The following is a 40,480-nucleotide window of genomic DNA, read 5'->3' on the forward strand; positions in this document are numbered from 1 at the left end:
GGGCAGACGGTCGTCATCGCCAACCGCCCCGGCGCCGGCGGCACGCTGGGCCCCGCCTCCATGGCGCACACGGCGGCGCCGGACGGCTATACGGCTTCGGTCGTGGTGGGCACTCTGTTCCGCTATCCGTTCCTGCAACAGGTCAATTACGATCCGCTCCAGGATTTCACCTATATCGCCTGCATGACGGCCTATTCCTACGGCATCGTAGTGCGCCAGGACGCGCCCTGGAAAACCCTGGACGAGTTGATCGCCCATGCGCGCGCCCACCCCGAAAAAATCAGCTATGGCGGCACGGGCGCGGGCGGCTCGGGGCGCATCGCCATCGAGCGCCTGTCCCGGCTGACGAACACGAAGTTCAACTTCATTCCCTATAAGGGCGCCGCGGAGGAAACCACCGCGCTGCTGGGCGGCCACATCCAGATGGTTTCGGACGCCGGCTGGGGGCCGATGATCGACACCGGCAAGGCTCGCCTTCTCGCCGTGATGGGCGAAGCCCGCGCCAAGCGCGTTCCCGACGTGCCCACGCTGGTCGAGCTGGGCTACCCCATCATTGCGTCCAATCCGGTCGGCATCGCCGGCCCCAAGGGCATGGATCCGAATGTGGTGAGCGTGCTGCAAAAAGCGTTTCACCGCGCCGCCCGCGACCCGGACTACAACCGCGCGCTGGAAAATGCCGACCAGCCGCACATGTTGATGGACAGCACGGCCTACACCGAATACGCGATCAAGCAGGTTGCGGAGGAAAAGAGATTCGTGGCCGAGCTGGGCCTGAAGATGCAATAGCGCCGTTCAGGCGGTAGCGCGCGACAACATGCTGTCGCGCAACCGCAGCACCGATGCGCACGAGGTATCCCGGTGCGTCACCAGCGACAGGGACAGCGCGCCGTGCGAATCGGCGTCGGCCAGCGGCACGAAAGCCACGTGGGGCGTGGAGTAGGCCCGCGTCACGCCGGGGACCAGCGCCAGTCCCATGCCGCTGGCCACCAGGCTGACCAGGGTCTGCACCTGGATCGCCTCCTGGCTGATGCGCGGGGAAAAGCCCGCCTTGCGGCATAGCGCCTGCGCCACGCCGTGCAGGCCCGGCACCTTGAGGGGCGAATACAGCACGAAGTTCTCGGCGCGCGCCCGCTCCAGGCGCACCGGCCCGCCCGAGGCCAGCGGGTGTCCCGCCGGCACCGCCAGGATCAGGTCGTCGCGCTCCACCACCCAGGAATCCAGCGCCGCGTCTTCGGCCAGCGGCCCGCGCACGAGCCCCGCGTCGATGTCGTTGGCGCGCAGCATGGCCACCAGGCCGACCGTGCTGTCCTCGCGCAAGTCCAGCTGCACGTCCGGATACTCGGCGCGGAACGCCGGCAGACAGCGCGGCAGCAGCATATAGGTGGCCGACCCGACGAATCCCAACCGCAGCTGGCCCCATTCGCCCAGCGCCACGCGGCGGGCGGCCTGACGCGCCTGTTCCGAATGAAACAGCGCGCGGCGGGCGTCGGCCATCAACGCCTGCCCGGCGGGCGTAGGCGTCACCCCCTTGGCGCCGCGCACCAGCAGCGGCACCCCCACCGCATGTTCCAGCTTCTGGATCGACACCGATAGCGCCGGCTGCGCAATATGCAGCAGGTCGGCGGCGCGCCGGTAGCTGCCCTGTTCCGCGATGGTCACGAACTGCCGAAGCTGCCGCAAATCGATAGCCATAATGAATTCCATATCGCCCAATACCTAAGCCATATTAGACGTGTATGTGCAGGGCCGATAGCATTTCCGCCATGACTCCTTCTTCCCATTCCCGAGCCGGCGCGCTGGGCGGCGTGCGCATCCTGGACCTGACCTCCGTGGTGTTCGGCCCCTACGCGTCGCAGATACTGGCCGACTACGGCGCCGACGTCATCAAGATCGAAGCGCCGTCGGGCGACTCCACGCGACGCACCGGCCCGTCGCAGGAGCCGGGGCTGGCCGCCATCTTCCTGGGCCTGAACCGCAACAAGCGCAGCATCGTGCTCGACCTGAAGCAAGCCTCAGCGCGGGAGGCGTTGTTGACGATGGTGGACCAGGCCGACGTCCTGATGCACAGCATGCGGCCCGCCAAGATGGCCGCGCTCGGGCTGGACCCGGACACCTTGTGCGCGCGCAACCACCGCCTGGTGTATGCCGGCCTGTATGGGTTCGGCGCGGGCGGCGCCTACGACGGCCGGCCTGCGTATGACGACATCATCCAGGGGCTGTCGGGCTTCGCCGATCTGGTCGACCGCCAGACCGGCGAGCCGCGCTACCTGCCCACGGTGGCGGCCGACAAGACCTGCGGCCTGGTCGCCGCGCACGCCATCCTGGCGGCGCTGTTCCAGCGCGAGCGCACCGGCGCCGGGCAGCAGTTGGAGGTACCCATGTTCGAAAGCATGGCCTCCTATGCGCTGGTCGAGCATTATTACGGCCGGCACCTGTCCGACGAACCCGGCCAGGCCGGCTATCCGCGCGTCCTCACGGCGTGGCGCAAGCCTTGCCGGACGGCCGATGGCCATGTCTGCCTGATGCCCTACACCGACGCCCATTGGCGCGACTTCTTCATCGCGGCGGATCGGCGCGACCTGGCGGAAGACGCGCGCTTCGCCGACATTTCCGCGCGCACGCGGCACATCGAAACCCTGTACGAACTGCAGGCCGGCATCGTCGCGCGACACGACACCGCCTACTGGCTGGCCCTGTGCGAACGGCTGGAGATTCCGGCCGCGCCCGTCAACCGGCTCCAGGACCTCGAAACGGATCCGCACCTGCGGAGCGTCGACTTCTTCGTAGCGCTGGAGAGCGCGTCGGGCAGCCGTTACCGCTTTCCCCGCAATCCTGTGCGCCTGCAGCATTCCCACGTGCCGGCCACGATGCCGCCGCGCCTGGGCGAACACACGCGCGACGTGCTGCGCGAAGCGGGCCTGGACGAGGCCCATATCTCCGCGCTTCTGGAAGCGGGCGCCGCCCGCGACGCGCTTTCCCCTCCCATCGACCCACACAAGGATCCGGCATGACCGCAGACCGCAACGCCACCGCCATCGCACAACTCGGCCAGGGCTATTACTGGCAGGACCTGGCCGTGGGCCAGCGTTTCCACACGTTCCGCCGCACGATCACCGAGACCGACATCGTGAACTTCATCAGCGTCACGGGCATGCTGGAGACGATCTTCATCGACGCCACCTACGCGCACGGCGCCATCCAGGGCCGCCCCGCCCCCGGCGCGCTGACCTATGGCCTGATCGAGGGCCTGATCATGCAGGGCATGGTGCAGGGCACCGGTCTGGCGCTGCTGGAAGTCCACAAGAAAATGCTCGCGCCCGTGGTCGCGGGCGACACCATCTGGGCGGAGATCGAAGTCACCGGCGTGCGCCCCACATCGCAGCACAACCGGGCGGTGGTCACGTCCGCCATCGAAGTCCGGAACCAGCACGGCAAGCCGGTCATGGCCTATACGGCCACGCGCATGCTGGCAGGCAGGCCCGAGGCCTGATCGAGCGGCAAAGCGCCCCGCCCAGAGGGTGCTGCCGCCAGGACGCGCTCGCGTCATCCAAAAACACAAGGAGACAAACCATGAAGAAAGTATTGGTAGCCGGCAGCCTGGCCATCCTGGCGTTGGGAGGCGCGGTCAGCGCCCAGGCCGCCTGGCCCGAACGCCCGGTGACAATGGTGGTGCCATTCCCGCCGGGCGGCCCGACCGACCTGGTCGCGCGGGTTCTGGCCAAGCAGCTCACCGACCAGCTGGGCCAGACCGTCGTGGTGGAAAACAAGGGCGGCGCCAACGGCAACATCGGCATGCAGTATGCGGCAGCCGCCAAGCCGGACGGCTATACCGTGCTGTACAACACGTCGTCGATCGCTTTGAGCCCGAATCTCTACCGGTCGCTGGCGTTCGATCCCGTCAAGGACTTCGCGCCCGTCTCGTCCACGGCCGTCATTCCGCTGGTGCTGCTGGTGCATCCGTCGGTGCCGGCGAAGGACACCCAGGCGTTCGTGCAATACGCGCGCCAGAATCCGGGCAAGCTGTCGTATGGTTCGGCGGGCGCCGGCAACGTGACCCACCTGGGCGCCCTGCTATTGCTGCGCTCGCTGCAGATCGATGCGGTGCATGTGCCATACCGCGGCAGCGCCCCCGCCATGACGGACCTGGTCGGCGGGCAGGTCCAGCTGATGACCAATACGCTGAACGATTCGCTCGGGTTCATCCGGGAAGGCAAGCTGCGCGCGCTGGCGGTGACCAGCGGCGCGCGCAGCGATCAATTGCCCGACGTGCCGACCGTGGCGGAGGCGGCGGTGCCCGGATTCGAGATGGGTGCCTGGCAAGGCGTCGTGGTGCCGGCCGGCACGCCGGGGCCGGTCATCGACAAACTGAACGCCGAAATCCGCCGCGCGCTGCAATCGCCCGAAATGCAGAAGCAGCTCAAGGCGCAGGGCGCGCAGGCGCTGGGCTCCACGCCGCAGGAATACGCGGCCTACATCAAAAGCGAGATCTCGCGCTGGGGCGAAGTGGTGAAGGCCGCCAACGTGAAGCTGGACTGATCCCGTGCTCCCCGCGAGACAGCAAGCACGCAAAGCGTGCGCGGCCCGACTGGGCTAGGTCGCCGTCCTTCGCAAGAACAGCCGCCCCGCCGCCGGGCCGCCCCAAGGCGGGGCAGCCCCCTCGGGGGGCAGCAAGCACGCGCAGCGTGCGCGGCGTGGGGGCCCCTTCAACGGCCGGCGGCCTTGGCGCTGATGCCGTTGGCCACGCCCATGTCGGTCTTGGGCACGTCGCGGATCAGCACGCGCACGTCTTCGCCCGAGATATCGATGCTGGCGCAGACGGCCTGGTTCAGCGCGGCGATCAGGGCCGCCTTCTTGGCTTCGTCGCGGCCTTCGATCAGCGCCACGTCGACGCGCGCCATGCGCTTGCCGATTTCGCCGGCCACGATCACGTTCTCCGCGGGGACTTCCTGCAGCACGATGCGCACGCTGGGCAGCGGCGCGGCGATGCTCTCGACGACGGCGCTGGACGCCGCCTTCAGCAGCGCGGTTTTCTGGTCGGCCGAGTGGCCTTGCATGATCTGGACGTTCAAAATGGGCATGACGGCTTCCAAGGTTCCGAATAAGGACGAACCGGCCGTGGCGGCCGGTCGACCATCATATCCGGACTTTGCCCATGCACAGGCACAGTCCGGATACGGGTCTTCCCTGTCAAGCCGCCTTGTCGTGGTGCTCCAGTTCCGGCTCGGATTCCTGCGCGGCAGGCGTCTCGTCCACCGGCGCCGGCGTGTCGGCCAGGGCCGGCGTGACCAGCTCCACGACCTTCTTGCGCGACAGCATGCCGATGAACTCGTCGTCTTCGCCGGTCACGGCCACGGGCTGGTCGCTGTGGACCAGTTGGGCCAGCACTTCGCCCAGGCCCGCCGTGGCCGGCACGGAGGCCAGGTCCTCGACGTAGCGGGAAACGTCCCGCACGCCATCCGCGATGGCCTGCTCGGCCGCCTTGGCGGTCAGCACGCCGGCCAGGCGCTTGCCGTCCAGCACCGGCGCGTACTCGTAGTCCAGCGCGCGCATGCGGTCCATGGCGTGCGCGGGACGCGAGCGCATGGTCAGCGTCAGGCGCGCCGGGTTCACGGCATGCGTGGCGTTGAGCACCTTGGTGCGGTTCACGTCCTGCAGGAACGACTGCACGTAATCGTTGGCCGGGTTGAGCAGGATGTCTTCCGGCGTGCCTTCCTGCACCAGCTCGCCGTCCTTCAGGATCGCGATGCGGTTGCCCAGGCGCAGCGCCTCGTCCAGATCGTGCGTGATGAACACGATGGTCTTGTTCAGCTTGGCCTGCAACTGCAGCAGCTGGTCCTGCATTTCGCGGCGGATCAGCGGATCCAGCGCCGAGAACGCTTCGTCCATCAGCAGGATTTCGGCATCCGTGGCCAGCGCCCGGGCCAGGCCCACGCGCTGCTGCATGCCGCCGGACAGCTGGTGCGGATACTGGTTCTCGAAACCCGACAGGCCCACCTGCTCCAGCCAGTCGCGGGCGCGCTTCTCGCGTTCGGCCCGGCCCACGCCCTGCACGGTCAGGCCGTAGGCGGCGTTGTCCAGCACGGTGCGGTGCGGAAACAGGCCGAAGCGCTGGAACACCATGCTCATCTTCTTCTGGCGGAAGATTTCCAGGTCGCGCTTGTTCAGGCTGACCACGTCCACGCCGTCGACCAGGATGTGGCCGGCGCTGGGTTCGATCAGGCGGTTGAAGTGGCGGATCAGCGTGGACTTGCCGGAACCCGACAGGCCCATGATGACGTAGATGCTGCCCTCTTCGATGGACAGGCTGATATCGCGCAGGCCCAGCGTGTGGCCGCTTTCGGCCAGCAGCTGTTCCTTGCTCATGCCGCCCTGGGCGGCTTCCAGCCACTTCTTCGGATGCGGGCCGAAAATCTTGTAGATGTTCTTGACTTCGATCTTGCTCATCGCTGGCCTCCCATGCGCATGCGCTGTCCATACGATTGCGTGATCCGGTCGAACAGCACGGCCAGCACCACGATACCCAGCCCGGCCAACAAGCCGCGGCCCACTTCCAGGCGGTTGATCCCGAGCAGCACTTCATAGCCCAGGCCGCGCGCGCCGATCATCGATGCGATCACCACCATCGACAGCGCCATCATCGTGGTCTGGTTGATGCCGGCCATGATGTTGGGCAGCGCCAGCGGCAGTTGCACGCCGAAGAGCTGCTGCCGCGGATTGGCGCCGAAGGCGCGCGAGGCTTCCAGCACTTCGCGGTCGACCAGGCGGATGCCCAGGTCGGTCAGGCGGATCAGCGGCGGCACGGCATAGATGACCGTGGCGATGATCGCGGGGATCTTGCCCAGGCCGAACAACATGACGACCGGAATCAGGTACACGAAGCTGGGCATGGTCTGCATCACGTCCAGCACCGGCAGCATGCCGGAGCGCAGCCAGTTGATCCGCGCCATCAGCACGCCCAGCGGAATGCCGATCAGCACGGACAGGCCCGCGGCCATGATCATCAGCGCCAGGGTCTGCATGCCGGCGTCCCAGAGGCCCAGCACGCCGATCACGCACAGCAGCGCGCCCATCGCCAGGCTCAGGCCGATGCGGCGGCTCACGCCCCAGGCGATCGCGATGGTGACCGCGACCACCGCCCACCAGGGCGAGCTGCGCAGCAGCTGTTCCAGCCACACCAGCGCGTGCAGGACGGGCTGGGACAGCGTCTCCAGCGTATCCGCGTAGTTGGTGACCAAATGATCGACGAAACCGTCGATCGCCCCCCGGACCTGCCGGGCGGGAATAATTTCAGGAAACATTCGTTCTACTCCATTCTGACGCGCTCACCGCCCGGCGAGATAGCCAGGGGGCTTCCAGGGCGGAAGCGGCCCGCCAAGCCGGCGAAGCAGGCGCGCACCGGACCGGGCGGCGATGCGCCCGGCCGGCGGCCATCCCGGCAAAGCAGCCCGGCCCGAGGGTGGGCCGGCACGCGCCGCGAGGGCGCGCAGCCAGGTGCACGGCAGGTTACAGCGCGCTTTGGACGCGCCCGGCGACGTCGGCGGGGACCCACTTGGTCCAGACGTCGGGCTTGTTCTTCAGGAACCACTTGGCCACCGCGGCGGACTCGTCGCCGGTTTCTTCCATGTGGGCCAGGGTTTCGTTGATCACCGGCAGCGGCACCGACACCTTGGACAGGAATTCGGTGAGCTTGGGGGCCTCCTGCGAGAACTTGGTGTTCACGGCGGTGAAGACAGGGTTTTCGGGATAGGCGCTGGGCTCGGGGTTGGCGCACTTGGGCGCCGTCAGGCACTTGTGCTTTTCCGCGTCATAGGGCGGCATGTCCAGCTTGACCAGGTCCATCGAACCGACCAGCGGCGTGGGTGACCAGTAGTAGAAAACGACGTTCTGCTTGCGCTTGTAGGCCGACATCAGCGCGGCCTTCTGCGCGGCGCCGGTGCCGGGCGAATACAGCGTGTAGGAGTCGTCCAGCTTCAAGGCGTGGAAGAGGTTGTTGCTGGTCACTTCGCAGCCCCAACCCGCCGGGCAACCGTAGAAGCGGCCCTTGCCGGGCTCTTCCGGATCCTTGAACTGATCCTTGAACTTCGGCAGGTCGGCCGCGGACTTCAGCTCGGGCAGGCGCTCGGCGGTATAGCGCGGGATGTACCAGCCCTCGGCGCCCATGTAGAGGTCGCCGATGCGCTTGACCTTGCCGGTCTTCTCGGCGCGGTCCCAGGGATCGGCCACGCTGTTCAGCCAGATCTCGGTGTTGATGTCCAGGTCGCCGCGCTCAAGCGCGGCCAGGGCGGGCAGGGTTTCGGTAGGCAGGGTTTCGGTCTTGCAACCGTAGCCCTTTTCCATGATGAAACGTTCGACGTCGACGAGGACCAGGTTGGATTCCCAGTTCATGGCGCCGAAGTTGACTGGACGCTTGAGCTCGCATTGGGCGGCGTCGGCGGCCTGGGCCGAACCGGCAAATGCAAAGAACACGGCCGCGGCGGCCAGGGTCTTGACGGGGGTGAAACGCATTGGCTTTTGCCTCCATAGGTTCAGGGACACGCGCCGGGCCTGGCCCGGTGGATGCCATGGAGCTAAGGGGGTTGTGCGGAAGACGGGCAGAACCGCCAATACAAACCGACACTAGCAACAAGACCGTCCGCGAGGATGCGGGGTCTTGCAAGACAGGAGTTTCAAAAACGCGGTTTTTGAAAACCCACAGAAAGTGAACAAACTGAACGAAGAAGCCAGCATCTTAAACGAAATTGGCGCCCAACCCAACCCCAACCCCGAACAAAACAGATACATTTCGGCGTAAAACCGTCCGGGATAACCCCGATCGACCACGGGTAAATCGCCGTTTTCCCCTAAGGAAATTCAGGTCGAAAATATAGTTACGTTCAGTTAATAATATATTCGTATTAATACATTCTGACGGTTTCAAAACACCCCGAAATAGCGCTTTTTCCCGTTTTCCGGGCCCTCAAGGGGATCTGCGCGCCCCTATTCCAGCCCCTCTCCCGACCGCCTCTTGCACGGCCGCTTTGACGGCCTCCTTGCACAGCCCTCGCGCAGGCCCTCAGCGGCCCTCATACATATAGTCCCGCCGCCACGGATAGGCGAGATCCGCCGGCTCGTCGAGTTCGTCGGGCCGTCCGGTGGCCGGCGGCTGGGCCAGTATCTGGTGCAGCGCGATCCAGCCGTGCTCGAACGCCATGGCGCATCCGGCCAGATAGAGGCGGTACGCCCGCAGCGAGCGCTCCCCCTGTTCGCCGCCGAGGATCCGCGCCGCCTCGGGCAGCCGCGCCTCCAGGGCGTCGCTCCAGGCCCACAGGGTGCGCGCGTAGTGCGGCCGCAGGTTCTCCACGTCCACCTCTTCCAGCCCGCCGTTGGTCATGGCCTCCATGACGACGCTGATATGGGTCAGCTCGCCGCCGGGAAAGATGTACTTTTCGATGAACTCGCCCATGCCGTTGCCGAGCTCGGCGTTGTACACGCCGGCCGCGGTGATGCCGTGGTTCATGATCAGGCCGCCCGGCTTGAGCAGGCGGCGGAGCTTGGCGAAATACCCCTCCAATTGCGCCCGGCCCACGTGCTCGAACATGCCGACCGAGGCGATCTTGTCGTAAGGAAGGGATCCGTCGAGCTTCCGGTAGTCCAGCAGTTCCATGCGGACGCGTCCCGCCAGGCCCTTTTCCTCGATCAGGCGGCCGACGTGCGCGTGCTGGTTGCGCGACAGCGTGATGCCGGTGGCATCCACGCCGTAGTTTTCGGCGGCCCAGAGCAGCAGGCCGCCCCACCCCGCGCCCACGTCCAGGAAGCGCTCGCCTTCGTGCAGGCGCAGCTTGCGGCAGATGTGGTCCAGCTTGGCCTCCTGGGCCTGGGCCAGCGTCATGTCGGGCCGGCGGTAGTAGGCGCAGGAATAGACCCGGCGCGGGTCGAGCCAGAGCGCGTAGAAGTCGTCGGACAGGTCGTAATGGAATTCGATCTGCTTCGCGTCGCGCTCCACCGAGTGCCGCCAGACCGATATGACCTTGCGCACCAGTTCCGTCAGCCAGCCGCCCCGGGCCGCGTCCACCGGCGACCCCGGCATGAGCGACGCGGCGGCCGCCATGACGTCGCGCATATTGCCTTCGATATCGATGCGGCCTTCCACGTAATCCTGGCCCAGGATGCCGACGGCGCCTTCGGCCAGGTGCGCCAGCGCGGCCTTGTCGCGGGCCACGAAACGGACGCGGGGCTCCGGCGGCCCGAGCACGGTGCCATCGGGCAGCACCAACTGGACGGCCACAGGCAAGGCCTGCAACTTGCGTTCCACCACGGCTAGCAAAGGATTCACGGCTACTCCCCTGGATGCGTACGGACGCCACCGACTTTATCGGAAAATGGCTGAAACTTGCATGTAAGGTTGTGCGTGATACAGTCGCTGACTTGGCCCAAAACATGCAACAAACCGCATCGGGCCCTGTCCTGCGCTCCAACGCGATCCACATGCCCCCATCATCTTCCTTCCGCAGCGGTCTGCCCGGCTGGCTAATCCTCATGGGCGCGCTGACGGCCATCGGCCCGTTCGCCATCGACATGTACCTGCCCGCGTTCCCCACGATCGCGGCGAACCTGGGCGTGCCCCGCGGCGACGTCGAACGCACCCTGGCGGCCTACCTGATCGGGCTGGCGCTGGCGCAGGTGTTCTACGGCCCGATGGCCGACCGTTACGGCCGCAAGCCGCCGCTGCTGGTCGGCCTGGCGCTGTTCATGGTGGCGTCGCTGGGCTGCGCCCTGTCCGGATCGGTGGAGGCCCTGACCGGCTGGCGCGTCGTGCAGGCCATGGGCGGCGCCGCCGGCATCGTGATTCCGCGCGCGGTCATCCGCGACCACTACGAAACCCACGAAGCCGCCCGCGCCCTGTCGCTGCTGATGCTCATCATGGGCCTGGCCCCGATCCTCGCCCCGCTGATCGGCGCGCAGTTGCTGGCCATCACCAGTTGGCGCAGCCTGTTCTGGGTCATGCTGGCGGGCGGCGCGATGCTGATGGCGGCCGTGCTGAAGATCATGAAGGAGTCGCTGGCGCCCGATCGCGTGGTGCCGCTGCGCTGGGACACCATTCTGCGGAACTACCGCGGCCTCTTCGCGCACCGCGGCTTCATGGCGCACAGCCTGGCCGGCGGTTTCGGCCAGGCCGGCATGTTCGCCTACATCATCGGCTCGCCGCGCGTCTTCATCGAACTCTATGGCGTGCCGCCCCAGTACTACGGCCTGCTGTTCGGCACCAACGCCCTGTCGCTCATCGTCTGCTCGCAGATCAGCGCCCGCCTCTTGCGCACCTATACGCCGCGGCAGCTGCAGCGCCGCGCGCTGACCTCGCTGGCGTGCGCCAGCCTGGCCGCGGTGGCGTTGACGCTGGGCGGCTGGATGACGCTGCCGCTGCTGATGCTGTGCCTGATCGCCTACATGGGCAGCCAGGGCTTCGTGAACCCCAATTCCGCGGCGCTGGCGCTGGCCGAACAGGGCAAGCGGCTGGGCGCGGCATCGGCACTATTGGGGACGCTTCAATTGTCCTGCGGCGCGCTCGCCGGCTTCGCGGTCAGCGCCTGGCAGACGGACAGCGCCCTGCCCCTGACCACCACGTTGGCGGTCTGCGCCTGCCTGTCCTGGTTTTCGGGCCGCGTGGCGCAGTCGCACGTCCGCTAGCCTGCCTGCTTGATTTATTTACGTTTTTCGTATTAGAATCTACGTCTTCACATGAAGTTTCCCGTGCGGGACTACTATGCTTTGTAGTTCAGCACTCTGACCCCAACTGCGTAGTCCAGACTAACGTCTGGAGATTTCCCTGGATCAGCGGTTTCAATCCACGATCCCAGGAATTTTCGCGGGTGGCAGGCAGCGGGTATAAGCACAGGGCGAGCCGGCCAAGCTGGCGCGCCTCATCCACTAAGACTGGGTGGCCGGCAAAGCAGCACAGCGACGAGCTCGCAGTGTTCACAGCCCGGCGGCTGAAACCCCGTCTACCCCCCAAGCGATGCGCGCAAGAACGACACGAAGAGGTGCATCCATGGCACGCGTATGCCAAGTGACCGGCAAAGGCCCGATGGTGGGCAACAATGTTTCGCACGCGAACAACAAGACCAAGCGTCGCTTCCTGCCCAACCTGCAATCGCGCCGGTTCTGGGTTGAAAGCGAAAACCGCTGGGTCCGCCTGCGTGTTTCGGCCAAGGCCATCCGCACGATCGACAAGAACGGCATCGACGCCGTCCTGGCCGACCTGCGTGCCCGCGGCGAAATCGCCTAATCGGCCATCCCGCCAATCTACATACTAGGAGCACGACATGGCCAAAGGTATCCGCGAAAAGATCAAGCTCGAGTCGACCGCCGGCACGGGTCATTTCTACACGACCACCAAGAACAAGCGCAACATGCCCGAGAAGATGCTGATCAAGAAGTTTGATCCCGTCGCTCGCAAGCACGTCGACTACAAGGAAACCAAGCTGAAGTAATTCAGCCGGTTTCCCTGGAAGCGCGAAAAAGCCCTGCATTGCAGGGCTTTTTCATTTCCGAAAGCGGGCATTTCCCGCCTTGTCGGCCCGGCGTTATTGCCGCACGGCGAAAACACATGCTTCAATTGGGCCGCCGCCCCTCGCCCCGAGGGGCCCGATTCCTTTCGACGCGATACCTGCCATGCTCCGTCCCTGCCTCACTCTGCTGCGCCGCGCGCTGGCGCCGGCACTCCTGGCCCTGGCGCTGACGCCGTCCGCCCACGCCAAAGACAAGGAGCCGCCGATCCGCATCGGCGAGATCAACAGCTACAAGGCCATCCCCGCCTTCCTCGGCCCCTACAAGAAGGGCTGGCAACTGGCGCTGGAGCAGGTCAACGCCGAAGGCGGCGTGCTCGGCAGGAAGCTGGAAGTCATTTCGCGCGACGACAACGGCAACCCGGGCGATTCGGTGCGCGCCGCGCAGGAATTGCTGGCCCGCGAAAAGGTCGAGCTGCTGTTCGGCGGTTTTCTGTCCAATACCGGCCTGGCGCTGACGGATTTCGCCAAGCAGCAGCAGGTGTTCTTCCTGGCGGCCGAGCCGCTCACGGACAAGATCACCTGGCAGGACGGCAACCGCTATACGTACCGGCTGCGTCCCTCCACCTGGATGCACGTGGCGGCCCTGGCCCCCAAGGCCCTGACCCTGCGCAAGAAGCGCTGGGCCATCGTCTACCCCAACTATGAGTACGGGCAGTCGGCCGTGGCCACGTTCAAGGCCATGATGACGGCCTTCCAGTCCGACGTGGAGTTCGTGGCCGAGCAGGCCGTGCCGCTGGGCAAGGTGGACGCCGGCGCAGTCGTGCAGGCGCTGGCCGACGCCAAGCCCGACGCAATCTTCAACGTGCTGTTCGCGGCCGACCTGACCCGCTTCGTGCGCGAGGGCAACACGCGCGGCCTGTTCGAGAACCGCGCGGTGGTCTCGGTGCTCTCGGGCGAGCCGGAATACCTGGAGCCCCTGGGCGCCGACACGCCCACCGGCTGGATCGTCACCGGCTATCCCTGGTATGCGATCGACACCCCGGCCAACACGGCCTTCGTCGAAGCCTACCGGAAGCGCTACAACGAAACCCCGAAGGTGGGTTCGGTCGTCGGCTACGCCTCGCTCATGTCCATCGCCGAAGGCCTGAAGGCGGCCGGCGCGGTGGATACCGAAAAGCTCGTCGATGCGTTCGCCGGCCTGAAGGTGGAAACGCCCTACGGCCAGATCCAGTACCGCAAGATCGACCACCAATCGACCATGGGCGTCTACGTGGGCGTGACCGCCATCGAAGACGGCAAGGGCATCATGAAGGACTTCGTCTACCTCGACGGCGCGCGCCTGCAGCCGCCCGACGAACAGGTCCGCAAGATGCGTCCGGCGCACTGATGAGCGCTTCCGGACTGCTGCTGCAGCTGCTCAACGGCCTGGCCGACGCCAGCGCGCTGTTCCTGGTGGCGGCCGGCCTGTCGCTGATCTTCGGCGTGACCCGCGTGGTGAACTTCGCGCACGGGTCGTTCTACATGCTGGGCATCTACCTCGCCTGGACCTTCACCGGCTATTTCGGCGACGGCGCGGGCTATTGGGCGGGCCTGCTGCTGGCCGCGCTGGCCACCGGCGTCATCGGCGCCGCCGCCGAGTGGCTGGTGCTCAAGCGCCTCTACCAGGCGCCCGAACTCTTCCAGCTGTTGGCCACGTTTGCGCTGGTGCTCATCATCGGCGACGCCGCGCTGGCGATCTGGGGCCCTGAAGACCTGTTCGCGGCCCGCGCTCCGGGCCTGTCCGGCGCCGTCGAGATCCTGGGCCGCCGCTACCCCGAATACGACCTGCTGCTGATCGCCGCCGGCCCGGTCGTGCTGGGCCTGCTGTGGCTGCTGCTGATGCGCACCCGCTGGGGCCGGCTGCTGCGCGCGGCCGCGGAAAACCGCAGGATGCTGGCCGCGCTGGGCGTCAACCAGGCCTGGCTGTTCACCTCCGCCTTCACGCTGGGCGCCTTCCTGGCCGGCCTGGGCGGCGCGCTGGCCGCGCCGCGCGTGCCCGCCACGCTCGGGCTGGACCTGGAGATCATCGCCAGCGCCTTCGTGGTCGTCGTGGTGGGCGGCCTGGGCTCCATTCCTGGCGCCTTCCTGGCCGCCCTGCTCATCTGCTCGGCCAAGGCCCTGTTCGTGTTCCTAGGCCAGGTGCAGGTCGGCCCGTGGATCTTCAACTTGTCCAAACTCACCCTGCTGGCGGAGTTCGCCGTCATGGCCGTGGTGCTGGTCGTGCGGCCCTGGGGCCTGCTGGGCAAACCGCCCGCGCCCGTCGCGCCCACCGCCCCGGCCGAGCGCCCCATCGCCCCCGCGGGCCGCCGGCTGCGGCAAGCCTACGGCCTGCTGCTGGCCCTGCTGGCCCTCGCCCCGATCGCGGCGATCCAATGGCCCTACCTGGGCATCCTGCTAACGGAAATCCTCATCGCCGCGCTGTTCGCCGCCAGCCTGCACTTCCTGACCGGGCTGGCGGGCATGACCTCGTTCGGACACGCGGCCTGGTTCGGCCTGGGCGCCTACGGCGCGGCGCTGCTGTTGAAACTGGCGTCCGTGCCCATGGAAGCGGCCCTGCTGCTCGGCCCCTTCGCCGCCGCATTCGGCGCCCTGCTGTTCGGCTGGTTCTGCGTGCGCCTGTCGGGCGTGTACCTGGCGATGCTCACCCTGGCCGTCGCGCAGATCCTGTGGGCGCTTGTCTACCAATGGGACGACGTGACGGGCGGCAGCAACGGGCTGATCGGCCTGTGGCCCTCGGCCTGGCTGACGCGGGGCCCCTGGTTCTATTACGTGACGCTGGCGCTTTGCGCCGCGGGAATCTGGTGGCTGCGCCGGCTGGCGTTTTCGCCGCTGGGCTACGCGCTGCGCGGCGTGCGCGATTCGTCGCTGCGCGCCGAAGCGCTGGGGATGGACACCCGGCGCGTGCAGTGGGCGGGCTTCGTGGCGGCATCGTTCGCCGCGGGCCTGGCGGGCTCGCTCTACGCATTTTCCAAGGGCAGCATCGCGCCCGACGTGCTGGCCGTGAGCCGCTCGGTGGATGGCCTCGTCATGGTCCTGTTGGGCGGCCTGCAGACGCTGGCCGGCCCGCTCGTGGGCGCGGCGTCCTATACCTGGCTGCAAGACGCCGCCGCGCGCAGCACCGAATATTGGCACGCCGTGCTGGGCCTGGCCATCCTGGCCCTGGTCATGCTCTTTCCCGAAGGCTTGGCCGGCGCCGCGGCGCGGCTGGCCGGGAGGCGCGCATGAGCCAGCCAAGCCGCTCCAAAGGCGAATACCGACACGCGGAGCACGAAGGGGGGCCGGTGACCGCCGCCCCTTTGCTCCAGGTCCGCGAACTGCGGAAATCGTTCGGCGGCATCGACGCGCTGGCCGGCGTGTCGTTCACGCTGGATGCCGGCCAGATGCTGGCGCTGATCGGCCCCAACGGCGCCGGCAAGTCCACCTGCTTCAACGTGCTGGGCGGCCAGTTGCGCCCCGATTCCGGTTCGGTGCTGATGGATGGCCGCGAACTGGTGGGCCTGTCCGCCAGCAAGATCTGCCGGCTGGGCGTGGGCCGCAGTTTCCAGACCGCCGCGACCTTCCGCTCCATGACGGTGCGCGAGAACGTGCAGACGGCGCTGCTGTCGCGCGACCGCCTGCTCTTCAATCCCTGGCGCCGGGCGGGCCGGCACGCCGTCGGCGAAGCCATGAACCTGCTTTCCGAGGTGCAGATGGCGGATAAGGCCGACGAGCATTGCGGCACGCTGGCCTACGGCGACGTCAAGCGGGTCGAGCTGGCGATGGCGCTCGCGCACCAGCCGCGCCTGCTGCTGATGGACGAACCTACCGCCGGAATGGCCACCAATGAGCGCCACGCGCTGATGCGACTGACGCGGCAACTGGCCGACACGCAGCGGATGGCCGTGCTGTTCACGGAACACAGCCTGGACGTGGTGTTCAAGCATGCCGACCGCATCGCCGTGCTGGTGCGCGGCGGCCTGCTGGCCGAAGGCGAGCCCGCGGCGATCGCGGCCGACGCCCGGGTCAAGGCGGCCTATCTCGGCACGGACGCGCCGGCCCCCTGACGCAGGGCCAGGAGCCAGAGACCCAGCGGCGAGGCCGCGGGGTTTCGTAACCACGGAGCTACGAGGCGGCCAGGCCACGAGGCCTCGGGGAGGCAAAGCCGCGGAGCCGCCTCAGGCCTGCTTCGAGCCGTCCGCCTGGCACTCCCAGAAGATCCTGGCCTGACAGCCCGCGCAGATGTCGCGGTCCAATCCGGCGTAGATGGTGCGCAGCGCGGTGGCCTTGTCGGGAAACACGTGATCCTCGCCCAGGCGTTCCAGGAAGCCCGTGCGCCGCCACATGACCAGCACCTCCGGACGCGGCCGGTGGAAGTACAGGTCGCCGCCCATCGCCCTTCTCGCGGCCAGCTCGTCCTCCCAGACCTGGGCGCCGGCCAGGTCGATGAAGTTCATGCTCTTGGCCATCACCAGCAGGTGGCGCGGCGCGGCGGCTCCGGCCCGCAGTTCGTGCAGGCGCTGCGCCACGTGGGCGGCGGCGCCGAAATACACCGAGCCCTCCATGCGCAGCAGCTTGAGCTGCGGGCATTCCGGCAAGGCATCCTGCTGATGCTCCAGCACCACGAACCGTCGGTCCGGGCCGCGCGAATCGAATCCGATGCTGCGCATCGCGGGGCGCGACGTGCGGTGCAAATAAACGGTCAGCGACAGCAAGGTGCCCAGCAGGATCGCCACCTCCATGCGGATGGTGACGGTGGCGGCCAGGGTCGCCCCGGCGATGATGCATTCGCTGGGCTGGGTCCGGAGCAGATGGCGCCAGCGCGGGATATCCAGCAAGGTCCAGGCGACCAGCAACAGCAGGCCCGAGATGGCGGCATGCGGAATCATGGCCAGCAGCGGCGCCGACAGGGCCACCAGCGCCATCAGCAGCAAGGCCGAGAACACGGATGCCATGGGGGTCTTGGCGCCCGCCTCGTAGTTGGGGATAGACCGGTTCAGCGATCCGCAGGACAGATAGCAGGAAAAGAACCCGCCCACGATATTGGACAGGCCCTGCCCCATGAACTCGCGGTTCGCGTCGATGCGCTGGCCCGAACGCGTGGCCACGGCCTTGGCGATGGAAATCGATTGCGCCAGGGCCACGATGGTGAGCGCGAAGGCCAGGCTCAGCAGATCGGGCAGAACGCGCCAGTCCACGCTGGGGATGTGGAACGGCGGCCAGGGCTGGGCGATGGAACCCAGCACCGATACCGGCTCGCCGTCGGCCAGCGCATTGAACGCGGCCGCCACCACCACGCCCGCGGCCAGTCCGGCCAGCATGTACGGCTTGCGCTTGTCCAGCCGGCGCACCAGCATGGCCACCACCAGGGTCGACAGCGTCACGAGCACGGCGCCCCCTTGCGCCTGCCCGATGTTCGCGCCCAGGCTTGCCAGCAAGGCGCCCGCGCCGTGCGCGTCCGGCGCCGGCAAGCCCAGGGCGTCCTTCAGCGCGTGCACGGCGATGAGCAACGCCGCGCCGCTGGTGAAGCCGAACAGGGCCGACGGTGAAATGAAATGGGCCAGCGACCCCAGCCTGAGGGCGCCCACCAGCCACTGCATCAGCCCGACCAGCACGGTCACGGCCAGCGCCAGCTGGATATACCCCTGGCTGCCGGCGACGGCCAGGGGCGTCAGCACCGCATAGAGCGCGAGGGAATTGGCATTGGTAGGGCCGGACATGACGTGCCGGCTGGAGCCGAACAGCGCGGCGACGATACAGGGAACGATCGCGGAATACAGGCCGTATTCGGGCGGCAGGCCCGCCAGCAGCGCGAAGGCCACGCCCTGCGGCAGCACCAGCAGCGCGCCCAGCAGCCCCGCCGTCGCATCCGCGCGCAAGGTCCGCGCGCTGACTTCGTCCACCCACGAGCCGAACAACCGGCGCGCAATATTCATCCCCCCCTGCATCATCCCTTCCCGTCCCCAGGCGCCTGCTCTTGAATCGACCCCGTCTCCGGCCGGCGCGGCGCGGAACAGGTCGTCTAGCGTAATCTCTCGCTCCGGCGCGCGCAACGCGCGCCTGCTACTTCAGGTAGCGGCGCTCCAGCTCGCGCATGGCCGTATCGCCTTGCAGGGCAATGATGTCCTTGACCGGGGGCAGGACGGCGTCGACCTCGTGGATGCCGCCGTCGCGCCGGATGCGGGCGAAGACGTCGCGCATCGCGCCCACGGCGGCGCGGATGGCATGGTTGCCGTAGATCACCAGCCCGACCTTGCCCAGCGCCTGGATATCGGACTCGCGCAGCTGCGGATAGGCCGTGGGCACCAGCACCAGCGGCACCCGCCCCCGCCACGCGGCCACGAAGGACAGGATCTCGCCGGGCTCGCGCTGCTTGGAATGGATCAGGATCGCGTCGGCGCCCGCGGCCTCGTAGGCCGACGCGCGGGCCAGCGCCTCGCGCTCGCCCGCCCCCGCGATCAAGGCTTCGGTCCGGGCGATCACGCAGAAGTCCGCGTCGCGGCGCGCCGCGCAGGCGGCCTCGACCTTGCCCTGGAACTCCTCGATCCGCACCAGTTCCTGCCGGCCGGCGGCGCGCAGGCTGGTGTCCTTGGGGAAGGTCTTGTCCTCCATCACCACCGCCGAACAGCCGGCAGCCTCGTATTGCGGCACCATATAGGACACGTTGATCGCGTTGCCGAAGCCGGTGTCGATATCGGCGATGAGCGGCACGTCCACCGCCGCCGCGATCGCCCGCATCATGTCCAGGTGCTGCGACGGGGAAAGAATGTTGGCGTCGGGCACCGCGTGGCTGGCCGAGAGCTCGAAGCCGCTGCCCCATATCGCGTCGAATCCGGCCTCGGCCGCCAGTTTCGCGGACAAGGGGTTGTGCGCCGACATGGCGTGCGTCAGGACGGGATCCTGCAGTTTCTGGCGAAAACGGGCGTTGCGGTTCATGGCGGGCAGGCTTGCGTAACCCGGCGCGGCGCGCGCCGGCTACGCGCATCGTAGCGCCATTCCGGCCGGCGCCGCGAGTTCAGCCGGCCTCGCCCCCGCGCCGCGACTTCATGGCCTGGCCGATCGCGGCCAGCGCATCGTCCGGTATCAGACGCGCCGCCATGGGCAGCAACTCATCCTCTTCGCGCCGGATGTGCGCGGCATAGGCGTCGGTGAAGTCCCGGATCTCCTGGACTGGCAGATCGGCGGGCCGTCCCTGGGATATCTCGGACAAGGCCTGGCGCAGCGGCTCCCAGCGCCGGGCCAGTTGCCGGTGCTCGGCGACCAGCCCGTCGACGAGAGCGTGCAGGCAGACCGCGTCGGATCCCGCCATCGAGTCGATCAGGGCGGGAAACAGGTCCTCTTCCTCGTCTTCGTGATGGTGCGCGGCCGCGGTATCGAAATAGCGCAGGACGCTGGCCGCGGCCGTCTGGGCCGCGGCGTCGCTGCCGTGCGCGGGCAGGTGCGCGGCCAGCCGGCCGAGCGTGGCGCATTGGCGCGCGATGCGCCCATGACAGGCCGACAGCAGGGCCAGCGGATCATCCGCTCCCGGCGCCGGGGCCGGACCTCCAGGAAAACTCACCGCCATCGCACACCTCCGTTATCCCGCCTGGCCGCGCCACCACAGGCGGATCGAATCCCACGCGCGCCCCGCGAAGCCGGCCTCGGCCACGGGTTCCAGCGCCACCACGGGGAACTGCATGGCCGGCTTGCCGTCCACCAGCACGCGCACCGCGCCGACCGTGGCCTGCGCCGCGATGGGCGCCACCAGCGGATCCTGCGGCGTCCAGACCCGTTCGACCTTGGCGCCGGCGGGCACCGTCACGTATGCGTCGCGCGCGAATCCGGCCTTGAGGCTGTCGCTTTCGCCCTTCCAGACTTCCGGCGTCGCAACCGCCTCGCCACGCGCGTAGAGCTTGATGGTATTGAACCCCTGAAAGCCCCACTCCAGCAACTCGCGGCTTTCCTGCGTGCGCAGCTTGTCGGACGCGGTGCCCACCACCACCGTGATCAGCCGGCGCTCGTCCGCGCCGTTGGGCCGCTTGGCGCTGGCCACGATGCAGTAGCCGGCCGACTCGGTGTGTCCGGTTTTCAGGCCGTCGACGCTGGGATCCAGCCACAGCAGCCGGTTGCGGTTCGGCTGCGTGATCTTGTTGTAGGTGAACTGCCTGGCGGAGTCGTAGGTCTTGTAGAGCTGGGGATAGTCGCGGATGAAGCGCGTGGCCAGGACGGACAGGTCGCTCGCGGTGGAATAGGTGTTGGGGTCCGGCAGCCCGTGCGGGCTGGCGAAGCGCGTGCCATGCAGGCCCATCGCCGCGGCGGTGTCGTTCATCCGCGCCACGAAGGCTTCCACGCTGCCCGACACGGCCTCGGCCAGGGCGATGGCCGCGTCATTGCCCGATTGGATCATCAGGCCGCGCAGGAGGTCGTCCACCGACACCTTGGAGCCGGGCTCAAGGAACATCTTCGAGCTGCCCGCCGGCACTTTCCAGGCGCGGGTCGACACGGTGACCAGCTGGGAGGCCGTCAATTCCTTCTTGTTCAGGGCCTCGAACACGACGTAGGCGGTCATGATCTTGGTCAGGGACGCGGGCTCGATCCGCGCCGTCGCCGCGTGCGAGGCGATGACCTGCCCGCTGGTTTCGTCCAACAGGAGCCAGGCCTTCGCCGTCAGCGCCGGCGCCGGCACGGGCTGCGCCACGGCGCCCGACACGCACGCGGCCGCGACGATCAGGCTCGCCGCCAACTTCTTCATCAACATATCGCTGCTTCACTTCCATGCTTGGTTTTTCTTGCGCGGGGCCGGCGAGAAATGCCTGCGGGCAGGCATCCGGCCGCCCCGCGACGCCCGCAATTGGAACATGCGCGGCGCGCTTGGTTCACTGGCCGCGGCGCATGAAAGAAAGCGCGATGAATGTCACGACATCTTGCAGGAACCCTTGTAGAAAGCACTTTCTGCGTCGAAAACAACAAACAGCGGCTGAAAACCCGCTGGAAAGCCGCAATTCCCGCCACTCTTCCGCTATCATCGGGCGCGTAGCGTCAATTGCCGATAATCGGCGCGCGCTGCTCCATGTCCTCAACATACGGATTTTGACCATGGCCACGAAAGCAAAAGCTCCTGCCAAGAAAGTCACCAAGCCCGCCGCCAAGGCGCCCGCGAAGAAGGCAACTGCAGCCAAGACGGCTGTGAAGCCCGCTGTGAAGCCCGCCGCCAAGAAGGTCGTTGCCGCCAAGAAGGTCGCTGCTGCCCCCAAGGCCATCAAGGCTGCTCTGAACAAGACCCAGCTCATCGCCTACATCGTTGAGCAATCCGGCGTCGAAGCCAAGTCCGTCAAGGCCGTCCTGGCCAGCCTGGAAACCTCGGTGCTGGGCTCCGTGGACAAGAAGGGCGCCGGCGAATTCACGCTGCCGGGCCTGTTCAAGGTCGCCGTGCAGAAGGTTCCCGCCAAGGCCAAGCGCTTCGGCAAGGATCCGTTCACGGGCGAAGAGCGCTGGTTCCCCGCCAAGCCGGCTTCGGTCAAGGTGAAGGTTCGCCCGCTCAAGAAGCTGAAGGACGCCGCGCAGTAATTCCGCGCGAGTATCCGGTCAAGCCGGAAGGGCCCGCCTCGCAAGAGGCGGGCCCTTCTTTTTTCCGCCCGCGTTGCGTCTTCCGGCAGGTCGCTGTTAGAATTTATCTTCATATAAAGATACTTTACCTGGAAATAAATAAATAGCAGCCATGAATGACCTCGTCGACCAGGTGATCTCGCAATGGGCCAAGGAATGTCCCGGCCAGGACTTCTCGCCCATGGCCGTGGTCACCCGCGTGTTCCGCCTGAACGCCCTGGCCACGCGCAACGTAAACCGCAATTTCCGCCGCCATACCCTGCACCAGGGCGAATTCGACGTGCTGGCCACGCTGTACCGCAGCGGCGCGCCCTATGCCCTGAATCCGCAGAAGCTGGTCGCGGCCCTGCTCCTCACGTCCGGCGCGATGACCAACCGGCTGGACCGCCTGGAACAGGCGGGCCTGCTCGCGCGCAGCCCGAACCCCGAAGACCGGCGGGGCGTCATCGTGTCGCTCACCCCCGAGGGCCTGCGCCTCATCAAGGCGGTGCTGAAGGACTATATGAAGGACATGAACGAATTGCTGGAGCCGCTATCGGCCGGCGAACGCAAGCAGTTGGCCGGCCTCCTGAAGAAGATGCTGATCCGGCTGGACCAGGAAACCCCAGGCGGCATCGACGCCTGACGCCGCCGCGGAATCTTCCCCCGCCCCCCGCTTTCCCCGCTCCGGACCCATGAATACCGCTACCCGCTCTCCCCAGGCGCCGCCCCTGACCGCGCCGATCATCCTGCTGATGTCCGTCGCCACCGGCCTGGCGGTCGCCAGCAACTATTATGCGCAGCCATTGCTGCACACCATTGGCGAGCAATTCGCGCTGTCCACCGCCGCGGCGGGCAGCATCGTCACGACCGCGCAGCTGAGCTATGCGGTGGGGCTGATGCTGCTCGTGCCGCTGGGCGACATGTTCGAACGCCGCAGCCTGATCGTGCTGATGAGCCTGCTGTCCTCCGGCAGCCTGCTCATTTCCGCCTTCGCCCCCAATATCGCCGTGCTGATCGTGGGCACGGCCCTGACGGGCATGCTGTCGGTCGTGGCGCAGATCCTGGTGCCCTTCGCCGCCACGCTGGCCGCCCCCCACGAGCGGGGCAAGGCCGTGGGCACGGTCATGAGCGGGCTGCTGCTGGGCATCCTGCTGGCCCGCACCATCGCGGGCGTGCTGGCCGACGTGGGCAGCTGGCGCACGGTGTACTGGGTGGCGGCCATCCTGATGCTGGCCATGTCCGCCGCCCTGTGGCGCCTGCTGCCCCGCTACCAGAGCCCGGCGGGGCTGAGCTACCCCCGTCTGCTGGCCTCCATCCTGAAGATGTTCGTCGAGGAACCGCTGTTTCGCGCTCGCTCGCTCCTGGGCGGGCTGCTGTTCGCCGCCTTCAGCATGCTGTGGACGCCCCTCACCTTCCTGCTGGCCAGCCCGCCCTATCAGTACAGCAACACGACGATCGGCCTGTTCGGGCTGGCGGGCGCCGCCGGCGCCTATGCCGCCAATCGATTCGGCCGCCTGGCCGACCGCGGCCTGGGCAACCTGGCCACCCGGGTCGGGCTGCTCCTGCTGCTGGGTTCGTGGGGACTGATGGCGTTCGGCCAGGCGTCCGTGATTGCCCTGCTAGTGGGCATCCTGGTGCAGGACCTGGCGATCCAGGGGGTGCATGTCACCAATAGCAGCGCCCTCTACCGGATGCGCCCCGAGGCGCGCAGCCGGCTGACGGCGGGCTACATGACCAGCTACTTCATCGGCGGCGCATCCGGTTCGCTGGTATCGTCCTGGCTGTACGCCCATTTTGGCTGGCCCGGCGTGGTCACGGCGGGCGCCGTCCTCGGGGGAATAACGCTGCTTTACGGCACCTTGTCGCCAAGCGCGCGCATCCCTGAAACGGCCCCGCCCCCAGCACGCGTCTAGCACCTCCTATAATCAGGGGTTTTGACCGCCCCCGCGTCCGGCCGCCTCCGCGCCCGCGCGGCCGGGCGGCTCACCCTTTTTTGCCACCGTGCACGAGCCCATGCAGGAACGTTACCTCCCCAATATCGTCGAAGCAGCCGCCCACCAAGACTGGCAGGCCCGCGACGTCTACCTGGTCCACGAACACGCCACGAACGCCGACGGCTCCGAAAAGCCGAAGTTCTACGCCTGCTCGATGCTGCCCTACCCCAGCGGCAAGCTGCACATGGGCCACGTGCGCAACTACACCATCAACGACATGATGGCGCGCCAGCTGCGCATGCGCGGCTACAACGTCCTGATGCCCATGGGCTGGGACGCCTTCGGCATGCCGGCGGAGAACGCCGCCATCAAGTCCAAGGTGCCGCCCGCGAAGTGGACCTACGACAACATCGCCTACATGAAGAAGCAGATGAAGGCGATGGGCCTGGCGATCGACTGGTCGCGCGAGATGTGCGCCTGCGATCCCGAGTACTACAAGTGGAACCAGTGGCTGTTCCTCAAGATGCTGGAAAAGGGCGTGGCCTACCGCAAGACCCAGGTCGTCAACTGGGATCCGGTCGACCAGACCGTGCTGGCCAACGAACAAGTCATCGACGGCCGCGGCTGGCGTTCGGGCGCTTTGGTTGAAAAGCGCGAGATCCCCGGCTACTACCTGCGCATCACCGATTACGCCGACGAACTGCTGGGCGCCGTCCAGAACGACCTGCCCGGCTGGCCCGAGCGCGTGCGCCTGATGCAGGAAAACTGGATCGGCAAATCCGAAGGCCTGCGCTTCGCCTTCCCGCACAAGATCGCCGGCCCCGACGGCCAGCTGATCCAGGACGGCAAGCTGTACGTCTTCACGACCCGCGCCGACACCATCATGGGCGTGACCTTCTGCGCCGTGGCGCCGGAGCACCCCCTGGCCACGCAGGCCGCCTTGTCGAATCCGCAACTGGCGACGTTCATCGAGCAGTGCAAGCTGGGCGGCACGACCGAGGCCGAAATGGCCACGCGCGAGAAGGAAGGCATGCCCACCGGCCTGTTCGTGACGCACCCGGTCACGGGCGCCGAGGTCGAGGTCTGGGTCGGCAACTACGTGCTCATGACCTACGGCGACGGCGCCGTCATGGGCGTGCCCGCGCACGACGAACGCGACTTCGCCTTCGCCAAGAAATACGAACTGCCCATCGTCCAGGTCGTGGACGTGGCCGGCAAGGCCTACTCCACCGATGCCTGGCAGGAATGGTACGGCGACAAGCAAGCCGGCCGCACCATCAACTCGGGCAAGTACGACGGCCTCTCGCACAAGGAAGCGGTCGACGCCATCGCGGCCGACCTGGGCGCGCAGGACCTGGGCGAAAAGCAGACCACCTGGCGCCTGCGCGACTGGGGCATTTCGCGCCAGCGCTACTGGGGCACCCCGATCCCCATCATCCACTGCGCCGATTGCGGCCCGGTCCCGGTGCCCGAGAAAGACCTGCCGGTGGTCCTGCCGGACGACCTCATCCCCGACGGCAGCGGCAACCCGCTGGCCAAGAACGAGGCTTTCCTGTCCTGCGCCTGCCCCAAGTGCGGCAAGCCGGCGCGCCGCGAGACGGACACGATGGACACCTTCGTGGATTCGTCCTGGTATTTCATGCGCTATACGTCGCCGGGCAACGACCAGGCCATGGTCGACACGCGCAATGACTACTGGATGCCGATGGACCAGTACATCGGCGGGATCGAGCACGCCGTGCTCCACCTGCTGTATGCCCGCTTCTGGACCAAGGTCATGCGCGACATGGGCCTGCTCAATTTCGACGAGCCCTTCACCAAGCTGCTGTGCCAGGGCATGGTGCTGAACCATATCTATTCGCGCAAGACGCCCCAGGGCGGCATCGAGTACTTCTGGCCCGAGGACGTCGAAAACGTCTACGACGCCCGCGGAGCGATCGTCGGCGCGAAGCTGAAATCCGACGGCTCCGAGATCCATTACGGCGGCGTGGGCACGATGTCCAAGTCGAAGAACAACGGTGTCGATCCGCAGTCGCTGATCGACACCCTGGGCGCCGACACGGCCCGCCTGTTCGTCATGTTCGCCAGCCCGCCGGAACAGACCCTGGAGTGGTCCGATTCGGGCGTCGACGGCTCCCACCGCTTCCTGCGCCGCCTGTGGTCGATCAGCCACGCCAAGCGCGAAGCCGTGGCCCGCGGCCTGTCCCATGGCGCCGACTGGGCGCAGGCTCCCGCCCCCGTGAAGGATCTGCGCCGCGAGGTCTACGGTCTGCTCAAGCAGGCCGACTACGACTATCAGCGCATCCAGTACAACACCGTCGTGTCCGCCTGCATGAAGATGCTGAACGCGATCGACGACGCCGAGCTGCCCGAAGGCGCTCCGGCGGACGCCGCCTACGCCGAAACGCTGGGCGTGCTGCTGCGCGTGCTGTACCCGGTCGTGCCGCACATCACGTGGCACCTGTGGCGCGACCTGGGCTATGCGCACGAACTGGGCGACCTGCTCGACGCCCCCTGGCCGCACGTGGACGAAGCGGCGCTGATCGCCGACGAGATCGAACTGATGCTCCAGGTCAACGGCAAGCTGCGCGGCTCGATCCGCGTCTCGGCCAAGGCGGCCAAGGAAGACATCGAGCAACTCGCTGCCGCCCAGGAAGAGGTCGCCCGCTTCCTGGAAGGCCGTCCGCCCAAGCGCGTCATCGTGGTTCCGGGCAAACTGGTCAACGTCGTAGGCTGATGAGGTCAAGCATGCACTTCGCCGGGCAACAAACGCACTCCTCCCGCCAATCCTGGCTGCTGCGCGGCGCCTGCCTGGCGCTGTTCATGCTGCTCTCCGCCTGCGGCTTCGCCTTGCGGGGAGTCACCCCCCTGCCGTTCGATACGCTGTACGTCGGCATTCCCGACACCACCCAGTTCGGCGCCGACGTGCGCCGTTCGATACGCGCGGCCTCGCCGAACACCAAGCTGGTCTCAACCCCGAAGGAGGCCCAGGCCATCCTGCAGCAGGTCTCCGACGCCCGCACCTTGCGCGAGGTTTCGCTGAACGCCCAGGGCCGTGTCGAGGAATACGAACTCGGCATCAACTACACGTTCCGCCTCATCGACGCCAAGGGCCGCGCGGTGATCCCCGACACCACCCTGTCGATCTACCGCGAAATGCCTTACGACGACCAGGTCGTCCAGGCCAAGCAGGGCCAGATCGAAACGCTGTACCGGGCCATGCAGCGCGACCTGGTGTCCCGCCTGCTGCGCCGCCTGACCGCGCCGGAAGTACGCAACGCCTTCGAGAACGCCGAGCAACGCGGCGAAGACGGGGAGATCCCGCTGTACGATCCGACCGCCCCGCAGCCCCAGCGCACGCCGGAGCCCTGGAAGACGCCGTCCACCACCGATCCGGCCATCACGCGCTAAATGGCACAGCTCCTGGACGCGGACCGCCTGGCCGATCATCTGCAACGGCCGGGCAACCGGCTGGCGCCGCTGTACACGGTGTCGGGCGATGAGCCGCTGCTGGTGACCGAGGCCGTGGATGTGTTGCGCGCCTCGGCCCGCAACGCCGGCTATACCGATCGGCTGTCCATGGTGATGGACGCGCGCAGCGACTGGAGCTCGGTCACCGCCGCCACCCAAAGCGTGTCGCTGTTCGGCGACCGCCGCATTCTCGAAATCAAGATCCCGACCGGCAAGCCCGGCAAGGCCGGCGCCGATACCCTGGCCGGGCTGGCCGAGCAGGCCGAGAAGCAGGCCGACCCGGACACCCTCGTGCTGATCGCCCTGCCCCGCCTGGACAAGGCCACGCGCGAAAGCCGCTGGGTCCAGGCGCTGAGCCGCGGCGGCATAATGGTCGATATCGCCAATATCGAACGAGGCCGCCTGCCCGCCTGGATCGGCATGCGGCTCGCGCGCCAGAACCAGCGCGCCGACAACGCCACCCTCCAGTGGATGGCCGACAAGGTCGAAGGCAACCTGCTCGCAGCCCACCAGGAAATCCAGAAACTGGGCCTGCTGTACCCCGAAGGCCAGTTGGCGTCCGAAGACGTGGAACGCGCAGTGCTGAACGTGGCGCGCTACGACGTCTTCGGGCTGCGCGACGCCATGCTCGCCGGCGACACCGGCCGCACCATCCGCATGATCGACGGCCTGCGCGCCGAAGGCGAGGCGCTGCCGCTGGTGCTGTGGGCGGTGGGCGAAGAAATCCGCCTGCTGGCCCGCGTCGCGGAAGCGCGCGCCCTGGGGCAGGACGTCAACGGCCTGATGCGCCGCCTGCGCATTTTCGGCGCGCACGAACGCCTGGCCCTGCAGGCCCTGGGCCGGGTGCAGCCGGGCGTCTGGCCGGCCGCCGTGCAGCACGCGCACGAAGTGGACCGCCTGATCAAGGGTTTGTCCGTGCCCGGCCGCCTGTCCGATCCCTGGGAAGAAATGACCCGGCTCGCCTTGCGCGTCGCCGCCGCCGGCGCGCGACCGTGAAGGCGGCATAGCCGCCGCCTTCGCCCCGCCCTCCGGCCGCCGGACCGGAGTTCGCCCGGCCTCCCCGCCGGATATACACTGATTCTCCAGGCGGCGCATGCGCCGCCCCACACTCCATGATCGACGCCGCCATGTCCTCGTCCTCCATCGAACAAGCCATGCTCACCCTGGGCGAGAATGCCCGCCGCGCCTCGCGCGCCATGATGCGCGCCACCGGCGCCGCCAAGAACCAGGCGCTCCTGGCCATGGCCGACGCCCTCGCCGCCAGCCATGACGAACTCAAGGCCGCCAACGAGAAAGACGTCGCCGCCGCGCGCGCCAACGGCCTGGAACCAGCCCTGCTGGACCGCCTGACTCTTTCGGAAAAGACGCTCGCGCACATGGCCGACGGCCTGCGCCAGATCGCGGCCCTGCCAGACCCGATCGGCAGCATTACCGCCACGACGGTGCGCCCCAACGGCATGCGGGTCGCGCAGATGCGCGTCCCGCTGGGCGTGATCGGCATCATCTACGAATCCCGTCCCAACGTGACGATCGACGCCGCGGCGCTGTGCCTCAAGTCCGGCAACGCCGCGATCCTGCGCGGCGGCAGCGAAGCCCTGCACTCCAACATCGCGCTGGGCCGCATCGTGCAGACCGGCCTGGCCGCCGCCGGCCTGCCGCAGGACGCGGTCCAGGTCGTGGCCACCGCGGACCGGGCCGCGGTCGGCAAGCTCATCACCATGACCGAGCACATCGACGTCATCGTGCCCCGCGGCGGGAAGGGCCTGATCGCCCGCCTGTCCCAGGAAGCCCGCGTGCCGCTGATCAAGCACCTGGACGGCAATTGCCACGTCTACATCGACGCGGCGGCGGACCCGGACAAGGCGCACGCCATCGCGATCAACGCCAAGACCTACCGCTACGGCATCTGCGGCGCCATGGAGACCCTGCTGGTCGACGCGGTGGCCGCGGTCTCCCTCCTCCCCAGCCTGGCCGCGGATTTCAGCGAGCGCGGCGTCGAGCTGCGCGGCTGCCCCCGCACGCTGGCCTTGCTGCCGCACGCCAAGCCCGCCACCGAGGAAGACTGGGCCACGGAATACCTGGGCCCCATCCTCGCGGTGCGCATCGTCGACTCGCTGGACGACGCCATCGAGCACATCGCGCGCTGGGGCTCCGGCCACACCGACGCCATCGTCACCGAGGACCTGTCCGCCGCCCAGCGTTTCCAGCGCGAAGTCGATTCCAGTTCGGTCTACGTCAACCTGCCCACCTGCTTCGCGGACGGCTTCGAGTACGGCCTGGGCGCTGAAATCGGCATCTCCACGAACCGCCTGCACGCGCGCGGCCCGGTCGGCCTGGAAGGCCTGACCACGCTGAAGTGGGTGCTGAGCGGCGAAGGCCAGGTCCGCGGCTGAGCGCTGGCGCCCCGGGGCGCCCAGGCGCGCGCCGACTGACGCGGCCCTGAACACGGGGCTGCGCTTAGCCTTCTACAATACGGCCAGGAAATCCGTCTGGCTTCTTATCATCCGAACGCGGCCTACCGCGCAACCCCGAGACCCCCCATGCATTCACCCGCCATTTCCATGGCCTTCAGCCTTTTCGTGCTGTGCTTCATCACCTGCACGATCAGCGGCATCGTGCTGTTCTTCTTCAAGAGCAAGCAGATCAATGCCGCGCTGAAGCATCCGTACCTGCAGCACCGCACGTTCGCCCAATATCCGCTGCCGGTGCGGGCCGCGATCACGCTGGACTATTTCTTCCGCCTGATGTTCCCCGGCACCCGTTTCTGGCTGATCGGCAATGCCAACGACCTGCTGCCCCACGTCGACCCGAAGAAGATTCCGCTGGCCATGAAATGGCCCATCGTCGGTTTCTGGGGTTCCTGCTGGCTGGGCCTGATCGCGATGGTCGCCCTCTGGGTGATGCTGTATCTGGGAGCCTGAGCGCATGCAGATCAGAATCGAAGACTATCCCGGCTGCCTGGAAGCCGCCCGCTACCTGATCGCCGCCCGCGAGTCCGGCGTCGCCGGCCCGCGCCTGCCGGCCGAGTGCCGCCCGCAATCGCTGGGCCAGGCCTTCGCCGTGCAGCAACGCACCGCGCAACTGCTGCTGCAAGAGCGCCAGGACGGCATCGCCGCCTGGAAGAGCGCGCTGCCATCGCCCGACAAGGCCGTGGTCGCCCCCATCTACGCGTCCACGGTCGCCTACGCCGAAGCCGGCCCCATCGCCGCCCGGACCGACGTGCTGCGCATCGAGCCCGAAATCGCATTCGAGATTGCGCGCGACCTGCCCGCCCGCGCCGAGCCCTATACCGAGGCCGAGATCGACGCCGCCATCGGCGGGGCGCGCCTGGCCCTGGAAATCCTGGGCTGCCGCTACGCCACCCCGGAACACGTCAGCCTGCCCGAACTCCTGGCCGACCACATGTTCAACCTGGGCCTGGTGCTCGGACCGCAAATCGCCTCGCCCCATTCCGCCCCCGGCAGCATGAGCATCACGCTGTCGGTGGACGGCGAAGAAGTCGAACAGCACGCGGGCATCCACCCGAACGACCGGCCCAAGGCCGGGCTGTACTGGCTCGCGAATTTCCTGCGCCAGCAGGGCCTGGGACTGCGCGCGGGCCAACACGTCATTACCGGTTCCTACGCCGGTTTCCTGGACGTGCCGGCCAACCGCGACGTGTCGCTCGCCTACGGCGACCTCGGCGTCCTGCGCCTGCGGTTCAGCCGCTAGCGGCGCGGGCCGCCTAGGGGCGGGGCGCCGGCTCGGCAATCCCCACGGCCTCGCCAGCCGCCTCGATGATCTCGCCCACGGCCAGGCACAAATCTTCGCGGTAGCGCCCCGCCACCACCTGCACGCCCACCGGGCTCGGACCCGCGCTGCTCATGGCCGTGCCCATCGCCACCGACAAGCCCGGCAATCCCATGAACGGGATGCCGATCTGGGTCATCTGCGCGCGCCAGACGCGGGCATAGGCCGCGTCGCCCTGGAGGTCGAGCTTGTCCGGAAAGGGCAGCTCGGCGGACACCGGCAACAGCAGCACCGGATACTCGGCGAAAAACAGTTCCCAAGCCCGGGTCAGCGTGGCGCGCCGTGTCAACACCGCCGAAAAGCCGGCCAGGTCGATGCCGGCCGCCGTGTCGCGCTGGCCCGCCAAGGCGACCAGCGCGCCGCGGTCGCCTTCTTTTTCGGCGGCCGATACCAGGGCGTCATAGCCGTCCGCCAGCCACATGCGGATCTGCAGGTCGGCCGCCTCCCGCATGGGCGGCACCGCGTCCAGCGTGTCCACCGTCCAGCCGGCCTCGCTCAGCCGGCGCGCCGCCTCCTGCAAGGCCTTGACCACGGCGGGCTCGGTTTCCATGCCATCCGGATTCAGGCACAACGCGGCCCGGCGCGGCGCCTCGGGCCCATTCAAGGGCGCCGGCACCCACCAGGGATCGCGCGGATCGGCAGCGGCCAGCGCGGCCAGGCCCACCCGCAGGTCGGCAATGCTGCGCCCCAGGGGGCCCGAGACCGCGGTGAGTTGGCCACCGATGGCACGTTCCGGCAAGGCCGCGTTGTAGGCCGCCACCCGGCCGAGCGACGGCCGCAAGCCGTGGACGCCGCAAGCATAGGCGGGATAACGGATGGAGCCCGCGATGTCCGTGCCGTGCGCCAGGTGGCCGATACCGGCGGCGACGGCGGAAGCCGCGCCGCCCGACGAGCCGCCGGGAGTGAGCGCCGGATTGCGCGGGTTCAGCGTATCGCCGTGCAGCGCATTGCCGGTGAACCAGCGCAGCGAAAACGCCGGCGTGTTGGTGCGGCCCAGTATGACCGCGCCGGCGCGCCGCAGGTTGTCCACGACCGGGCTGTTCTCCGCCGCGATCAGGTCCTTTTGCAGGGTCACGCCGTTGGTGGTGGCGAAACCGGCTTGATCCACATTGATCTTGACCGTGACGGGCACGCCTGCCAGCGGCCCCGCGTCCTCTCCCCGCGCCAGGGCGGCGTCCACCTCGGCCGCCTGCCGGAGCACCGCTTCGGGTCGGTAGTCCACCACGGCATTGATGGCGGGGTTGACGGCTTCGAGCCGCCCCAGCGCGCTTTGCGCCGCTTCGCGGGCGGAGACGTCCCCCTTGCGGATGCGGGCGGCAAGCTCAACTGCGGACAAACGCCAAAGATCGGACACGGGCGACTCCTGGGTCGTGGTTATGCGGGGCATGCCCACCTTAGCGCCTGCCGCCGCCGCCCACAAGCCGAGCCCCATCCCCTGCGGCCGACGCGCCGCTACTTGTCCTCTTCGAAGACCTCGACGATGGCGTCGGCCACCGCGCGCACACGGGCCGTGCGGTTCAGGTCTCCGTGCATCACCAGCCAGAGATCGTAGGGTTCGCTGCGGCCCGGCCAGATGCGCACCAAGTCCGGATGGTCGGACACCATGTGGATGGGCAGTTCGCCGATGCCCAGGCCGGCCACCACGGCCTCGATGATCATCAGGCCGGAGTTCAGTTCCAGGCCGATGCGGCCATTGCCCGTGGGCTCCCCGCAAAAGGTATCGGACCAGCCCGGCAGGACCGACTGCTGGTACGCCACCAGTGTGTGCCCCGCGAACGCAGTTCCCGGGCGCGGTTCGCCATGCGCAGCCAGATAGGCCCGGGAGGCGTACAGCCCGACCTCCTTGCGCGCCAGGTGGCGGTGGATCAGGTCGGGGTTGTCTGGCTTGAGGTTGCGTATCGCCAGGTCCGCCTCCCGGCGCGTCAGATTGCTCAGCTGGATCGCCGTGGAAAGCGTCACGCGGATGTCGGGATGCTGGGCGTGCACGCGGCGGATCGCCTCCATCACGAAATACCTGGCCACGGTTTCCGAGGTCGCCACGCGCACTACGCCCGACAGCCGATGGTCCAGGCCCTGCATCTGGCGCTGCAGCTGATCGGCCGCCTGCTCCATGCGCTCGGCCGCCCCGAATGCCAGCTCGCCGGCCGCCGTGGGCACGTATCCCCCGGGCGTGCGCAGGAACAGCCGAGCATCCAGCGAAGACTCCAGCGCGGCCAGCCGGCGGCCGGCCGTGGCCTGGTCGATCTGCAGCAGCGCCGCCGCGCCGCGCAGCGTCCCCACCCGGTAGATGGCCAGAAAGATCCTGGCGTTGTCCCAATCCATGCGTGGTCCTTTTGATGCATTTTTGCATTACACAAAATCATTTATACGACTTTTTTGCATCGGAGGAAGCGCCTAAGCTTTGCTCCTCGAATGCCCACTCCGCCTTTTCCATCATGAACTCCGCCTGCCCCCACGCGTCCGCCCTGGACGCCAAACCCGCCGACGCCGGCTGGCTGCCGCTCGTCACGCTTGCGATCGGCTTCGTCATGGCCATGCTGGACGTCACCGTCGTCAACGTGGCCCTGCCCAGCATCGCGCTGCAATTCACGGTGCCGCTGACGGACCTGGTCTGGATCGTCGACGGCTATACCCTGACGTTCGCGGCACTGCTGCTGGTGGCCGGCGCGCTGGCCGACCGCTACGGCGCCAAGACCCTCTATCTGGCGGGCCTGGGGGTGTTCACCTTCGCATCCCTGCTTTGCGGGCTGGCGCCGGACGCCGACGTCCTCATCCTGGCACGCATGCTGCAAGGCCTGGGCGCGGCCTTGTTCATGCCCAGCTCGCTCAGCCTGCTGACCCATGCCTACGACGACGAGCACGTGCGCAATCGCATGCTGGCGGCCTGGTCGGCGATCGTGGCCGTCGCGGGCGCGGCGGGGCCGCTGTTGGGCGGCATGCTGATCCATCAGTTCGGCTGGCGCGGGATCTTCCTGATCAATCTCCCGCTGGGGATCGTCGGCCTTTGGCTGGCGCGCCGCCGCATCCAGGCGGCGCCGCGGCGGCCGCGCGCGCTCAACCCGCTGAGCCACCTGCTGGGGGTGATCGCGCTGTCCACGCTTTGCTACGCGCTGATCCAGGGCAACGCCTACGGCTGGGCCTCCGGCCGCATCACGGTCGCGGCCGCTTTGTGCCTGGGCGCCGCCGCCTTGCTGGTGCGCCGCGAACGCCGCCACGCCGAGCCCATCATCCCGCGCGCGCTCTTCGCGACCGGACAATTCGCGGCCGCCAACGGCGTCGGCTTCCTGATCAACCTGGCGGCCTACGGCCAGCTCTTCCTGCTAAGCCTGTTCCTGCAGCAGGCGCGCGGCGCCGACGCGCTGCAGACAGGCATCCAGCTCGTGCCCATGCTGGCCGTCTTCTCGATCGGCAACCTGTTATCCGGGCGGATGTCCGCGCGCGGCAACGTGTCCGCCTCGCTGCTCGGCGGCATCTCGCTGGCCGCGGCCATGAGCGCCGTCGCCATCTTCGCGCTCACCCCCGGCATTGCTTATTGGCCGTTCGCCGCCCTTATCGCGCTGGCCAACCTGGGCGTGGGCATCGCCGTGCCCGCGATGACCAGCGTGGTCATGCAGGTATCGGGCAAACAACACGCGAACAGCGCTGCGGCGGCGCTGAACGCCAATCGCCAATCGGGCGCGCTGGTGGGCGTCGCGCTGATAGGCACCATCCTGCATCTGCAGCCCGATTGGCGCGGGGCCCTGCCCGTCGCCTATGGCGTCATCGCCGCGAGCTATCTGCTGGCCGCCACGCTGGTATGGCGCCACCTGCGCCGCGCCCGCAACGCCTGAGCGCCGCGCGCCTCAGGCCGCGGCCGGCATGATGGCCACGCCACGGCCCGCGAAATAGCGGTCGAACGCGGCCAGCGGCAATTCGACGTCCGCCTGCGCGCCCGGCTCGCCCGAGGGATTGTGGAACCTCACCGCATCCGAGGCCGCGCGCGTGATCAATACCAGGTGGCCGCCCTTCTTCGGCGGCTCCCGATCCGGCCAGCGTATCCACGGATGGACCGACGCGATGAAATACTCGGCCTGGCCCATCAGCCCCGGCAGCTCGTCCGTCCGCAGCCCGACGTGCACGCGGGCATCCATGCCGAAAGCGTCGGCCACGTAACGCACGAACGGCGCGTAGATCATGCCGTTGATGCGATCGCCGTCCACCGTGTAGGCGCCATACGGCAGGCTGCGACGCGCCAGCTCCAGGACCGGGTGGCGGCCCGCGCCGCGCGCGGCCAGCACCATGCTCAAGCACGCCATGCCGCAGACGTGGCTGGCCCAATGCGCGTACTCCCGCACATCGCGTGCGCCCGATTCCCGCCATGCGGGGTCCTCGGCCAGGGCCAGCTCGCCGCGGATGATCTGGTCCGCCCGGTGCGCGGACGCCCATTGGCAGCAATACGGCACGGCGGATAGGCGGTCTGGCGTCGCGGGCATCCTGGGCTCCGGGAAATCGAGACAGCCGCTATCTTGCCCGCGCCGCCCCGGCGTGGCAACGGGCCGGCGTTTGCTTCACAATGCTCCTCTACACGCAACCAGGAGACCCGCATGTCCAGTCCCGCCACGTCCCTTCCGCCCGCCATCCGCCGCGTCGCCATCGTGGGCGCCGGCACCATCGGCGCCAGTTGGGCCGCGCTGTTCCTTGCCCGCGGCCTGGAAGTGGTCGTCAGCGACCCCGCCGCCGACGCCGAAGCCCAGACCCGCGCACGCGTGCGGGCCGCGTGGCCGGTGCTGGCCGAACTGGGCCATGTGCTGCCCGGCGCCTCGCCCGACGCGTTGGCGTTCGAGCCGGACCTGGAAACCGCGCTGGCCGGCGTGGACTTCGTGCAGGAGAACGGCCCCGAACGCGAAGACTTCAAGATCGAATTGTTCGCGCGCATGGACGCCGTCCTGCCGCCCCACGTCGTCGTCGCGTCGAGCTCGTCGGGCCTCATCATGAGCCGCCTGCAGTCCCGCTGCCGCCATGCCGCTCGTTTCGTGATCGGCCATCCGTTCAACCCACCGCACCTGATCCCGCTGGTCGAGGTCGTGGGCGGCGACCAGACTTCCGACGACACGATGGACCGCAGCATCGCCTTCTATCGGGCCATGGGGAAGTACCCGATCCGGCTGAACAAAGAGGTGCCCGGCCATATCGCCAACCGCCTGCAGGCCGCGCTCTGGCGCGAAGCCATCCACCTCGCGGCCGAAAACGTGGCCAGCGTCGCCGACATCGATGCCGCGGTCTCGCAAGGGCCGGGCCTGCGCTGGGCGCTGTTCGGCCCCCACATGACGTTCAACCTGGGCGGCGGCGAAGGCGGCTTGACCCATTTCATGGCGCATCTGCTCGGCCCCGTGCAAACCTGGTGGGACGACCTGGGCGCGCCTGACGTCACGCCGGCGCTGCAACAGCGCCTGATCGAGGGCGTCAACGCCGAGGCCGGCGACCGCAGCATCGCGGACCTGGTCCAGGCCCGCGACGCCCAGTTGACCGCCCTGCTCAAGGTCCTGCAGCGCTGAACGACCCGCAGGCAACCCAGCCGTGCCCACCCCGCCCGCGGGCGGCACCCGAACCGGAGGAACCGCTATCCATGATTTCCGTCACGCAAGACACTCAACGCTCCCGCTATACGGCCACCGTCGACGGTGTGCTGTGCGTGCTCGACTACCAGTTGCAGGATAAGGTCATGACGATCACCCATACCGGCGTTCCCAGCCAGGTAGGCGGCCGCGGCATCGCCGCCGCGCTGACTCGCCACGCGCTGGACGACGCGCGCGCCAACGGCTGGAAGGTGCGGCCGCTGTGCTCGTACGCCGAAGTCTATATGCGCCGCCATCCCGAGTACAACGATCTGCTGGCCTGATCGACGGCGCTCATCGTGGCAAAACCCTCTCGCCCCGAGGCCGCGGCCTGCCCTTGCGGCAACCCCAAGGCCTATGCCGAATGCTGCGGCCGCTGGCATGAAGGCCCGCTCGCGCTGCAGGCACCCACCGCCGAGGCGCTGATGCGCTCCCGCTACAGCGCCTTCGTGCTCGACCGGCTGCCCTATCTGCTGGATACCTGGCATCCGAGCACCCGACCCGCCGCGCTCGAACCCAACCCTCCCGACCTCAAATGGCTGGGGCTGGCGATCAAGAAAGCCCTCGTCCAGGACGCCGATCACGCCACCGTGGAATTCGTCGCCCGCAGCCGCCAGGCCGGCCGGGCCCACCGCCTGCATGAACTCAGCCGCTTCGTGCGCGAAAACGGCAGGTGGTACTACGTGGACGGCGATCTGGACTGAGCCCGCGCCTCAGGCCGGCGACGCGTCCAGGCCGTCTTGCCCGATGGCTTGCTTCAAGGCGTCCACCAGATGCTGTTCGGCGGCATTCAGCGCGCGCGGCTTGCCGACGATGGCCAGCTCGGTCGGCGGCACCGGCCCAAATCCGGCGTCTTCGCCCAGCACTTCGTGCGTGTCCAGCCGCGCGAACGCCGGTAGCAGGCTCACGCCCAATCCGGCAGCGACGGCCGCCTGCACGCCAGCCAGGCTATGGCTGTGGTACGCGATGTGCCATGGCCGGCCCGCGCTTTCCAAGGCGTAGATCGCGCGCTTGCGATAGATGCAGCCTTGCGGGAACAGGACCAGCGGCACCGTGCCTCCTTCGGACGCCCGCTGCGCCCCACCCACCCAGACCAGGCGCTCCGGCCATGCCGCCAGGCAAGGCCCGTCGGCCGGCTCGCGCTTGACGAGCGCCAGGTCCAGATCGCCCGACTCCAGCCCCTGCCGCAGATCCATGCTCATGCCGCTGCTCGTTTCCAGGCGCACGTCGGCATGGCTGGCGGCGAATCCCGCGAGCAGCGCGGTCAGTTGCGTCACGTCGAAGTCTTCCGGTATCCCCAGGCGCAGCACGCTGGCCTTGCGCGGCGCCGACAGCACGTGCTCGGCTTCGCCGGCGATGGCCAGCAAGCGGCGAGCGTACGCCACCATTACCTCGCCGTCTTCCGTCGCCGACACATTGCCGCCCGCCCGGTCCCGCCACAGCAACGTCTTGCCCACGCCCTGCTCCAGCTTGCGCACTTGCTGGCTGACGGTGGATTGAGTGCGATGCACCCGGCTCGCCGCGCGCGTGAAGCTGCCTTCGTCCACGACGCAAACCAGGGTCCTCAGGAGTTCCAGATCGAGCATGGCGGTCTTGATATCGAATAATCGACTGAGATGAGTTCAATAATTAATTTTACAACTGATTATCGCTGCCCCTACTCTGGCTCCATCGCTTTCGCCAACCCGGCTTGTACAAGGAACCGACATGCCCCTGACCAACCTGCCCCGTCCGCCATGGCTCACTTTCGACTGCTATGGAACCCTCATCCAGTGGGACGAAGGCCTGCGGGACGCCGTCGCCCGCATCCTGGCCGCCGATCCGGAGTCGGGCCGGCAAGCGCCCACCCCCGCGCAATTCCTGCATATCTACGACGGCCATGAGCACCGGCTGGAACGCGAACGCCCGCAACGCGCCTTCGCCGATGTCAGCCGCGAATCGCTGCGGCTGACCCTGGAAGAGCTGGGCCTGGCGTACCGGCCGGAATACGCGGACATGCTGGTGGGCAGCATTTCCGCCATGCCGCCGTTTCCCGAGGTCGTCGGCACGCTGGCCGCGCTGAAACAGGCCGGCTTCCGGCTGTGCATCATTTCCAACACCGACGACGCCATCATCGCCGGCAACGTGGCGCAGCTGGGCGGCCATATCGACCGCGTGATCACGGCGGAACAAGCCGGCGCCTACAAGCCCTCGCGCCAGATCTTCGCCCACGCCCACGCCAGCCTCGGCGTCACGCCTGACGAGGTCGTGCATATTTGCGCCAGCCCGCAACTGGATCACGCCGCCGCCCGCGATATCGGCTTTCGTTGCGTCTGGATCGACCGCGGCACGGGCCGCGCGCCCTTGCCTGACTACCGGCCGGACGCTACCGTAGCAACTTTGGACCGCGTGCCCGAGCTCTTCCGCGACGCCGGTTGGCAATGATGGATGCGCGGCTTTCCCGGACCCAGACTTCCCAAAGGCAGCCATGAATCAAGAACCCCGTTTCGCCGATGCGCTCTATCGCGCCGAACCCGTCGCCGCGCTGCGCGCCGATCTGGCGCTCGCGCTGCGGGCTGCCGCCGCCCACGGGCTGGGGGAGGGCGTCTGCAACCATTTCAGCGTCGCGCTGCCTGGCGACCCGGACCATTTCCTGCTCAACCCGCGCGGGCTGATGTGGAACGAAGTGCAGCCGGACGATATCGTGCTGGTCGACGCCCACGGCAACAAACTCGCCGGCCGCCATGAGGTCGAGCCCACGGCCATGTTCATCCACGCCGCCATCCATCGCATCGCGGGCAAGGCGTGCGTGCTGCATACGCATATGCCCTACGCCGCCGCCTTGACGCTCACCTCCGATCGCGGGCTCGATACCACCCTGTCCCAGAACGCCATGCGCTTCCACGGCCGGCTGGCCATCGACGCGCACTACAACGGGCTGGCCCTGGACGTCGGCGAAGGCGAACGCATTGCCCGCGCCATGCAGGGCGCGGATATCGTGTTCCTGGGCAACCATGGCGTCGTCGTCTGCGGCGAGCGGGTGGACTACGCCTACGACGATCTCTTCTTCCTGGAACGCGCCTGTACCGCCCAGGTGCTCGCGCAATCCACCGGACGACCGCTGGTCCCGGTCAATCCCGACCTGGCCGCCCGGGTCGCTGCGCAGGTGCAGGGCGAACGCCTGCAATCCGAACTGTTCTTCGCCGCGCTGCGCCGCCAACTGCCCTAGGAACATGCTTCCCCAGTTGCCTGGCTCATAAACAAAAACCCCTCGCCGGCATTGCCGGCGAGGGGTTTTGTTTGATGGGTATGCGCCCTGGCAGGCAAGGCGTCGCCCCAAAAACAAAACCCCACAGGATATACCTGTGGGGTTTTGAGCAATAAAAGCCTGACGATGACCTACTTTCACAGACGTCCGTCCACTATCATCGGCGCAAAGTCGTTTCACTGTCCTGTTCGGGATGGGAAGGAGTGGGACCAACTCGCTATGGTCGTCAGGCGTAACTGGTTGAGCGGCTGCTAACGCAACTGCTCCAATCTTGGAAGAAACACAACGTGTGGGTAATCAGAGACTAGCTCGATGATCACGCGCACAGTGGGGTGTAATTGGTGTTGGCTGGCCGCCGACGGTGCGGCCAGATTTGTT

39 protein-coding genes and 1 rRNA gene (1 of these 40 only partly in view) are annotated in these 40,480 nt (G+C 67.8%); 25 read left to right on the forward strand and 15 right to left on the reverse strand.

Annotation, left to right across the window (positions count from 1 at the left end):
- On the forward strand, positions 1-786 hold the 3' portion of the coding sequence (locus ADE01S_RS13225; protein WP_062682154.1) for a Bug family tripartite tricarboxylate transporter substrate binding protein. The gene continues 210 nt to the left of window position 1, outside the view; only the last 786 of its 996 coding nucleotides appear in the window; its start codon lies off the left edge, out of view; its stop codon occupies positions 784-786.
- Positions 787-792: 6 nt separating this feature from the next.
- Here ADE01S_RS13225 and ADE01S_RS13230 read toward each other — a convergent pair whose 3' ends face one another.
- Positions 793-1,692, reverse strand: a complete 900-nt coding sequence (locus tag ADE01S_RS13230) for a LysR family transcriptional regulator (RefSeq protein ID WP_242663422.1) — start codon at positions 1,690-1,692, stop codon at positions 793-795.
- Between the two features lie 71 nt (positions 1,693-1,763).
- Between ADE01S_RS13230 and ADE01S_RS13235 the strand changes: the two genes are divergently transcribed.
- From ADE01S_RS13235 to ADE01S_RS13245, 3 genes are all read left to right on the forward strand, one after another.
- Complete coding sequence (locus ADE01S_RS13235) at positions 1,764-3,011, forward strand: CaiB/BaiF CoA transferase family protein (protein ID WP_075873333.1); 1,248 nt, start codon at positions 1,764-1,766, stop codon at positions 3,009-3,011.
- The gene (locus ADE01S_RS13240; RefSeq protein WP_062682156.1) at positions 3,008-3,490 is read left to right on the forward strand and encodes a MaoC family dehydratase; all 483 of its coding nucleotides are present in this window, start codon (positions 3,008-3,010) and stop codon (positions 3,488-3,490) included. The genes ADE01S_RS13235 and ADE01S_RS13240 overlap by 4 nt, the downstream gene beginning before the upstream one ends.
- An 80-nt stretch (positions 3,491-3,570) precedes the next feature.
- Positions 3,571-4,536 carry a Bug family tripartite tricarboxylate transporter substrate binding protein gene (locus ADE01S_RS13245; RefSeq protein ID WP_062682157.1) on the forward strand — a complete coding sequence of 322 codons (966 nt, stop codon included), beginning with the start codon at positions 3,571-3,573 and terminating at the stop codon, positions 4,534-4,536.
- A gap of 167 nt (positions 4,537-4,703) precedes the next feature.
- Here the strand turns inward: ADE01S_RS13245 and ADE01S_RS13250 are convergent, their stop codons facing one another.
- The 5 genes from ADE01S_RS13250 to ADE01S_RS13270 form a co-directional block, all read right to left on the reverse strand.
- Positions 4,704-5,078 carry a tautomerase family protein gene (locus tag ADE01S_RS13250; RefSeq protein WP_062682197.1) on the reverse strand — a complete coding sequence of 125 codons (375 nt, stop codon included), beginning with the start codon at positions 5,076-5,078 and terminating at the stop codon, positions 4,704-4,706.
- 109 nt (positions 5,079-5,187) lie between these two features.
- Entirely contained in the window at positions 5,188-6,444 is a 1,257-nt protein-coding gene (locus tag ADE01S_RS13255; protein ID WP_062682158.1) for a quaternary amine ABC transporter ATP-binding protein, read from the reverse strand.
- Positions 6,441-7,298 carry an ABC transporter permease gene (locus ADE01S_RS13260; protein WP_062682159.1) on the reverse strand — a complete coding sequence of 286 codons (858 nt, stop codon included), beginning with the start codon at positions 7,296-7,298 and terminating at the stop codon, positions 6,441-6,443. The genes ADE01S_RS13255 and ADE01S_RS13260 overlap by 4 nt, the downstream gene beginning before the upstream one ends.
- Positions 7,299-7,503: 205 nt before the next feature.
- Entirely contained in the window at positions 7,504-8,505 is a 1,002-nt protein-coding gene (locus ADE01S_RS13265) for an ABC transporter substrate-binding protein (RefSeq protein ID WP_062682160.1), read from the reverse strand.
- A gap of 547 nt (positions 8,506-9,052) precedes the next feature.
- Positions 9,053-10,312: a class I SAM-dependent methyltransferase gene (locus tag ADE01S_RS13270; protein ID WP_087881404.1), complete on the reverse strand. Its 1,260-nt coding sequence runs from the start codon at positions 10,310-10,312 to the stop codon at positions 9,053-9,055.
- Positions 10,313-10,515: 203 nt separating this feature from the next.
- Here ADE01S_RS13270 and ADE01S_RS13275 point away from each other — a divergent pair, with 203 nt between their 5' ends.
- The 6 genes from ADE01S_RS13275 (at position 10,516) to ADE01S_RS13300 (ending at position 16,567) form a co-directional block, all read left to right on the forward strand.
- Entirely contained in the window at positions 10,516-11,664 is a 1,149-nt protein-coding gene (locus tag ADE01S_RS13275) for a Bcr/CflA family multidrug efflux MFS transporter (protein ID WP_062682162.1), read from the forward strand.
- Positions 11,665-12,025: 361 nt separating this feature from the next.
- On the forward strand, positions 12,026-12,262 hold the full coding sequence (gene rpmB, locus ADE01S_RS13280) for a 50S ribosomal protein L28 (protein ID WP_062682163.1): 237 nt from the start codon (positions 12,026-12,028) through the stop codon (positions 12,260-12,262).
- 37 nt (positions 12,263-12,299) lie between these two features.
- The gene (gene rpmG, locus ADE01S_RS13285; protein ID WP_003810296.1) at positions 12,300-12,467 is read left to right on the forward strand and encodes a 50S ribosomal protein L33; all 168 of its coding nucleotides are present in this window, start codon (positions 12,300-12,302) and stop codon (positions 12,465-12,467) included.
- Between the two features lie 181 nt (positions 12,468-12,648).
- Positions 12,649-13,872, forward strand: coding sequence for an ABC transporter substrate-binding protein (locus ADE01S_RS13290; protein WP_062682164.1), 1,224 nt, complete (start codon positions 12,649-12,651; stop codon positions 13,870-13,872).
- Complete coding sequence (locus ADE01S_RS13295; protein WP_062682165.1) at positions 13,872-15,749, forward strand: ABC transporter permease; 1,878 nt, start codon at positions 13,872-13,874, stop codon at positions 15,747-15,749. Before ADE01S_RS13290 ends, ADE01S_RS13295 begins: the two co-directional genes overlap by 1 nt.
- Positions 15,750-15,805: 56 nt before the next feature.
- Positions 15,806-16,567, forward strand: a complete 762-nt coding sequence (locus ADE01S_RS13300; protein ID WP_062682166.1) for an ABC transporter ATP-binding protein — start codon at positions 15,806-15,808, stop codon at positions 16,565-16,567.
- A gap of 111 nt (positions 16,568-16,678) precedes the next feature.
- Here ADE01S_RS13300 and ADE01S_RS13305 read toward each other — a convergent pair whose 3' ends face one another.
- The 4 genes from ADE01S_RS13305 to ADE01S_RS13320 form a co-directional block, all read right to left on the reverse strand.
- Positions 16,679-18,436 carry a SulP family inorganic anion transporter gene (locus ADE01S_RS13305; protein ID WP_087881403.1) on the reverse strand — a complete coding sequence of 586 codons (1,758 nt, stop codon included), beginning with the start codon at positions 18,434-18,436 and terminating at the stop codon, positions 16,679-16,681.
- A gap of 127 nt (positions 18,437-18,563) precedes the next feature.
- The gene (locus ADE01S_RS13310; RefSeq protein ID WP_062682168.1) at positions 18,564-19,436 is read right to left on the reverse strand and encodes a phosphonopyruvate hydrolase; all 873 of its coding nucleotides are present in this window, start codon (positions 19,434-19,436) and stop codon (positions 18,564-18,566) included.
- A gap of 79 nt (positions 19,437-19,515) precedes the next feature.
- Complete coding sequence (locus ADE01S_RS13315; protein WP_062682169.1) at positions 19,516-20,064, reverse strand: hemerythrin domain-containing protein; 549 nt, start codon at positions 20,062-20,064, stop codon at positions 19,516-19,518.
- Positions 20,065-20,076: 12 nt separating this feature from the next.
- The gene (locus ADE01S_RS13320) at positions 20,077-21,237 is read right to left on the reverse strand and encodes a D-alanyl-D-alanine carboxypeptidase family protein (RefSeq protein ID WP_082775786.1); all 1,161 of its coding nucleotides are present in this window, start codon (positions 21,235-21,237) and stop codon (positions 20,077-20,079) included.
- 338 nt (positions 21,238-21,575) lie between these two features.
- Here ADE01S_RS13320 and ADE01S_RS13325 point away from each other — a divergent pair, with 338 nt between their 5' ends.
- The 9 genes from ADE01S_RS13325 to ADE01S_RS13365 all read left to right on the forward strand — a co-directional run bounded on the left by ADE01S_RS13325 (position 21,576) and on the right by ADE01S_RS13365 (position 31,183).
- Complete coding sequence (locus ADE01S_RS13325) at positions 21,576-22,046, forward strand: HU family DNA-binding protein (RefSeq protein ID WP_062682170.1); 471 nt, start codon at positions 21,576-21,578, stop codon at positions 22,044-22,046.
- Between the two features lie 151 nt (positions 22,047-22,197).
- On the forward strand, positions 22,198-22,710 hold the full coding sequence (locus tag ADE01S_RS13330) for a MarR family winged helix-turn-helix transcriptional regulator (protein ID WP_062682171.1): 513 nt from the start codon (positions 22,198-22,200) through the stop codon (positions 22,708-22,710).
- Between the two features lie 49 nt (positions 22,711-22,759).
- Entirely contained in the window at positions 22,760-23,980 is a 1,221-nt protein-coding gene (locus ADE01S_RS13335) for an MFS transporter (RefSeq protein WP_062682172.1), read from the forward strand.
- 100 nt (positions 23,981-24,080) lie between these two features.
- Positions 24,081-26,738, forward strand: coding sequence for a leucine--tRNA ligase (leuS, locus tag ADE01S_RS13340; RefSeq protein WP_062682173.1), 2,658 nt, complete (start codon positions 24,081-24,083; stop codon positions 26,736-26,738).
- 11 nt (positions 26,739-26,749) lie between these two features.
- Positions 26,750-27,412, forward strand: a complete 663-nt coding sequence (locus tag ADE01S_RS13345; protein ID WP_062682174.1) for an LPS-assembly lipoprotein LptE — start codon at positions 26,750-26,752, stop codon at positions 27,410-27,412.
- Positions 27,413-28,468 (forward strand): DNA polymerase III subunit delta, encoded by a 1,056-nt coding sequence (gene holA / locus ADE01S_RS13350; RefSeq protein ID WP_062682175.1) that lies wholly within the window; start codon positions 27,413-27,415, stop codon positions 28,466-28,468.
- Between the two features lie 116 nt (positions 28,469-28,584).
- Entirely contained in the window at positions 28,585-29,865 is a 1,281-nt protein-coding gene (locus tag ADE01S_RS13355; protein ID WP_062682176.1) for a glutamate-5-semialdehyde dehydrogenase, read from the forward strand.
- A gap of 147 nt (positions 29,866-30,012) precedes the next feature.
- Positions 30,013-30,393 carry a hypothetical protein gene (locus ADE01S_RS13360; RefSeq protein WP_062682177.1) on the forward strand — a complete coding sequence of 127 codons (381 nt, stop codon included), beginning with the start codon at positions 30,013-30,015 and terminating at the stop codon, positions 30,391-30,393.
- Between the two features lie 4 nt (positions 30,394-30,397).
- Positions 30,398-31,183: a 2-keto-4-pentenoate hydratase gene (locus ADE01S_RS13365; RefSeq protein ID WP_062682178.1), complete on the forward strand. Its 786-nt coding sequence runs from the start codon at positions 30,398-30,400 to the stop codon at positions 31,181-31,183.
- A gap of 13 nt (positions 31,184-31,196) precedes the next feature.
- Here the strand turns inward: ADE01S_RS13365 and ADE01S_RS13370 are convergent, their stop codons facing one another.
- Positions 31,197-32,615 carry an amidase family protein gene (locus ADE01S_RS13370; RefSeq protein WP_062682179.1) on the reverse strand — a complete coding sequence of 473 codons (1,419 nt, stop codon included), beginning with the start codon at positions 32,613-32,615 and terminating at the stop codon, positions 31,197-31,199.
- A 98-nt stretch (positions 32,616-32,713) separates the two neighbouring features.
- Positions 32,714-33,583 (reverse strand): LysR family transcriptional regulator, encoded by an 870-nt coding sequence (locus ADE01S_RS13375; RefSeq protein ID WP_062682180.1) that lies wholly within the window; start codon positions 33,581-33,583, stop codon positions 32,714-32,716.
- Positions 33,584-33,696: 113 nt separating this feature from the next.
- On the opposite strand from ADE01S_RS13375, the gene ADE01S_RS13380 reads away from it, so the two are divergent.
- Positions 33,697-35,091 (forward strand): MFS transporter, encoded by a 1,395-nt coding sequence (locus tag ADE01S_RS13380; RefSeq protein WP_062682181.1) that lies wholly within the window; start codon positions 33,697-33,699, stop codon positions 35,089-35,091.
- Between the two features lie 12 nt (positions 35,092-35,103).
- Here the strand turns inward: ADE01S_RS13380 and ADE01S_RS13385 are convergent, their stop codons facing one another.
- Entirely contained in the window at positions 35,104-35,733 is a 630-nt protein-coding gene (locus ADE01S_RS13385) for a hypothetical protein (RefSeq protein ID WP_062682182.1), read from the reverse strand.
- Between the two features lie 111 nt (positions 35,734-35,844).
- Here ADE01S_RS13385 and ADE01S_RS13390 point away from each other — a divergent pair, with 111 nt between their 5' ends.
- The 3 genes from ADE01S_RS13390 (at position 35,845) to ADE01S_RS13400 (ending at position 37,559) form a co-directional block, all read left to right on the forward strand.
- On the forward strand, positions 35,845-36,795 hold the full coding sequence (locus ADE01S_RS13390) for a 3-hydroxyacyl-CoA dehydrogenase NAD-binding domain-containing protein (RefSeq protein WP_062682183.1): 951 nt from the start codon (positions 35,845-35,847) through the stop codon (positions 36,793-36,795).
- Between the two features lie 71 nt (positions 36,796-36,866).
- Positions 36,867-37,139: a GNAT family N-acetyltransferase gene (locus ADE01S_RS13395; RefSeq protein ID WP_062682184.1), complete on the forward strand. Its 273-nt coding sequence runs from the start codon at positions 36,867-36,869 to the stop codon at positions 37,137-37,139.
- Between the two features lie 15 nt (positions 37,140-37,154).
- A complete protein-coding gene (locus ADE01S_RS13400) occupies positions 37,155-37,559 on the forward strand; it encodes a YchJ family protein (RefSeq protein ID WP_062682185.1) in 405 nt (134 codons plus the stop codon).
- A gap of 9 nt (positions 37,560-37,568) precedes the next feature.
- Here ADE01S_RS13400 and ADE01S_RS13405 read toward each other — a convergent pair whose 3' ends face one another.
- Positions 37,569-38,441: a LysR substrate-binding domain-containing protein gene (locus tag ADE01S_RS13405; protein ID WP_062682186.1), complete on the reverse strand. Its 873-nt coding sequence runs from the start codon at positions 38,439-38,441 to the stop codon at positions 37,569-37,571.
- 121 nt (positions 38,442-38,562) lie between these two features.
- On the opposite strand from ADE01S_RS13405, the gene ADE01S_RS13410 reads away from it, so the two are divergent.
- Together ADE01S_RS13410 and ADE01S_RS13415 are read left to right on the forward strand one after the other, a co-directional pair.
- Positions 38,563-39,279, forward strand: a complete 717-nt coding sequence (locus tag ADE01S_RS13410; RefSeq protein WP_062682187.1) for a haloacid dehalogenase type II — start codon at positions 38,563-38,565, stop codon at positions 39,277-39,279.
- Between the two features lie 43 nt (positions 39,280-39,322).
- On the forward strand, positions 39,323-40,063 hold the full coding sequence (locus ADE01S_RS13415) for an aldolase (RefSeq protein ID WP_062682188.1): 741 nt from the start codon (positions 39,323-39,325) through the stop codon (positions 40,061-40,063).
- A gap of 157 nt (positions 40,064-40,220) precedes the next feature.
- On the opposite strand, the gene rrf is transcribed toward ADE01S_RS13415, so the two are convergent.
- Positions 40,221-40,333 (reverse strand): 5S ribosomal RNA (rrf, locus tag ADE01S_RS13420).
- Between the last annotated feature and the right edge of the window lie 147 nt (positions 40,334-40,480).

It is taken from the genome of Achromobacter denitrificans NBRC 15125 (assembly GCF_001571365.1).
Classification (GTDB): Bacteria; Pseudomonadota; Gammaproteobacteria; order Burkholderiales; family Burkholderiaceae_B; genus Achromobacter; species Achromobacter denitrificans.

What these genes read in the sequence shown, in the direction of transcription:
- ADE01S_RS13230 (WP_242663422.1), bottom strand. Translation starts at nt 1,692, where the DNA reads ATGGCTATCGATTTGCGGCAGCTTCGGCAGTTCGTGACCATCGCGGAA.
- ADE01S_RS13235 (WP_075873333.1), top strand. Translation starts at nt 1,764, where the DNA reads ATGACTCCTTCTTCCCATTCCCGAGCCGGCGCGCTGGGCGGCGTGCGC.
- ADE01S_RS13240 (WP_062682156.1), top strand. Translation starts at nt 3,008, where the DNA reads ATGACCGCAGACCGCAACGCCACCGCCATCGCACAACTCGGCCAGGGC.
- ADE01S_RS13245 (WP_062682157.1), top strand. Translation starts at nt 3,571, where the DNA reads ATGAAGAAAGTATTGGTAGCCGGCAGCCTGGCCATCCTGGCGTTGGGA.
- ADE01S_RS13250 (WP_062682197.1), bottom strand. Translation starts at nt 5,078, where the DNA reads ATGCCCATTTTGAACGTCCAGATCATGCAAGGCCACTCGGCCGACCAG.
- ADE01S_RS13255 (WP_062682158.1), bottom strand. Translation starts at nt 6,444, where the DNA reads ATGAGCAAGATCGAAGTCAAGAACATCTACAAGATTTTCGGCCCGCAT.
- ADE01S_RS13260 (WP_062682159.1), bottom strand. Translation starts at nt 7,298, where the DNA reads ATGTTTCCTGAAATTATTCCCGCCCGGCAGGTCCGGGGGGCGATCGAC.
- ADE01S_RS13265 (WP_062682160.1), bottom strand. Translation starts at nt 8,505, where the DNA reads ATGCGTTTCACCCCCGTCAAGACCCTGGCCGCCGCGGCCGTGTTCTTT.
- ADE01S_RS13275 (WP_062682162.1), top strand. Translation starts at nt 10,516, where the DNA reads ATGGGCGCGCTGACGGCCATCGGCCCGTTCGCCATCGACATGTACCTG.
- rpmB (WP_062682163.1), top strand. Translation starts at nt 12,026, where the DNA reads ATGGCACGCGTATGCCAAGTGACCGGCAAAGGCCCGATGGTGGGCAAC.
- rpmG (WP_003810296.1), top strand. Translation starts at nt 12,300, where the DNA reads ATGGCCAAAGGTATCCGCGAAAAGATCAAGCTCGAGTCGACCGCCGGC.
- ADE01S_RS13290 (WP_062682164.1), top strand. Translation starts at nt 12,649, where the DNA reads ATGCTCCGTCCCTGCCTCACTCTGCTGCGCCGCGCGCTGGCGCCGGCA.
- ADE01S_RS13295 (WP_062682165.1), top strand. Translation starts at nt 13,872, where the DNA reads ATGAGCGCTTCCGGACTGCTGCTGCAGCTGCTCAACGGCCTGGCCGAC.
- ADE01S_RS13305 (WP_087881403.1), bottom strand. Translation starts at nt 18,436, where the DNA reads ATGAATATTGCGCGCCGGTTGTTCGGCTCGTGGGTGGACGAAGTCAGC.
- ADE01S_RS13310 (WP_062682168.1), bottom strand. Translation starts at nt 19,436, where the DNA reads ATGAACCGCAACGCCCGTTTTCGCCAGAAACTGCAGGATCCCGTCCTG.
- ADE01S_RS13315 (WP_062682169.1), bottom strand. Translation starts at nt 20,064, where the DNA reads ATGGCGGTGAGTTTTCCTGGAGGTCCGGCCCCGGCGCCGGGAGCGGAT.
- ADE01S_RS13320 (WP_082775786.1), bottom strand. Translation starts at nt 21,237, where the DNA reads ATGTTGATGAAGAAGTTGGCGGCGAGCCTGATCGTCGCGGCCGCGTGC.
- ADE01S_RS13325 (WP_062682170.1), top strand. Translation starts at nt 21,576, where the DNA reads ATGGCCACGAAAGCAAAAGCTCCTGCCAAGAAAGTCACCAAGCCCGCC.
- ADE01S_RS13330 (WP_062682171.1), top strand. Translation starts at nt 22,198, where the DNA reads ATGAATGACCTCGTCGACCAGGTGATCTCGCAATGGGCCAAGGAATGT.
- ADE01S_RS13335 (WP_062682172.1), top strand. Translation starts at nt 22,760, where the DNA reads ATGAATACCGCTACCCGCTCTCCCCAGGCGCCGCCCCTGACCGCGCCG.
- leuS (WP_062682173.1), top strand. Translation starts at nt 24,081, where the DNA reads ATGCAGGAACGTTACCTCCCCAATATCGTCGAAGCAGCCGCCCACCAA.
- ADE01S_RS13345 (WP_062682174.1), top strand. Translation starts at nt 26,750, where the DNA reads ATGCACTTCGCCGGGCAACAAACGCACTCCTCCCGCCAATCCTGGCTG.
- holA (WP_062682175.1), top strand. Translation starts at nt 27,413, where the DNA reads ATGGCACAGCTCCTGGACGCGGACCGCCTGGCCGATCATCTGCAACGG.
- ADE01S_RS13355 (WP_062682176.1), top strand. Translation starts at nt 28,585, where the DNA reads ATGATCGACGCCGCCATGTCCTCGTCCTCCATCGAACAAGCCATGCTC.
- ADE01S_RS13360 (WP_062682177.1), top strand. Translation starts at nt 30,013, where the DNA reads ATGCATTCACCCGCCATTTCCATGGCCTTCAGCCTTTTCGTGCTGTGC.
- ADE01S_RS13365 (WP_062682178.1), top strand. Translation starts at nt 30,398, where the DNA reads ATGCAGATCAGAATCGAAGACTATCCCGGCTGCCTGGAAGCCGCCCGC.
- ADE01S_RS13375 (WP_062682180.1), bottom strand. Translation starts at nt 33,583, where the DNA reads ATGGATTGGGACAACGCCAGGATCTTTCTGGCCATCTACCGGGTGGGG.
- ADE01S_RS13380 (WP_062682181.1), top strand. Translation starts at nt 33,697, where the DNA reads ATGAACTCCGCCTGCCCCCACGCGTCCGCCCTGGACGCCAAACCCGCC.
- ADE01S_RS13385 (WP_062682182.1), bottom strand. Translation starts at nt 35,733, where the DNA reads ATGCCCGCGACGCCAGACCGCCTATCCGCCGTGCCGTATTGCTGCCAA.
- ADE01S_RS13390 (WP_062682183.1), top strand. Translation starts at nt 35,845, where the DNA reads ATGTCCAGTCCCGCCACGTCCCTTCCGCCCGCCATCCGCCGCGTCGCC.
- ADE01S_RS13395 (WP_062682184.1), top strand. Translation starts at nt 36,867, where the DNA reads ATGATTTCCGTCACGCAAGACACTCAACGCTCCCGCTATACGGCCACC.
- ADE01S_RS13405 (WP_062682186.1), bottom strand. Translation starts at nt 38,441, where the DNA reads ATGCTCGATCTGGAACTCCTGAGGACCCTGGTTTGCGTCGTGGACGAA.
- ADE01S_RS13410 (WP_062682187.1), top strand. Translation starts at nt 38,563, where the DNA reads ATGCCCCTGACCAACCTGCCCCGTCCGCCATGGCTCACTTTCGACTGC.
- ADE01S_RS13415 (WP_062682188.1), top strand. Translation starts at nt 39,323, where the DNA reads ATGAATCAAGAACCCCGTTTCGCCGATGCGCTCTATCGCGCCGAACCC.